Genomic DNA, 57126 nt, shown 5'->3' on the forward strand with positions numbered 1-57126 from the left:
GCCGGTAGGCGGCGACGGCGTCGGTGGTCGCGCGCGCCGACTGGGTGGAAAAGCCCGCGTGCTCCTCCACCCCGCGCGACAGCACCGCGCTGCCGAGCGCCGCCGGGGTCGCGAGGCGCCGCACGTCCGCGAGGCACGAGTGCGCCACGTACTCCAGGATCATGATCCCCGAGGACGCCTCGGTCGCGGCCTGGAACGGGTAGAGGCCGGTGAACGAGGGCTCGGCGAGCGTCCCGAGGCGGGCGGCGGCGAGCGCCATCGTCTGGAACAGCGCGGCGCGGGCCGAGTCCAGGGCGAGGCCGACGTAGGCGGTGTGGAAGTTGCCGTTGTGCCAGACCGTCCGCCCGGCGATGTCGACGAGCGGGTTCTCGGCGGCGGCGTTGATCTCCCGGGTGACGACCTCCTCGGCGTAGCCGACCGCCTCCAGCGCGGGGCCGTGCACCTGCGGGAACGCCCGGTACCCGTACGGGTCCTGGATGCGCGCGGGCGTGGGCCGGTCGAAGGCGAGCAGCGTCCGCAGCGCCGCCGCCGCGTCCCGCTGGCCGGGGTGCGGGCACGCGTCCTGCACCGGCTGCGCGTACGGCTCCTCCGACCCCCGGACGGCGAAGTGCGACAGCGCCGCCACGACCGTGGACGCGCGGAGCGACTCGCGCAGGTCGGCCACCGCGAGCGCCGCCTCGCCGAGGGTGGCGGCGTTGGAGCTGATGAACGCGAGCGCGTCGGCGGAGCGGAGCCGGTAACCGGGGCCGCGCTCGCGCAGGCCGTCCGGCCCCGGCAGCCACGGCCGCTCGCCCAGCAGGCACAGCGCGGTCGACGCCAGCGCCGTCAGGTCGCCCGTGCCGATCGCCCCGTACACCGGGACCGGAGGAAGAAGGCCCAGATTGAGGACGTCCGCGAGGGCCCGCAGCGCGCCCGGCTCCACTCCCGACCCGCCGGCCGCGAGCTGGTTCAGCCGGACCGTCAGCATCGCCCGGACGATCTCCGGCGCGACCAGCGGCCCCGCCCCGGCCGCGTGGCTGCGCAGGAGGCGCAGGCCGTGCGCGTCGGCGTCCTCCCACTCCACGTCCACGACGCGGTTGGCGCCGACCCCGGTCGTCCGCCCGTACACCGGCTGCGACCCGGCGGCCTCGCGGGCGACCCGCCAGGCGGCGCGCGCCCGCTCGACGCCCTCCGGGGCGATGGCGACCGCCACGTCCTCGCGGGCGGCCCGCACCACGTGGGCGCAGGTGAGCGCGGTCCCGTCGATAACGATTCGGCTGTTCTCCACGCGGCAACGCTACTTTCGCCGGATTTCAGGAAGGTACCTGCAAGTTGTGAAAATCCGGACACGCCGGGCCATCGAGGTGACCGTGCCCCGTAGTTACGGTTGGGTAGTAGGCCGAAATCGATCATCGGCGTCGTGGGCGCCCGACGAGGATGTGAATCGTTGATCACCTTTGAGGGCGTGACCAAGCGCTACCCCGGCGGCACCGTCGCGCTGGACGACGTCAGCCTCGAATGCCCCACGGGCCGCATCACCGTGTTCGTCGGCACGTCCGGCGGCGGTAAGACCACGGCGCTGCGCACCATCAACCGGATGGTGGACCCCACGTCCGGCCGGGTCCTCATCGACGGCCGGGACGTCCGCGAGCGCAGGCCCGCCGAGCTGCGCCGCGGCATCGGCTACGTCATCCAGCACGCCGGGCTGTTCCCGCACCGCACCGTCCTCGACAACATCGCCACCGTCCCGTACCTGGTCGGATGGAACAAGAAGAAGGCGCGGGAGCGGGCGCTGGAACTGATGGAACGGGTCGGGCTCGAACCGGCGATGGCGAAGCGCTACCCGTTCCAGTTGTCCGGCGGCCAGCAGCAGCGCGTCGGTGTCGCGCGGGCCCTCGCCGCCGACCCGCCGATCATGCTGATGGACGAGCCGTTCAGCGCCGTCGACCCCGTCGTCCGCGCCGAACTGCAGGACGAGTTCCTCCGCCTCCAGGACGAACTGCACAAGACGATCGTGTTCGTCACCCACGACATCGACGAGGCCATCAAGCTCGGCGACCGGATCGCGGTGTTCCGGACCGGCGGCAGGCTCGTCCAGATCGACAGCCCCGAAGACCTCCTCGCCCGCCCCGCGGACGACTTCGTCGCCGGCTTCATCGGGCGCGACCGGGGCATCCGGCGGCTGTCGTTCGTCCCGGCGTCCTCCGCGCCGCTGACCGACCGGGACGTCCTGCCCGCCGACACGCCGGTGGAGCGGGTCACCGCCGTCGGCTGGATCCTGGTCGTGGACGCCGGCCGCCGCCCCCTCGGCTGGGTCTCCGCCGACGCCCTGCCCGCATCGGGCGCCCTCGGCGACGCGCGGCTCGCGCCGGTCGGGCCCACCTTCGACGCCGAGACCGACTCCGTCCGGGCCGCGCTCGACGCCGCGATCCTGTCCCCGTCCGGCCGCGCCGTCGCCGTCGACGGATCGGGGCAGGTCGTGGGCGTCGCCGACCAGCACGACCTGACCGCGGCCATCCGCCCCGCCGCCCCGCTGGCGAAGGACGGTGTCAGCGGCTGATGGACATCGACTGGGGCTGGATCGGCGACCACACCGACACGCTCACCGAGCACGCGCTCCTGCACCTGCGGCTCGCGCTGCTGCCGGTGCTGTTCGGCCTGCTCATCTCGCTGCCGCTCGGCGTGCTGTGCCGGCGCTGGGGCTGGCTCTACCCGCCGGCGCTGACGATCGCGAACGTGCTGTACGCGATCCCCTCGCTCGCGCTGTTCATGATCTTCATCCAGTACACCGGGCTGACGCCGTCCACGGTCATGATCCCGCTGACGCTGTACAGCCTGTCGGTGCTCGTCCCGAACGTGGTGGACGGGCTGGCGTCGGTGTCCGAACCGGTCCGGCAGGCCGCCACCGCGATGGGCTTCGGGCCGCTGCGCCGCCTCATGCGGGTCGAACTGCCGATCGCGGTCCCGGTCGTCATGGCCGGGACGCGGGTCGCCGCCGTCTCCTCCATCAGCCTCGTCGCCGTCGGCCAGCTGATCGGGCAGGGCGGACTCGGCGAGGACATCATCCGCGGCTACCAGCTCCAGTTCCAGACGCAGATCGTCGCGGCCACCGTCCTGATCATCCTGCTGGCCCTGGTCACCGACACGATCCTCGTCACCGTCCAGCGCCTGCTCACCCCGTGGGCCCGAGCCCGGGGGGCGTCCTCGTGAACGACCTGTGGAACCAGATCGACCTGTGCTGGACGTGGCTGACCGCCTCGTCCCAATGGCACGGCGCCGACGGCATCCCGCACCGCCTGCTCCAGCACGCCTACTACAGCGGCGTGTCCCTGCTGTTCGCCGCCGTGATCGGGCTGACACTCGGCCTCCTCATCGGCCACACCGGACGGGGCGGGTTCCTCGCGATCACGCTGGCCAACTTCGCGCGGGCCATCCCGACCTTCGGGCTCATCCTGTTCGTCGTCGTGATCGAGTACAGCATCACGCCCGTCCTGGTCGCGCTCGTCGCGCTGGCCGTCCCGCCGATCCTGGTGAACACCTTCGAGGGCGTCCGCGGGGTCGACGCCGATGTGAAGGACGCCGCCCGCGGCATGGGCATGACCGGCCTGGGCGTCCTGTGGCACGCGGAGCTGCCGATGGCGCTCCCGCTGATCCTGCTCGGGCTGCGCACGTCCGCGATCCAGGTCGTCGCCACCGCCACCATCGCCGCCTACCCCGGATTCGGCGGCCTCGGCCGCTACATCATCGACGGCCTGGCCCGCAACGACTACCAGCTCGTCGTCGGGGGCACCGTTCTCGTCGTGCTGCTCGCCCTGATCGTCCAACTGGTCTTCGCGGCGCTGCGCCGCGTCGTGATCTCGCCGGGTCTGCTCGGCTCCGCCCGTTCCTCCTGACCGAAGGAAAAGGACAATGAAGAAACTGATCCGTGGCGCGGCCGTCTGCCTCGTGGCCGTCCTGACGCTGTCCGCCTGCGGCGAAGAATCGTCCGGCGACGAGAAGAACCCGCTCGCCGGGGGCGGCAAGAGCGGCACCGTCACCGTCGGCGGCGCCAACTTCCCCGAGAGCAACCTGCTCGGCGAGATCTACGCGCAGGCCCTCGAAGCCAAGGGCGTCAAGGTCACCCGCAAGTTCAACATCGGTGCCCGCGAGGTCTACTACGACCAGGTCGTCAAGGGCGGCATCAGCGTGATGCCCGAATACAACGGCGCCCTGCTGACCACCTCGGTCGACAAGACCAGCACGGCCGCCACCACCGCGGACATCAACGCCGCCCTCAAGGCGAAACTGCCGTCGTCGGTCGAGATCCTCGATTCCTCGCAGGCCGAGGACAAGGACTCCGTCACCGTCAACCCGCAGACGGCCGCCAAGTACAACCTGAAGTCCATCGCCGACCTGAAGCCGGTCGCCAAGGACCTCGTCATCGCCGGCCCGTCGGAGTTCAAGACCCGCCAGCAGGGCCTCGTCGGCCTCAAGAAGGTCTACGCCCTCGAATTCAAGAAGTTCCAGCCGTTCGACGCCGGCGCCCAGGCCACCCTGGTGAAACTCCTCACCGAGAACAAGATCCAGGCCGCCGACCTGTTCACCACCGACCCGACCATCCAGCAGAACAAGCTGGTCGTTCTCGAAGACCCGGAGAACGTCTTCAGCGCCCAGAACGTCACCCCGCTGGTCAACAAGGCCGCCGTGGACGACAAGGCCAAGGCGGCGTTGAACGCCGTCTCCGCCAAGCTCACCACCCAGGACCTCCTGGACATGATGAAGCGCATAGCCATCGACAAGGACGACCAGGAAGAGGTCGCCAAGGACTGGCTGCAGAAGTCCGGCCTGGTCTGACGCTTTTCCCCGGGAAGCCCGCCGTCTCTCCAGAACGGCGGGCTTCCGCGCGTCCGGACGACCTCCGGTACGGCGCAGAGGATTTCACCACCTCTCACGACACTGTCCGAATAACCGCCAATACCACGCGCACCGCGAAAATCACCCCGACTGGCGGCTCGGGACAAGAATAATTCAACCGACCCTCGACCCAACATTTACTTTTCCCCGACGATGGCCGTAGATCTTAAATGGGAAGATCATCCTAGTCCGAGTGTCCTGGGGACTGGCGCCGTTTCACCCATCGAACGGCGGGCGAGCTGGACGGACCAGCGCTCTCCTTTTCTGTGAGGTCTGCGAACATGCCATCTCTGCGTGCCGGTAAATGGTCGGCATCTCTCGCCGCGCTCGTGCTCGGTGTGGGCTCGTTCACGCCGGCGCCCGCGAACACGGCCCGAACCGGGAGGACGCGGTGGTGCGCGCGCTCGACCGGGGCGCGCATCCCCTGCTGACCGCCGAGCCGAACCGCGACCTGCGCGACCTGCGCGCACTGGGCCGGATGATCGGTGCGGCCCCCGTGGTCGGCCTGGGCGAGGCCACCCACGGCACGCACGAGTTCTTCAGCCTCAAACAACGCGTCTTCGAGTACCTGGTCAAGGAGAAGGGATTCACCACGTTCATGCTGGAGCTGAACTGGGGCACCGGGCTTCAGCTCAACGACTACGTCCTGTACGGCAAGGGCGATCCGGCCAGGATCATGCGGCAGGAGTTCCAGCAGAACTACCGGCTGTTCGCCAACCAGGATTATCTGCGGCTGATCAAGTGGATGCGCGCGTACAACGAGGAGCATCCGAAGCGGCCGCTGCAGTTCATGGGCGACGACATCTACTTCCCGCACGTGCGGATCTTCGAGGACATCTTCAGGTATGTGCGCGAGCGCGGACGCCCCGACCTGGTTCCCCGGCTCAAGGCCCTCTACGACGGGCTGATTCCCACCACCGACTTCAACACGTGGGAGAAGCGGTACGACGCCAAGCCCATGAGCGAGCGTCAGCGGGTGCAGCGCCAGGCCGAGAAGGCCCTGCGGCTGGTCACGAGCCTGCGCCGAGGCGCTCCCCCCAAGGCGGCGACATGGGCCGAGCAGCAGGCGAACGTCGCGTTCTGGATCGCCAAGGCGCACGCCGCCGAAGACTTCTCGGGCCCGCGCGACGAGGCGATGGCCCTGAACACCGTCCGGTGGCTCCGCCACATGAACGGCAAGATCCTGCTGTCCGCCCACAACGCCCATGTCGGCTACCTGGGGGAGTTCCCGCCACACACGTTCAAGCGGCAGGGGACCTGGCTGCGTCAGATCCTCGGCCCCCGCTACCGAGGTGCGGGCCAGTGCTCCGGCCTTCAGGCCGGGTGAAGGCCCGCGCGGGAGGGCCGCCGGGTCCGGGTGTGTGTTCTAGCCGAACTGGTTCAGCGGGCGTGGTGGTCTTGGCCGGCGGTTTCGGCGGTTTCGGCGATGGGGACGGGGACGATCGCGGCGATGCGGCGGCCCCGGTTGGTGATGTAGGTGATGCGTCCTCGGACGGCGGCGGTGTTGAGGACGTCGGCGAACTGGCGGCGTGCGTCGGCGACGCTCATCTCTTCCGGCTCCATGCGCGTCAGTGTACGAGCACGAACTTCCATGCACATGGATATACGATTCCGGGGTGCGGCTCAGGTATCAGTTCCGGCTCTACCCGACCCCCGGCCAGCAGCAGGCTTTGGCGCGGGCGTTCGGGTGCGCGCGGGTGGTGTTCAACGACGCTCTGCGCGCACGGCGGGATGCGCATGCGGCCGGGCTGCCGTACCTGCCGGACGGGGATCTGTCCAAGCTGGTCATCACCGAGGCGAAGAAGACCGCCGGGCGGGCGTGGCTGGGCGAGGTGTCGGCCGTGGTGCTCCAGCAGGCCCTGGCGGACCTGAACACCGCCTACCGCAACTTCTTCGCCTCGGTGTCGGGCAAGCGCAAAGGCCGCCGGGTCGCACCGCCCCGGTTCCGGTCCCGCAAGGACGGGCGGCAGGCGATCCGGTTCACCCGCAACGCCCGCTTCACGGTCACGCCGGGCGGGAGGCTGCGCCTGCCCAAGATCGGGGACGTGCGGGTGCGCTGGTCCCGTCCGCTGCCGTCGGAGCCGTCGAGCGTGATGGTGATCAAGGACGCGGCCGGACGGTACTTCGCCTCCTTCGTCGTCGAGACGACGGGCGAACCCCTGCCGGAGGCGGCGGCGGAGGTCGGGATCGATCTGGGGTTGACGCATTTCGCGGTGACCTCCGACGGCCGGAAGATCACCGGCCCGAAGTTCCTGCGCCGCGCCGAACGCCGGCTGCGCAAAGCCCAGCAGGCGCTGTCGCGCAGGCAGAAGGGCTCGGCGAACCGGCGGAAGGCCGCCGCGAGGGTCGCGCGGCTGCACGCCCGCGTGGCCGATGCGCGGCGCGACCATCACCACAAGCTGTCCACCCAACTGGTCCGCGACAACCAAGCGGTCTACGTGGAGGACCTTGCGGTGAACGGTCTGGCCCGCACCCACCTGGCCAAGTCCGTGCACGACGCGGGCTGGTCCCAGTTCGTGTCGATGCTCGAATACAAGGCGCAACGGTACGGCCGCGCCTTCGCGAAGGTCGACCGCTGGTTCCCCTCCTCCAAGCTCTGCTCGGCGTGCGGGACGGTCACCGAATCCATGCCGCTGAACGTCCGCGAGTGGGCCTGCCCGTGCGGCGCGGTCCACGACCGCGATGTCAACGCCGCGATCAACATCCTGGCCGCCGGGCGGGCGGACAGGCTAAACGCCTGTGGAGGGACCGTAAGACCTTCCGCGTAGCGGAGGGCGGGACCCGGTGAAACAGGAAGCCACAGAAGTGCCGCACACGCGGCACAGACTGAATCCCCGACCTTCAGGCCGGGGAGCACGCCAAATCACGGCGGTGTACTCGCCGACTGCTGCGGAAGAGAACACCATCATGCAATCGTTGGGCCGCACCTACAGCATCCTGGTGGAGATGCGCGAGACCACCCCCTCCAACCTGGTCCCGGGGATCCCGCTCGGACCGCAGCCATAGCACCCCGCGAAGCGCGTTGGAAGCCCGGGGGTCGGCGTCGCCGGCGGACGAACGGGCTGGTCACCCCGGGTTGGCGGACGGAGGCGCCGCCGACCGGAAATCAGCGGGTGAACTCTGTGCGATCGCGTGATATTCGAACATGCTGTCGATGGTCAATTGCTCGAACGTGCAAAACGAGATCTGCTGTTCGCCCCGGTGGTGTTCCCGAGATGAACGCCCACTGGACGAACTGTTCCGTTCGTTTACGTAAATGGGATGAACGTTCGGGGTGGAGGCGTGCCAAGCTGTCCAGCGGGTCGTTGGCTTAGTCCTATTCCGGACCGAAGCCGTGCGGTTACAGAAGATGGAACGGCGATGACACACCGTCCCGAGAGGTGATCAATGCTGCTTACCGCGTCCATCCCCGTTGAGCGCGAGGCGCCGATGTACTGGCGGCGCGAATTTTACGGAAAACCCGAACAAGTCCGTTTTGTCCGGGCGTTCGCCGCGCATCTGCTGGTCGATTTCCCCGCCCTGGACGACGTCCTTCTCGTCCTGGACGAACTGGTCGTCAACGCCATCCAGCACACCCGGTCGGGTGAGGACGGCGGGCGCTTCACCGTCGACCTCAACATGGACGGGGCCGGCGTCATCGTCTACGTCACCGACCAGGGCGGCCCGGGAGAGCCGTGCCTGCGGAGCCGTGCCGGTCTGGCGGAGGGCGGACGCGGCCTGCTCACCGTGGACGCCCTCGCCGCCACCTGGTCCTGGACCGGCACCCCGGAGTCCCGGACCATCCGGGCCACCTTCCCCCGTGTGGACGCCTGGGTCTAGGCGTCGCGCCGGCGCAGGACGGTGGCTCCGCCCCAGAACGCCGCCGCCGTCCAGGCCGCCACGATCGCCAGTGCGGTCGCCGCCGGGTAGGGGCCGTCGCCGGCCGGCAGATGCCGGCCCGCGCTGCTCGGCAGGGCCTCCGCGACGTCCTTCAGCAGGTCCGAGCGGGTGTTCGCCAGCGTCATCGGCAGCACCAGGACGAAGAGGAACGCGGTAGTGATCGTTGCCGCGGTGCTGCGGAGCATGGCGCCGACGCCCAGGATCAGTGCGCTCATCATCGCCAGATACACGCCCGTCATCAGCGCGTCGTGCACGACGTCCCCGGCGTCGAGGCGCCCCCACTCGCCGAGAACCGGACAGACGACCGCCGTGCCCACCAGGTCCAGCACCACCCCGGCGGGGAACACGACCGCCGTGGCGACGGCGGTCTTCGCCGCCAGCATCCGGGCGCGCGGCGGCACCCACTGGAGCGTCGCGCGGATGCTGCCCGTCGCGTACTCGCCGGTGATCATCAAGATGGCGAGGGCGAGGACGACGAACCGCACCAGGAACCCCGCGCGATCACCTCCGCCATGGAGGCGTCCGCGAGCAGCCGCCCCCGGCCGATCACGACCAGGCGGTCCGCGGTGAGCTGCATCTCGCTCATGAGGTGGGACGACACGAACACCGTGCGGCCCTCCGCTGCCAGACCGCGCACCAGCTGTACGTCTGCCGTCTCCGACGACAGCCCCCTAGCGCAACCGGTCGTCCTGCCTGGCACCTGGACCGAGAACCTCGCCGCCCACACCGGGCACCAGCCCGCCACCGGAACCAGCGACATCACCACCCACACCCACGACCGAACCCCTATCGACCACACCGTGAGATGACCCCCGGCCACCCCCACGCCGCTATTTCCATCCCATTCCGCCCTTGCGCCGCCGCCGCAGCCTCCCCGCCGGGGCGGGCTTGGACATCGCCCCCGTGATGTGGAAGCACCCGCAGATCTCGCAGTCCTGTACCTGCGTGGGCAGCCGCTGGAATCCCGCCGCGTCCGCGTCGCGCTTCTGCCGGTAGCGCCGCAACTCCCTTTCGGCGTCCTCCCGCGTGTCGAACGGCTTCTTACCGCACACTCGATCCTGATTCACCCGCCGCCCGCTCCCGGTCTGGCCGTCCCACTTCTGCGCACGCCTACGCCTGCCCATATGACCCTCTGGTCCTCTCACTCGATTAATGTTCGCCACCCCGGCACCGGAGCAGCGCGGGACAGTACCGGGCAGCGCCGGGCAGCGGCCCCCACGCCGACGACGCTTGAGACGGAATTGCCTGTGGCAGCGCCGGCCCGGCACGGACCCGGCGCCCGCGGCCCTTCACCGCTGCGGCCGATCCCGGCGTCCGGGCCTGTCAGATGTCGACCGTGAGTGATATGCGTTTGTGGTCGGAGTCGGGCCGCTGGGGGTCGCGGAAGTCATGGACGCGGTACGAGCCCGCCACATAGGCGGCGGCGAGCGGCTCGTTGAGCAGGATCGCGTCAATCGGCAGGCACTGGCGGCCGTTGGGCCGTTCGGTCTGTGTCGGGGTGTAGTCCCCCGCCAGTTCGGCGGAGTGGCTGAACCCCAAACCGCCTTCCCGTCTCTTCGTGGCGGGGTTCCACCAGCCGCACAGAGCGTCCAGCGCCCGCGTGTCGTAAACATGCGGCCCCGCCAGCGACGGCCCGCCCTTCCACTGGACCCGGTAGTTGATCTGGCGTGGGTTGTGCACGCCGGGGGTGTTCAGGTCGGTCGGCTCGAACTCGGGGCCGCTGGGGACGGTGTTCCAGTCGCCCAGCAGCGCGCACGGAATGTTCGGAGCCGACAGCCGGTCGAACCGGCGGGCGTCGGCCAGCCGGTCGTCCCCGCTGTAGATGTCGCCGTGCCAGGCCACCAGCCGGACCGGGTCGGTGCGGCCGGGCAGCGTGAACACCATCAGGTTGCGGTTGCGGGCGGCGAAGTCGGGCAGCCGGTGACCGTAGAACCGGCGCACCACGACCTTGCGCGGGTCGATGTAGATCACCGGTGCGAACATCCCGCCCTCGCGCGGCAACGAGCACGGGTGCGGGACATAGGCGGGGCCGCCCGCCTCCCGCAGCGCGGCGGCGGCCTCGTACGCGCCTTCCATCCCGTTCAGCTCGTACCGGTCGCCCTCACCCACCACCAGGACGTCAGGCCAGTCCCCGTCGTGCAGCATCCCGGTGACCCGGCCGAAGTCGTAGGGGCCGCCGTCGCCGGAGTAGGCGGAGTATCCGGAGCCGGTCCGGCCGCCGTGTTCGATGTTGACGTAGCTGAGCCGCAGGTGCGTCATCGTGCGTCACCGCCGCGCATCAGGTGTTCGATCTGCTGGCGGCTGAACCTGCGCCTGCCGCCCGGTGTGCGGACAGAGGCCAGGTGACCGGCATCGGCCCAGCGGGCCACGGTCTTGGTATCGACGCGGAACATCCTGGCCACCTCTGCGGGGGTGAGAAGCTGCTCAGGGCTGAAGTCCCATCCGTGCAGGATCGTCTTGCTCACTTGGGGGGTCCGTCTCGTTGAAGGTGGCTTCGGCAGGCGGGGGGCCTTTCACCGTTGCGGGCCCCGTTCCGGGCTACTTCACGTCTCGCCCTGTTCCACCTTCACTATTTCCGCGAGCCCCACCGCCAGCAGAGCCCGAGCCGCCGCCAGCCCGTCACGCCCATACGACAGGTGCAGCCCCGCGTCCTCCAGCAGCGCACGGCCCGACTCGCCCGGCCGCTCGGTCAACTCGCGTTCGCCGATCTGCTCCACCCGGTCCATGACCGGCCCGAGCATCCGCCCGACCAGATCACACACCACCAGGACCGAATCCAGCGCCGCCGTAACCTGCGCCAGGGTCAGCCCGGCCGCCGCACCGCTGGTCACCCGCAAGGCGTCCCCGGCCCGCTCCGCCAGCACATCAAGCGCCCGTTGCATCCGGCCCGTCTCCGGCTTCGTCATCGGGCGCACTCTCCCGTGACACCGGTTCCGTCTGAGCCGGGCGCGTCCCGGCCCGGGACGGTGCGCAGCGGGTCACGCCACCTCGGCACAACCCGGCCCACCCGACCCGGCACCCTGCCCGCCCGCGGATCGGGCACCACCCCGACGCCTCCAAGGACCGGGATCGCGGTCAGCGGCCCCACCTCATGCGGCCAGTGCTGCACCGGCACCACCCCCGGCGGGACCAGCTCCAGCCGCCGCCCGAACAGGCCCGCGATCTGCTCACGGGTCCGCGCCACACCCGGCGCGCTGGCCCCCTGATAGACCTTCTCCACCTGCGCGAGCGCCGCCGGGTCCGCGCCCGTCGAGCACCCGTGCGACAGCGCCACCACCGAGCCCGGCACCATCCGGCCCGTGAACGCCCGCACGATCCCCGCCGGGTCGTAGTCGTCGGCGACAAAGTGCAGCACCGCGATCAGCAGCACCGCCACCGGCCGGTCCCAGTCGATCCACGCGTCCAGATCAGCGATCAGCGCGTCCACCTCGCGCACGTCCCCGCGCACGATCGGCATCCCCTCCAGCAACGCCCGATCATGCGCCAGCACCAGCGGATCGTTATCGACCCCCACCACCACCGCGTCCGGACGGTGCTCCCGCGCGATCTGATGCGGGTTCGGCTCGGTCGGGATACCGGTCCCCACGTCCACGAACTGACCAATGCCATGCCGCGCCGCCCACGCCACCACCCGGTGCATGAACGCCCGGTTGTCCCGCGCCGCCCGCGGCACCGACGGCGCCGCCGCCGCAACCCGCCCCGCCGCCACCCGGTCAACCTCCCCGTTGTCCTTGCCCCCAAGGAACACGTCGTACATCCGCGCCGGGGACGGGACATCGGGGTCCCACGGCCCATCCTCCCCCCACACCGGACCGGCCGAGTCCCCTCCGGCCAGGATGCGCCACAGCACATCCGCAACCGAACCCTCATCGAACGCCCCGCCGGACGCCCCGTCATCGCCGTCGAACCGCCGCGCCATCACGCCCGCGCCCCCCGCCCGGCCACGCGCCCCAGCACGCCCGCCAGCACCGCCGCAGCGCCCTCGACCTCATCGACCGGCACGACCCCCTCACCGGAGTCCGCCAGCACGAACCACCACCGGCCCCCCACCCGCTCACAGCCCACCGCCACCGACCCCGAGCCGTCCGCCGCGCCGCCCACGTCCAGCACCGGCGCACCACCACGCCAGCCCATCAGCCCGCACACCAGCCCCGACCCCGGCCCCCCGACCACCGCACCCAACGCCGCCAGATGCAACCGACGCGCCCCCACCGCCGCCATCAACCGCCCGCCAGGCCGCTCAAACTCATCTCGCGCCATCTGGCTTGATTGCATCGTGCGCCACGCCCTTTCCGACCTCGCTACGGTCCGTGATGCTCCGTATAGTCGCGGCACGTCCCGGAACGCGGTAGAGCGCTCATCGCTGACAGCGATAGGAGTCCTGATGGAAGTTCGGACCCTCCCAGACGCCCTAAAGGCGATCATGGAAAGCAACGGATGGAGTCAGACGGACCTTGCTCGTGAGCTGGGCGTCTCCCAAGTTTGGGTATCCGAGGTCTCGCGGGGCATAAAGGACACAACGTTCACGAAGGCAGTTGGCCTACTTGCCCGCGTAGGGTGGGAAGTGCGCTTATCGCCCAGAGCGGAGGACCCCGTGCAGCGTAGGGAGTTCATGGCCGCCGCCGCGTCAGTGATCTTTGTCCCCTCTCCCAAGACCTCGCCCTACCAGGACGCGGCCTATGTGGCCGCCCTTGCCGGCGTGCTGGCTCGGAACCGGTACGAGCTTGGCGGGATGCCCCTCGTAGCCTCTGCCATGGGGCATATCTCACGCATCGAGACGGCGGTGCGCGACAATAATTGCCTTCCGTCTCTGCAAAAGGCCGCATCCCGCTTGGCGAACCAGGCGGCACTGGTGCTGTACGACGCTGGAAAACTCGGAGTCGCGGACCGTGCCGAAGCCCTCTCCCTGGAGCTGGCGACCCGTGCGGGCGCCCACAATGCTCAGGCGCGGGCATACGACGGTCTAAGCCGCATCAGCCTTTACCGAGGCGATCCCTCCCGAGCAGCCGCCTATGCTCAACGCGGGTTGAAGCTTCCAGATGTCACCAACGGTCAGCGCGCAGCCTTGAACATGCGTCTTGGTCGGTCCCTTGCCCTGATCCCCGGTCAGCGGATGGCATCCCGTTCCGCGCTCGACCAGGCACGCGCGGTTGGCGGCCTGTCCCCGTTCGAGGAAGCCGCCCTGGTGGGTGATGTCGGCATCGGCTTTGGTCAGCTTCGCGTCTATCGCGAAGCTGGAGCGCTGCTCAGCGAAGCCGCTGAATCCATAGGGCAGTGGTCGCCACTCTTCCAAGCCCAATATCTGGGACGTCAGATCCAGACCGCTCTACGTGCGTCAGATCCCGCATTCGCGGCGGATCGCATGATGGAGCTGGCGAGGGCTCTCCCTCTCGTCGCTTCGGCCAGGGTCAACACACGGGCCACTGAGATCTTGAGGACGTCAACCCACTGGTCCCGGGTACCTGAGATTTGTCAGGCACGTGAACACTTGCAGGCCGTCATGCCCGCTGACAGTCACGACACGCGCTAGCCCACGCCCCCGCACGTTCAGCGTGTGAGGATTTCCCTGCTTAGGTGCACGGTGCCTGATTGGGCGCGCGGGTGGCCGGCCGCCCTCACGTCACCGGAGCATCAGCGACACTGGAAGCACGTCCACCAAAGGGGAGCCGTGAGCCACGGCCAGTACCGAGCCGCGCAACTGGCCGATCCCTCTGCGCGCATCCTTCACCTGACCACTCCAGCCATAGGCGCTACCGGCCCCCGACCAGTGTGTGCAGTTCTTCCATGACTTCTTCCCAGGTCGGCATTCGAGCATGTGCGGGCGCAGCCGAATTGAAAAGCACTCGCACTCCCATCTCACGCAGCGTCTCAACATTCACCTCGAACGCACGATGCCGAGCCAATGCATCCTTGAGCAGTGGGGCGGCCACGATCGGCACCCCAAACCCCATCAACTCGCACAGCAAGCCGACAGCGAACGTGTCCGCGATGCCAGCCGCCCACTTGTTGATCGTGTTGAAGGTCGCGGGCGCGACCACCACCGCATCAGCGGCGGGCAGTTCGTTCGGCTCATCTGGCATCCGATAGTCCGAGCGGACCTGTTCTCCCGTCCGTGCCTCCAACGCCTCGATATCTACGAAGCGTCGCGCCATCGGTGTCGTGATCACACAGGCTCGCCAACGCGCGTCCTGCGCGAGTTCGACCAGCCGGACAAGATCTGCCGCTGCCGGTGCGGCGCACGCCACTATGTAAAGAACCCGCCTACTACCTCTATGCACACTGGAGCCTAACCGGCAGACAGCACGGCAGGAGGTGACACGTGCTGGCGCGACCTGGGGCACCCCTGCGGCTGTGTGAGGATTTCCCCTACATGGGTCAAGGCGCGCGGCGCATCGCCGCGCGCCTTCGCACATGGTGCGGCTCGGATGATGCCGACCGGACGGAACAGGTTCAGGCGGGATCATCGTCATTGGACGTATCGGCGGGCACGAGACCAAGACGACCTCCGGCCGCCTTGGCTCGGCCCGCCGACGCCCTGACAGCATCCCGCCGCCCTGCCCACCGCCGCGAACACCCAGCACCCCGGCGCGCTCCCAGCGGCCAGCATGGACGAGGGTTCCGCGACCGGCAGCCGTGCTTGCACTCCCGTTCAAGCTCAGCACCGCACGCGGGCACGACCGCCGGCTGCTAGGCATCACGACGGACAGGCCGCAGCTCAGGCAGCGTCCGAACCCGCACCCGGCACCCGGTATCCGCTCAACGCCCCAGCAGGCGCACAAGGTTCGGCTACTTCGGTTCCCAACCAACCCCGACCCCCACCCCTTACAACGACCCGCCTCCGGCGCAGGGCTCTACCCATAAGAGCGCGTGCGACCCGGCCAGCGCGCTAAGCCACCGTCGCGCAGACTGGGCAAGGTGGGCACCGATGCAGACCCCCACGGGGCTGAGGTAGGTGAAGGGTCGCCGGGCGCGGGCTTGGGCGGGGACCCCTCCGGCGGGCCGCCCCCGGCCGATATCGGGCAGCCCCCAGGGCGCCCGGAGCCCCGGAAGGCTAGCAGCCCGCCGCCCCGCCCAAGCCCGCGCCCGGCTCCCCACAACGGCGCAGGTCAGAGCACGGGGAAGAAGTGTCACAATCCGGTATCCGTCTTCCCGGCGCCGTTCGGCCTGAGGAATCCCGTGACCTTGCCCGCCGCTACCTCCAGCGACAACCCGTCCACGGCTGTCTTGTCCCCGTGCCGTTTCGTCAGTCCCCGCAACGTGATCAATGGGGATCTCCCGCCCGATCGTCCGCCATGCCGCGATCGAACCTGGGCGCCGGGAAACGCCGGCCCCACCGCCGGACGCCACCCGTCCGCTCTGGCTTTCGTCAGCATCGGCCGGTGCGATTCCGGTCATCCGACTTGAGGAAGCACGTCCTCGATTGACCTTTCGGGTTCTCGCCGTGAGCGGTCGGTCTCCTGACCCGCACCGGGCGGCGGAAGCCGGAACCGAGTACCGGATGCCGGCCGATTTCCTGCGGGTCGGTGGTTGCTCCGGACGGCTGCTCCCGGGCCTCACCGCGACGCCCGAACCCGACATGTGGATTGAGTTGCGCTCCGTGAGCGGCGGCGGTCCTGGCTCAGGCTTCCGCAGGTCAGGACCTCGGTTCCGGGGGGAGGGGCGGGCGGCCGGTTAGGCGGGTTGTGAGGGATGCGGCTGATGTGCGGATTTGTGCTGCGAGGGTCGGCCAGGTTTCGGGTGGGTGGTCCTGGCGGCGGAAGGTGACGGTTATCGCGGCCGTGGGGTGGCCGGTGTGGTCGAAGGCGCAGGCGGCGATGCTGGTGAAGCCTTCGGTGATGTGGCCGTCTTCGCAGGACCAGCCTTGGCGGGCGTCTTCGGCGAGGGTGCGGCGCAGGTCGCGCAGGGATGTGGGGCCCTTGCCGGTGCGGTCTATGAGATGGCGGGGGAAGAGGGCTCTCACCTGGGCCGGGGGCAGGTGGGCGAGTATCGAGCGGCCGCTGGCGGTGAGATGGGCGGGCATGCGGACGCCGACGTCGGTGACCAGGGTGGCGGGGCGGGGCGGTTGTTCCTTGAGGAGGTACAGGGTTTCCGCGCCGTGCAGGATGCCGAGCTGGGCTATCTCTCCCACCTGGTCGACCAGGCGGCGGAGCAGGGGTCGGGCCAGGCGTTCCAGGGGTTCGTGGCGTAGGTAGGCGGAGCCTATTTCGAAGGCCGCTACGCCGAGGCCCCAGCGGCGTTCCTCGGGGATGTAGGTGACGAAGCCGTCCTGTGACATGGCGGTCAGGAGGTGGTAGGTGCTGGAGCGGGGGAGTCCCAGGGCCCGGGCGATGGAGGAGGCGGGGAGCGGGCCGGGCGCGGCTGCGAGCAGGCGTAGCACCGCCAGGGCGCGGCGGGCGGCGGGGACCTGGGGCATGGCCGCATTGTCTCGTATCTGAGACATGGAGTGGATTGCCGGGAGGGGCGCCGGCCGGGTCCACTGGTGGCCGTCGTCTCCGCCCCCTGAGCGGCATCACCTGACGCACCACATCGTGGGTCGCCCGTGGTTTGTGCCACCGCTCCCGTCCTGTGGAAAACGCCCCGGTCGCCCGGAGCGTCTGGGGGAGCCCTACTCCCTCTCTACCGGGTGGTGCACACCCAGACGGTCCAGCGGCCGCCGCCCGCGTTGGATATCGCGTTCCTCTGGGCTTCGGACCGTGTGTCGCCATGGCCGCCCCAGTACTTGTTGGTCCTGGGGTTGTACGCGACCGCGCCGCAGCCGTTGACGAACGTCGTGAGGACCTTGCAGCCGGAGGTCGGACACTCGTTCAGCGCCCGCCTTCTGGCGGCGGCCGGGGAGTCGTAGTCCCATGCCTTGCCGACGGCGCCGTTACGTCCCACGGCGATGGCCCCGTAGTTCCTCGGAGGGGGTGAGTACGTGGTCTCCGGGGCGGTCGGCGTCGGGCTGGGCAGGGTCGGCGGGCTGTAGCTGGGCGGAGTCGGGAGGTCCGAGATCGTGGGTCTCGCTGCCGCTGATGTGGCCGGTGAGTCGTCGGAGCCGGCCCACAGCAACAGGACGGTGCCGCCGCCGATCAGGAACAAGAAGGCCGTGACGGCCACGATGACGATGACCGCCGCATTGTTGTTCGGCGGCTGAGGGCCGGGCGGCCTCCACCCCGGCGGGCCGGGCGGTGGCGGCCCCCATCCCGGCGGACCGGGCGGGCCGGGCGGAGGCCGGTAGGCGGGTGGACGACCGCCATGCGGCGGTGGTGGAGGTTGCACGGTGACCGCTCCCCAAACTGCGTCGATATCCGGAAGATCATAGCGATTCCCCATCGAACGGATAGACGGCCTTCGGTGGCCCGGCGCCGTCCTGGCCTGCACTGGCAGACTCGCCAAATCAATGAAAACGGAATGAAATTCCGTCCAAAATGGCCACTGATTTGGTGGAATCAAGCAGGTGTAATGAGGGGAGTGATGCTCGGGAAATGCGGCGCCGACCACACCGCTCGCTGGCCGACCGGCGCCACCCGCCGCTGCAACCTCGCCCACTCTGCCGCCGACATCATCGGATGAAGCAGTCGAACGGCTGGGAACTCGCTCAAGTCCGGCCGGGGCTTCTCCTCTGGATCACCCCGTCCGGCGGCCGGTACCTCGCCCGATTGTCTCGTATCTGAGACAGAGGGGGTGTTCGGGGGGTGGGGCATCGGGCCGGGGCACGCTCCAATGGTGGGTATGGGTGTTCCTATGGTTGAGGTCGGGCCGGAGGCGCTGACGTTCGAGCAGGTCGTCGCGGTCGCGCGAGGTGGCGCCCGGGTCGGGCTGACCGATGAGGCGCTGAAGCTGATCGGTGCGGCGCGGGCCCATATCGAGGAGCTGTCGGCTCGCCCCCTGCCGGTCTATGGGGTTTCGACGGGGTTCGGGGCGCTCGCCACCCGGCACATCGCCCCCGGGTTGCGGGCGCAGTTGCAGCTCAACATCGTCCGGTCCCATGCGGCCGGGTCGGGGCCCGAGGTCGAGCGGGAGGTCGTCCGCGCGCTGATGCTGCTCAGGCTGCGGACGCTCGCCACCGGGCGGACCGGCGTCCAGCCCACGACGGCGCGGACGCTGGCGGAGCTGCTCAACGCCGGCATCACCCCGCAGGTCTTCGAGTACGGAAGTCTCGGGTGCTCGGGGGATCTCGCGCCGCTCGCCCATGTCGCGCTCGCGCTGATCGGTGAGGGGTCGGTCAGGGACGCGGACGGTGAGCTGAGGCCGGCGGCGGAGGCGCTCGGCGAGGCGGGGATCGCGCCGGTCGAGCTCGGCGCCAAGGAGGGGCTGGCCCTGCTGAACGGGACGGACGGGATGCTCGGCATGCTCGTCCTCGCCATCTGCGATCTGCGCGAGCTGCTCAGAGCGGCCGATGTCGCCGCCGCGATGACCGTCGAGGCCCTGCTGGGGACCGACCGGGTCTTCGCCGCCGATCTGCAGGCGCTCAGGCCGCATCCGGGGCAGGGCACGGCGGCGGCGAACCTGCGGGCGCTGCTCGCCGCGTCCGAGATCATGGAATCGCATCGCGGGCCCGACTGCACCCGTGTCCAGGACGCCTATTCGCTGCGGTGCGCACCCCAGGTGAACGGGGCCGCGCGCGACACCGTCGACCATGCCGAAGCGGTCGCGCGGCGGGAGATGGCTTCGGCCATCGACAATCCCGTCGTGCTGCCGGACGGACGCGTCGAGTCGAACGGCAATTTCCATGGGGCGCCCATCGCGTATGTGCTCGACTTCCTCGCGATTCCCGTGGCCGATGTCGCGTCCATGTCGGAGCGGCGCACCGACCGGCTGCTCGACAGGGGGCGTTCCGGCGGGCTGCCCGCCTTTCTCGCCGACGATCCGGGCGTCGACTCCGGGCACATGATCGCCCAGTATACGCAGGCCGGGATCGTGTCGGAGCTGAAACGGCTCGCGGTCCCGGCGAGCGCCGACTCCATTCCGAGTTCGGCCATGCAGGAAGACCACGTCTCGATGGGGTGGAACGCGGCCCGGAAACTGCGCCGGGCGGTGGACGGGCTGGCCCAGGTGATCGCCATCGAGATCCTCACCGCCGCGCGGGCCCTGGACCTGCGCACCCCGCTGCGTCCCGGTCCGGCGACCGGCGCCGTCGTCGCGAAGCTGCGCGAGGTCGTGCCGCCGCCTGGCCCGGACCGCTACCTCGCCCCCGAGATCGCCGCCGCGACCGCGATGGTCCGGGACGGCTCGCTGGTCGCCGCCGCCGAGACCGTCACCGGCCCGCTCTGCTGAAGGAGCCGAACATGTCAGGTCCCCGTCCCGTCCGCGCGCCGCGCGGCACCTCACTGACCGCCGCCAAGGGCTGGCCGCAGGAGGCCGCCCTGCGCATGATCCAGAACAACCTCGATCCCGAGGTCGCCGAGCACCCCGACGAGCTGGTCGTCTACGGCGGCTCGGGGAAGGCGGCCCGGAGCTGGGACGCCTTCGACGGCATCGTCCGGTCGCTGTCCGAACTGGAGGGGGACGAGACGCTGCTCGTCCAGTCCGGCAAACCGGTCGGGATCTTCCGGACGCACGAGTGGGCGCCCCGGGTGCTGATCGCCAACTCCAATCTCGTCCCGCAGTGGGCGACCTGGGAGGAGTTCCGGCGGCTGGAGTCGCTCGGCCTGACGATGTTCGGGCAGATGACCGCCGGGTCGTGGATCTACATCGGGACCCAGGGCATCCTGCAGGGGACGTACGAGACGTTCGCGGCGGTCGCGGAGAAGCGGTTCGGCGGCTCCCTGGAAGGGACGATCACGCTGACCGCCGGGCTCGGCGGGATGGGCGGTGCCCAGCCCCTCGCCGTCACGATGAACGGCGGTGTCGCGATCTGCGTGGAATGCGACCCGTCCCGGATCGAGCGGCGTGTCGCGCACCGGTACTGCGACGTGCGGGCGGAGTCGCTGGACGAGGCGCTGCGGCTGGCGGAAGAGGCCAGGACCGCGAGGCGCCCGCTGTCGATCGCCGTGCTGGGGAACGCCGCCGACATCGTCCCCGAACTGCTCGGGCGCGGTGCGCCGATCGACATCGTCACCGACCAGACCAGCGCGCACGACCCGCTGATGTACCTGCCGCGCGGCATCGCGTTCGAGGACATGGTGGCCGAGCGCGCCAAGGACCGGGACGGCTTCATCGCCAGGGCCCGGAACTCGATGGCCGCGCATGTCGAGGCGATGGTCGGATTCCAGGACGCCGGAGCCGAGGTCTTCGACTACGGGAACTCCATCCGCGGGGAGGCCCAGCTCGCCGGATACGCGCGCGCCTTCGAATTCCCCGGATTCGTGCCCGCCTATATCCGGCCGCTTTTCTGCGAGGGCAGGGGGCCGTTCCGCTGGGCGGCGCTGTCCGGTGACCCGAAGGACATCGCCCGGACCGACCAGGCCGTTCTCGACCTGTTCCCGGACAACGAGCCGCTGACCCGCTGGATCAGGATGGCGGGGGAGAAGGTGCGTTTCCAGGGGCTGCCGTCCCGGATCTGCTGGCTCGGCTACGGCGAGCGCGACAAGGCCGGTGAGGTCTTCAACGACCTGGTGGCGCGCGGTGAGATCAGCGCGCCGATCGTCCTCGGCCGCGACCACCTCGACTGCGGCTCGGTCGCCAGCCCGTACCGGGAGACCGAGGGCATGAAGGACGGTTCGGACGCGATCGCCGACTGGCCGCTCCTCAACGCCATGCTCAACACCGCGTCCGGCGCGACCTGGGTGTCCGTCCACCACGGCGGCGGGGTCGGCATCGGCCGGTCCATCCACGCGGGCCAAGTCTGCGTCGCGGACGGGACGGCCCTCGCCGGCGAGAAGCTCCGGCGTGTCCTGACCAACGACCCCGGCACCGGCGTCATGCGGCACGTGGACGCCGGATACGACCGCGCCGCCGAGGTCGCCGCTGAGCGCGGCGTCCGGATTCCCATGAATCCGTGAGCGGCAGCGAACCGGGGGGTGTGGGGGCGTCCCCCAGGGAGGGAGGGCCATGAGTTTCGAGGAGATGTGGGCGGAGTTGCTGCCGATCGGGCGGGACGAGACGTCCGGCGGCTACCACCGGTTCGCCTGGACCCCGCCCGAGCTGGAATGCCGTGCCTGGTTCCGGGACGAGGCGCGCCGCCGCGGCCTCGCCGTGGAGAACGACGCCAACGGCAACATGTTCGCCTGGTGGTTCCCGGAGGACGGAAAGCGGCACGACGCCGTCCTGACCGGCAGCCACCTCGATTCGGTGCCGGGCGGCGGAGCGTTCGACGGGCCGCTCGGCATCGTGTCCGCGTTCGCGGCGATCGACCTTCTCCGAGCACGCGGCGTCCGGCCGGAACGGCCGATCGGCATCGCGGCGTTCGCCGAGGAGGAGGGCGCCCGTTTCGGTGTGGCGTGCCTCGGGTCACGGCTGCTCTCTGGGGCGATCGACCCGGCGCGGGCGCGCGCGCTGACCGACGGTGGCGGCCACACCCTTGCCGAGGTCATGCACAACGCCGGCCTCGACCCCGCCGCGATCGGCCCTGACGACGACCTCCTCGGACGCGTCGCCTGCTACGTCGAACTCCACGTCGAACAGGGCAGAGCCCTGGAGCAGCCGGTCGGGGTGGCCGGTTCGATCGTCCCGCACGGCCGGTGGCGGTTCGGGTTCGCCGGCGAGGGCAACCACGCCGGGACGACCGCCCTGGGCGACCGCCGCGACCCGATGCTGCCGTTCGCCCGCATGGTCATCGCTGCACGGGAGGCCGCCGAACGCAACGGCACGGTCGCGACCGTGGGCAAGGTGGCGGTCGTGCCGGGCGGGGTGAACGCGATCGCCTCGTCCGTCACCGCCTGGCTGGACGCCCGCGGCCCGGCCGACGACGCCGTCCGCCGCACCGTGAAGGAGATCGACGAGGCCGCCCGCGTCGCCGCGCGCCCGCACCGGGTGTGCGTCGAGTTCGCCGAGGAGTCCTACACCGAGATCGTCGACTTCAACCTCGCCCTGCGCGACCGGGTCGACAGGGCCCTGGACGGCGTGCCCGTCCTGCCGACCGGCGCGGGCCACGACGCGGGCGTCCTGTCGGCACGGCTGCCGACCGCGATGCTGTTCGTCCGGAACCCGACGGGGGTCTCGCACGCGCCCGCCGAGTTCGCCGAACCGGCGGACTGCCTGGCCGGAGTGGAGGCCCTTGCCGCGGTACTGGACGACCTGGCGCGCGGGTAGGGGTTCCGGTATGCAGTGGCATGCCCAGTTCGCCTGGCTCGGAGACGGTGTGGCGGCCGATGTGCTCATCGAGGCCGACGGCGAGCGCATCACGAGCATCGCGCCCGGCGTCCCGTCCGCCCCCCACGCCCAGCGGCTGCCCGGCCTGACTCTTCCGGGCCTCGCCGACGCCCACTCCCACGCCTTCCACCGCGCCCTCCGCTCCCGCGTCCAGGCCCACTCCGGGACGTTCTGGACGTGGCGGGAGCAGATGTACAAGGTCGCCGACCGGCTCGACCCCGAGTCCTACCGCGCCCTCGCCACCGCCGTGTTCGCCGAGATGGCCCTCGCCGGGATCAGCTGCGTCGGTGAGTTCCACTACCTGCACCACCGGCCCGGCGGCGCCCCGTACCCGAACCCGAACGCGATGGGCGAGGCGCTGATCACCGCCGCGGCCGACGCCGGAATCCGGATCACCCTCCTCGACGCCTGCTATCTCACCGGCGGCATCGGCCGTCCGCTGCAGGGGCCGCAGCTCCGGTTCGGCGACGGCACCGCCGGCAACTGGGCGCGCCGCGTCGACAGCCTCTACGAGCAGATCGGCAAGGCGGGCCGGCTGCACGCCCGCGTCGGCGCCGCGATCCACTCCGTCCGGGCGGTGCCGCGTGAGCAGGTGCGGGCCGTCGCGTCCTGGGCGCGGGAGCACCGCGCGCCCCTGCACGTCCACCTGTCCGAGCAGCCGGCGGAGAACGAGGCGTGCCTGGACGCCTACGGCATGACGCCGACCCGCCTGCTCGCCGAGTCGGGGGCGCTCGGCGCGCTCACCACCGCCGTCCATGCGACGCACCTCACCGACGAGGACATCGGCCTCCTCGGGACGACCATGACCGGCGTGTGCATGTGCCCGACCACCGAACGCGACCTCGCCGACGGCATCGGCCCCGCGCGCGCTTTGGCCGATGCGGGTTCCCCCATCTATCTCGGCTCCGACCAGCACGCGGTCATCGACATGTTCGAGGAGGCCCGCGCCGTCGAACTGGACGAACGCCTCCGCACCCGCGCCCGCGGCCACTGGACGGCCGGGGAACTGCTCGCCGCCGCCACGTCCAACGGCCACTACGGGCTCGGCTGGCCCGAGGCGGGACGCCTGGAACCCGGTGCCTACGCCGACCTGGTGACCGTCGACCTCGGCTCCGTCCGCACCGCCGGCGCGGGGCCCGGCTACGCCGCCGAGGCCGCCGTCTTCGCCGCCACCGGCGCCGACGTCCGGCATGTCGTGGTGTCCGGCCGCCCGGTCGTGCACGACGGCCGCCACCTGCTGATCGACGACGTCCCCGCCGCCCTCGCCGAGGCCGTCACCGCCGTCACCCGGGAGGAGCCTGCTTGAGCACGGTCATCAGGAACATCGGGGAACTGGTCACCAACGACCCCGGCGCCGGCGACGGCCTGGCCGTCGTCCGGGACGCGGCCCTGGTGATCGAGGACGGCGCCGTCGCGTGGACGGGCCCGTCCACGCGGGCGCCCGCCGCCGACGAGTCGTTCGACGCCGCCGGACGCGCCGTCCTGCCCGGCTTCGTCGACTCCCACGCGCACCTCGTCTTCGCCGGTGAACGCGCCGAGGAGTTCGCCGCCCGGATGAGCGGCCGCAAGTACGCGGCGGGCGGCATCCGCACGACCGTCGCCCGCACCCGTGCCGCCTCCGACGACGACCTGCGCGCCAACCTGCGCCGCCTGGTCGGCGAGATGGCCCGCCAGGGCACCACGACGGTCGAATGCAAGTCCGGCTACGGCCTCACGGTCGAACAGGAGGAACGCGCCGTCCGCATCGCCGCCGAGGTCGCCGACGAGGTCACCTACCTGGGCGCCCACGTCGTCCCCGCCGAATACAAGCACGACCCCGCCTCCTATGTGCGGCTGGCCGCGACCGAGATGCTCTCGGCCTGTGCCCCGCACGCCCGCTGGGTGGACGTCTTCTGCGAGGAAGGCGCCTTCGACGCCGGTGAGGCCCGCGAGGTCCTGGAGGCCGGCGTGAAAGCCGGCCTGACCCCCCGCCTGCACGCGAACCAGCTCACCCAAGGCCCCGCCGTGCGACTCGCGGTTGACCTGGACGCCGCGTCCGCCGACCACTGCACCTTCCTCAGCGACGCCGACGTGGACGCTCTGGCCTCGTCCCAGACTGTCGCGACCCTCCTGCCCGGCGTCGAGTTCTCCACCCGCCAGCCGTACCCCGACGCCCGCCGCCTCCTGGACGCGGGCGCCACCGTCGCCCTCGCCACCGACTGCAACCCGGGCTCCTGCTACAGCTCGAGCATGGCGTTCTGCATCGCCGTGGCCGTCCGCGACATGCGCATGACACCGGCCGAGGCCGTCTGGTCCGCCACCGCCGGCGGCGCCCGCGCCCTCCGCCGCACCGATGTCGGCCACCTCGGCGTGGGCGCGCGCGCCGACGTCCATGTCCTGGACGCCGCGTCCCACATTCACCTCGCCTACCGCCCCGGCGTCCCGCAGACGGCGGCGGTGTGGAAGCGAGGGCGCCGGGTGTGACGGTCAGGCGGGGAGCCCTATCGCAAGGTCCGGCCACCCGATCTGGATCTCGAACGGAATGGTCACATTGAGCGCCCAGAGGTCTCGATCTCGATGAGTGGTTCCGATCCTGGAATAGGACGTATCCGTGCCCATTAGGGCATAATGCTCAACGATCGTCGCGCCCAGTTCATCGAACTGAACGATCAGATAGTGTGGGATGAGCGCTTTGGCGTACTCGCCCATTTTGTGGATGCGGTCTCTTGACTCCGACCAGCGCGAGATCACCTCGGCGACGATGACCGCGTCTCCGGCTTCGAGCATTTCGAACTGCTCACGACAGCGGTGCACTATCGCATCGGGCTTGCGGACCGTCAGCGGAACCTCCCACAGCCGGAGCGGCACTTCGGTGTTGACCTCGTAGCACGTCGAGGTGCTTGCGGAGTGGCCGGCCCGGTACTTGAGCACCGCGGCCTCGAAGGCGCCGGCGAGGCGGAACGCCGTCTTCTGGTGGGGGCGGTCGCGCGGTTCGCGAGGGATCAGGTTCCCTTCGACGACTTCGGACTCGCGCCTTACCTCTTCGTCGAGGGCGAGATATTCTTCCAGGGTCAGCGGATGAAGCCGTTCCAGTTCGTTCATCGTCATGTCGCCATCATCATGGTTCCGCACGTGACTTGTCCTCCAGATAACGGCGGTTGACCCTTATGAGGGGTTTCTGGTTCCGGGTTATGTAGTCCGTTGCGAGGACCTCGGCCACGAAGAGGGTGTGGTCGCCGGTTTCCACGGCCTGGCGGGTTTCGCATTCCAGGGCGGAAACCCCGGTTTCGGGAATCAGGGCGCCGGAGTGTTCGCCGCGGTGATGGGGGTCGGCGGCCAGGAGGATACGGGCGCTGGGCCGGCCCTCGGCGGCGAAGCGGCCCGCCAGGGCGCGCTGGGACGCGGAGAGGACGGTCGCGGCCCAGCGGCTCTGGCGGTTCAGGACCTCCGACAGGTAGGACGATGTCGCCACGCTCGCCAGGACCATCGGGGGCTCCAGCGAGACCGACATGAACGAGGTGACCGTGGTGCCGAGGTCGTCGCGGCCGTCGCGGACGGTCAGCACGACCACGCCCGTGGCGAAGCCCGCGACGGCCTCGACGAAGTCGCCGCTCAGCGGATCTCCCAGGTGCCCGGGAGGGTGAGCGGGCCCGCGGCGGGCAGGCCGAGCCGGGCGGCGAGGCCGCCGAGGGAGCCCCAGGCGTCGAAGCGGGCGGACGCGGCGGTGCGGTCCTCGCTGGACTCCGGCGGGCGGAGCCGCTCCAGCGGCGAGGTGTGCGGGTAGAGGCGGACCGGCGCGTCGGCGGCCAGGCCGGACTTCTTGCGGGCCAGGGCGAAGGCCATGTCGAGGCCGCCGAGTTCGTCGACGAGACCGTGTTCCCTGGCGTCGGCGCCCGTCCAGACCCGGCCCCGGGCCAGTTCGTGGACGCGTTCGCGGGACAGGCCCCGGCCCTCGGCGACCTTCGCGGTGAAGTCGTCGTAGATCCGGTCGAGGGAGGCGTTGACCCGCTCCCACTCGGAGTCGCTGAAGTCCTTGGTGGCGCTCAGCATGCGGGCGTGGTCGCCGTCGGCGACCGCGCCGAGCCCGATGCCGACGCGGTCCAGCAGGCCGTTCACCACGGCCTTGCCGACGACGACGCCGATCGAGCCGGTGAGCGTGCCGGGCTGCGCGACGATCGTGTCCGCGGCCATCGACACGTAGTAGCCGCCGGACGCGGCGACGTTGCCCATCGACACGATCACCGGCTTGCCGGCGCGGCGGGCGAGCACGACCTCGCGCCAGATCGCGTCGGACGCGACGGCGGAGCCGCCGGGGCTGTTCACGCGGAACACGATGGCCTTGACGCGGTCGTCCTTCACGGCGGCGCGGAACGCGGCGCCGATCGTGTCCGAGCCCATCGCCGGGCCGGAGTTCGGCAGCGGGCCGCCGCGTCCGCTGCGGCCGAGCCGGATCGGCCCGTGCCCGTTGATCAGCGCGACGACGTCCTGCCCGCCGGGCTGCGGCAGCCGGCGCGTGAGTCCGTGCGTGCGGCTGTAGCGGGAGACGTAGCGCAGTTGCGCCTCCTCGCCGAACTGCTCGCGCAGGTCGGCGTAGACCTCGTCGCGGTAGGCGAGCCGGTCGACGAGGCTCTCCTCCAGGGCCTCGTCGGCGAGGAACGGGCCGCGGTCGACGAGGTCGCGGACCTTGTCCTCCGGCAGGCCGCGGGCGGCGGCGATCCCGGCGGTGATCTGCTCGCCGAGCGAGGTGACGAGCCGCCGGGACGACTCCTCGTGCTCGGGCGTGTACGTCTTCTCCATGAACGTGTTCGCCATGGTCTTGTACTCATGCCGCTTGGCGAACCGAGGCTGGATGCCCGCCTTCTCCAGGGCGCCCGCGAAGAACGGCTCCTCGATCGCGACACCGGTCAGCCCGACCTCGCCCGTGGGCTGCAGGTAGATCTTGTCGAACGCGGTGGCCAGGTAGAACGGCACGGTGCCGCGGCCGCCCTCGCCGAACGTCTCGGCCCAGGCGACGGTGTGCTTGCCCGCGTCCCGCAGCGCCTGGACGGCCTCGCGCAGTTCCTGGACGAGCGCCAGCCCGATGCCGCCGGAGACCTTCACGACGAGGGCGCGGACCCGGCTGTCGGAGCGGGCGCGGCGCAGCCCGTCCAGGACGTCCCGCAGGTTCGTCCGGCGCATGGACAGGATCGCCGAGATCGGATCGGCGGGCGCGGTCTCCACGATGCCCTCGGTGAGGTCGAGTTCGAGGATCAGTGGGGCCGTCCGCCGGTCGCGGGCCTGTTTGATCACGTTGACGACTGTGCCGGGATCCACCATGGCCCCCAGCCTATGCGTTCGGCCGCGCCCTTCCCGCGCCCTCGGTCAGCGGGCGAACGCCTTGTTCGGGATCACGCTCGCGGACGCCTGGGCCACGGGACGGCCGCGCGCGTCGCTGATCACGGCGTTGGACACCATGCGGGTGCCGCCGGGGTGCACGCACGTCCCGGTCACCGTGTACGTCTCACCGGCCTGGACACCGCGCAGGTAGTCGACGTTCAGGTTGAGCGTGAGCATCGGCATGAAGTGCTCGCCCGTGCTGCTCGCCGCCAGGCAGACGGCGTTGTCGAGGATCATCGCGATGTAGCCGCCGTGCACGGTGCCGCCGGGGTTGCAGAGCCGGTCCGCGGGCGTCCACGCGATGTCCACCCGGCCCGGCTCGGCGGACGTGAGGACCTGCCCGATGTAGTGGTTGATGTCGGAGATCTGGGGGAACCGCCCGTCCGCCATCGCCTGGATCAGTTCGGCGCCCGACAGGGTGTTCCACAGGTGGGCGGCCTCCCGGTGGGCCTGCGGGGTCGCCTCGCCGCTCAACTCGCTCTCCCTGCTCACGGTGATCTCCGAATGTTATTCGGTGATCGCGGACCCGGCACTGTGCCGTTCATCACGGGTGCCCGGCGCTATCGTCGGATGCATGGGAGACGGCGATGGATGGGCCGGCTGCGAGCTCGGGCACACCCACTGGGGACGGTTCGGTGCCGCGGGGCTGCTCGCCTACCACCGCGACCCCGGCGGCCAACTGTGGATCCTGCTGCAGCAGCGCGCCTGGTGGGGGATCGGCGGCGGAACGTGGGGCATGTTCGGCGGCGCGCTGCACAGCCACGAGGACGTCGTGTCGGGCGCGCTGCGCGAGACGTCCGAGGAGTGCACGCTCGACACCGAGGTGGTCGCGGTGCACGGCACCAGCGTCGAGGACCATGGCGGCTGGTCGTACACGTCCGTGATGGGATCGCTGTCCGAGCGCCTTCCCGTGGACCCCGCGTCGCGGGAGACGCGCAGGGCCGAATGGGTGCGCGCCGAGGAGGTCACCGAGCGCAGGCTGTTCGAGCCGTTCGCGCGGTCATGGCCCCGTCTGCAGGACGCGATGCGGCGGCTCGTCCTCGTCGTGGACGCGGCGAACGTCGTGGGCGCGCGTGCGGACGGCTGGTGGAAGGACCGTGCCGGAGCCAACGCGCGGCTCCGCGACGACCTGAAGGCCCTGGGCGGCGGCGTGCAGGGGCTGCCCGGCGGTGTCGTCCCGTTCGACCGCTGCTTTCCCGAGGTCGTCCTGGTCGTCGAGGGTGCCGCGCGGCGGGTCGCGGACGAGCCGTCCGACGGGGTGAAGGTCGTGGCCGCGCCCGGCAGCGGCGACGACCGGATCGTGGACCTCCTGCGGCAGGACCGTCCCGACACCGCGCACCTCGTCGTCACGGCCGACCGGGAACTGCGCGCCCGCTGCGAGGCCGCGGGCGCCGCCGTCACCGGCCCGCGCTGGCTCCTCGACCGCCTTTAGACCTCGGCTAGACCTCGACGCGGTGGCCCGCGTCGCGCAGCGCCGCCGTCGCGTCCTTCAGCCGGTGCTCGGGAACGAGGACGAGATCGGCATGGTACGTGGACGCGACGAAAACGGGCACCTCGGCGTCCGCCAGCGGCCCCACGATCGCCGCCGGCGTACCGGGCACGTCCCGCCCGCGGCCTGCGCCGCCGTAGAAGCCGACCCAGCGTTCCGCTTCGGCGAACGATGATGCGTCCCGCACGATGGTGAGGCCCTCGGGGGCCCGCACCAGCGCGATCCACTCGTCGTCCTCCGGGAACGTCGCGTGGGGCAGGTGCTCCACCGTGAACTGGCCGGGGACGATGTGCAGGCGCGTACCCCCGTGGGGGGACGGCTCTCCGCGCCGCATGGAGAAGCCTTCGGTCATGCGCCCACCCTATTCAGGCGCCTTGTTCAGGCACGAGCCACACCGCGCCCAGCGGCGGAACGCGCAGCACCGCGGACGCGGGCAGGCCATGGGACGGTTCGGCGGTCGCCTCGACGCGGCCCATGTTGCCGACACCGCTGCCGCCGTACTCGTAGGCGTCGGTGTTGACCACCTCCCGCCAGCCGCCCGCGCGGGGCAGGCCGAGCCGGTAGTCCTCGTGCGGGTTCCCTGCGAAGTTGACGACGCACGCCATGACCGGCGGCTCGCCGTCGTGGGACGTCCCGTACCGCAGGTAGGAGAGCGTGTTGCCGCTCGCGTCGTTGCCGTCGATCCAGCGGAACCCCTCGTGGTCGCTGTCACGCGTCCACAGCGCGGGCTCGGCCCGGTAGGCGCGGTTCAGGTCGCGGACGAGCTTCTGCAAGCCCAGGTGGTCGGCGCCCTCGGCGGCATTGTCGAGCAGCCACCAGTCCAGCGGGCGCTCCTCCGCCCACTCGGCGCCCTGCCCGAACTCCTGCCCCATGAACAGCAACTGCTTGCCGGGGTGCGACCACATGTAGGCGAGCAGGGCGCGCAGCCCGGCGAACTGCCGCCAGGCGTCGCCCGGCATCTTGCCCAGCAGCGACCCCTTGCCGTGGACGACCTCGTCGTGCGACAGCGGCAGGACGTAGTTCTCCGAGAACGCGTACACCAGCGAGAAGGTGATCTCGTTGTGGTGGTAGTGCCGGAACACGGGCTCGTGGCGCAGGTATTCGAGCGTGTCGTGCATCCAGCCCATGTTCCATTTGAACCCGAACCCGAGCCCGCCGAGATGGGTCGGACGGGACACCCCCGGCCATGCCGTCGACTCCTCGGCGATCGTCATGATGCCGGGGTTGCGCTTGTAGACCGTCGCGTTCATCTCCTGGAGGAACGAGATGGCCTCCAGGTTCTCGCGGCCCCCGTAGATGTTCGGGGTCCACTCGCCCTCCTTGCGCGAGTAGTCCAGGTACAGCATGGAGGCGACGGCGTCGACGCGCAGCCCGTCGATGTGGAATTCCTCCAGCCAGAACGACGCGTTCGCCACCAGGAAGTTGCGGACCTCGGCGCGGCCGAAGTTGAACACGAGCGTCCCCCAGTCCGGGTGCTCGCCGCGCGTCGGATCCTCGTGCTCGTAGAGGGCGGTGCCGTCGAACCGGCCCAGCGCCCACTCGTCCTTGGGGAAGTGGGCCGGCACCCAGTCCATGATGACGCCGATACCGGCCTGGTGGAGCCGGTCGACGAGGTACCGGAAGTCGTCGGGGTCACCGAACCGTGCCGTGGGCGCGTAGTAGGACGTGACCTGGTATCCCCAGGAGGGGCCGTACGGGTGCTCGGCGACCGGAAGCAGTTCCACGTGCGTGAAACCCATGTCGCGCACGTAGTCGGTGAGTTCCTCGGCCAGTTCCCTGTAGCCGAGCCCGGGGCGCCAGGACCCGAGATGCACCTCGTACACGCTCATGGGTTCGCGCAGCCAGTCGCGCTCCTTGCGGCCGTCCATCCACGCGCCGTCGCCCCACTCGTAGGACGAGGTGAACACGCGCGACGCCGTCGCCGGAGGACGTTCGGTGGACTGCGCCATGGGGTCGGCCTTGGTGCGCAGCACGCCGTCCGCGCCGAGGATCTCGTACTTGTAGCAGATGCCGTCGCCGATGCCCGGGATGAACAGTTCCCAGATACCGGTGGAGCCGAGTGACCGCATCGGGTGGGCGCGGCCGTCCCAGTGGTTGAAGTCGCCGACCACGCGCACACCGCGCGCCGTCGGCGCCCACACGGCGAAGGCCGTTCCGGTGACGGTGCCGAACGCGGACGCGTAGGAGCGGACCCGCGCGCCGAGCGCCCGCCACAGTTCCTCGTGCCGTCCCTCGCCGATCAGGTGCAGATCGAGTTCGCCGAGCGTCGGCAGGTGCCGGTACGGGTCGTCCTGGATGGTCTCGATGCCGTCCCCGTAGGTGACGGCGAGCCGGTAGTCGGGGACGGCGGGCGGCGCCTCGTGCTCGCCGCCGCCCGCGAGGGACACACCGCCCGGCAGCGTCCCGGTGAACAGCCCCTGGTGGAAGTGGCGGAGCGGATGCCGGTCCCCGTCCGGCAGGACGACCTCGACCTTTTCCGCGAGGGGCCGCAGCGCCCGCACCGTCACGCCGTCCCGGCCGGGATGCGCCCCGAGGACGCCGTGCGGATCGTGATGGTCGCCGCCGACGAGCCGGTCGGTCTCCGCGCGCGTCACCCGTGCCATGACCTCATGGCCTCCCGTCACTGAGCTTTCACCTCAGTAGAGGTGCCCCGAGAAGCGGCGGACTCACATGACGGGGCGCCCTGTTTTCCCGCGCTCGACGCGCATGACCGGGCGGGGCGGCTGCGGCCGCACGGGCGGGCCGACTCCTCGTCGGCGGGGTCGCGCCGGATGGGTGCCGCCCGTGCGGCCACGACTACCTGGCCCCGGCGGTGACATCGACCCCACCGCCCCGGGCTCCATTCCTATGTCACTTCAGCGACATAAGTACCTGCCGTACCGGGGGTCTCGGCCCGGCCCGCCCCCGCCCGCGGGCCGGGCCGCGCCGTTCCCCACGACGTCCTTTCACCTGTTCCCGCATCCCCCGCGAGCCTGTTCGGCGAGCAGCCCGCGGAGCCCCGCCGAGTCGTCCGCGGCCACCGTCATCGCACATCCGGCCTGGAGTTCGGCGTCGGTGAGGTCGCGGCTGCGGGTCGCGTACCAGCGTCCCGCGTCGCTGCGCCACACCTGCCAGCCCGGAAACTCCCCCTCGACGGCCGCCTTCAAGTCCTCGAAGTCGCCCATCAAGGTCGTCCCTTCCCCGAGGCCGTTCTTCTGTATACAAAAGTCTTACTCGGCCCAAGAGGTGTCAAGCTATCCGTAAGCGGACCATGCCCCCGCGGATAGCGCGGGGAAGGCATGGATCGCAGGGAGGGACCGGTCTGAATCGAACGCGGAGGCGGACAACGTTCGAACGCCGTGCCGGACGGGACAGCGGAGCAGGGAGGTGACGCCGGTGCCGGACCGTCCCGCCTACCTGCGCATCGCCGACACGCTGCGGGAGGCGATCAGGGACGGCAGCCTCCCGCCGGGGACACGGCTGCCGACCATCGCGGAGCTGTGCGAGACCCACGGCGTCTCGGAGATCGTCGTGCGCCAGGCGGTCGCGCTGCTGCGCGGGGAGGGGCTCGTCGAGACCCGCCGCGGCGGCGGCACGCTCGTCAAGGTCATCCCGCCGGCGCGCCGTGTCGCGATGGACCGCTACCGGGCGGTGAGCCGGCCGCTGGCCGTCCCCGAGACCACGTTCACCCACGACCAGAAGATCACCTGGGCGGAGTACCGGCTCGACAAGGAGTTCACCCGGGTGCGGGCGGGCGACGAGCTGGGCGCCCTGTTCGAACTGCCGGCGGGCACCCGGCTGCTGCGCCGCCGGTTCGTCTTCTACGCGCGCGGCGAACCGCAGCAGATCTCCGTCAACTACCTGCCGTGGGACCTCGTCGCCGACACGCCCGTCTGCGACCCGGCGCGCGAGCCGTGGCCCGGCGGGACGCTCGCGCAGCTGGTGTATCTGGGGCATCCGCCCGTCCGGGTCGAGGAGTCGGTCCGGGCCCGGATGCCGACACCGGAGGAGGCCGAGACGCTGCGGATGAGCGGCGGCGTGCCGGTCCTCGGCATCACCCGCCGGATGCTGGCGCGGGCGGGCGTCATGGAGGTCTGCCGCGAGATCGTGCTGCCCGCCGACCGCGTCGTGCTCGACTACGCGATCGATCTGTGACCGCCCGCGCGGTCAGCCCGCGAGGTGGGCCAGCGACTTCAGCGGGACGGGCAGCCAGGCCGGGCGGTTCCGCGCCTCGTACCGGACCTCGTACACCGCCTTGTCGTACTCGAACGCCCGGACGAGCGCCTCGTGCGCGGCCGGGTCGGGGCCGCCGGCCGCCGCGTAGCCGGCGCAGAACGCGGCCCGGTTCCGTTCCGCCCACGCCCGGGCGCGCAGCTCCAGCTTCTCGGCGCCGTCGGGCGACAGGTCGCCGTCCCGCGCGACCAGGAACCGCGCCGCGTACTCGAAGGAGCGCAGCATCCCGGCGACGTCCCGCAGCGGATGCGTGAGGGCGCGGCGCTCGACCGGGGTCCGGGCCGGCTCGCCCTCGAAGTCCAGCAGCAGCCAGCCGGCGTCGGTGCGCATCACCTGCCCCAGGTGGTAGTCGCCGTGGACGCGTTGGAACGGCAGCGACACCGCCTCGGCCGCGACCCGGTCGAACGCCGCACGGATCGCGGGAGCGTACGGGCGCAGCCCCGGGACGGCGGCGGTGACCTCGTCGAGCTGCTCGTTCATGGCGAACACGATGTCGCGCACCACCGCGGGCGGCATCTGCGTCACCCCGAACGCGGCGGCGAGGTCGCGGTGCACCTGCGCGGTGGCCGCGCCGAGCCGCTCGGCCTCCGCCGCGAAGTCGCCGCCGGCCTGCCCGGCGCCGCTCGCGGTGAACGGCCCGTCCCCGGGCGGCATGGGCTGCGCGAACCAGTCGCGGACGCTCGTGAGTGCCAACTGCCAGCCGTCGGTCGCGCTGAGCAGGAACTCCGACAGCAGCGCCAGTGTGACGGGCTCGTTCCCGGTGAAGGCGTCGCCGGGCTCCATCTCGATCCAGCCGTGCACGGCGGCGATGTGCCGGCAGCCCTGCCGGGACAGCGCGAGGTTGACCTCCAGGTCGGGGTTGATACCGGGGGACAGGCGCCGGAACAGCTTGCAGATGTAGACGCCGTCGAAGATCAGCGAGGTGTTGGTCTGCTCGGCGGAGCTCGCCAGGGCGTCCAGGTCGGTGCGGATGCCCGTGCCGGGTGCGCGGCGAAACCGCAGCGGCCCGATGTCGGTCTCGTTCGCCATGTTCGCGAGCAGGGTCCGGGTCAGCTCCGGGTCGTGCACGGCGTCGTAGACCGCGCCGGCGATGCCGTGCTCGCCCTCCGCCCGGCCGATCTCGCAGGGCAGCAGCCGCTCGGGCATGTGCTCGCGGACGCCGAGGAGCAGCTGGTAGTGGTCGACGGTGTCGTGCTGGCGGACGTCGAGGACGAGATGGTGCATGGCGGGGTCGCCGGAGACCAGCTCGGTGGCGGTGCCGATGGTGAGGTCGTCGATGTCGTCGCCCTTGCCGCCGAACCACCGCTGGCCGGGCAGCCAGTCGGCCAGGAGCCGGGTGAGGGAGGTCTCGGACGGCCGCATCACAGCATCCCTTCACCCGGTTCGTGCTCACCGGGCGGCGGCACGAGGAACCAGTAGAAGCCGTGCCCGGGAAGCGTCAGCAGATAGGGGAGCTCACCGATGGCCGGGAACTGGACGCCGCCCATGCACTCGATCGGGGTGGAGCCCTGGAAACGCCGCAGGTCGAGTTCGACCGGCTGCGGGAAGCGCGACAGGTTGTTCACGCAGAGGACGGTGTCCATGCCGCCCCACTGGTTGGTGTCCTTGCCGTTGATCTCGCGGGTGAAGGCCAGGACGGAGGGGTTGGAGGCGGACAGTTCGACGTAGGAGCCGACGCCGAAGACGGGGTGGCGTTGCCGGATCTCGATCATTTTGCGGGTCCAGTGCAGCAGGGATCCGGGGTTGTTGGCCTGGGCTTCGACGTTGACGGCCTGGTAGCCGTAGATGGGGTCCATGATGACCGGCAGGTAGAGGCGGGCGGGGTCGCAGGCGGAGAATCCGGCGTTGCGGTCGGGGGTCCATTGCATGGGGGTGCGGACGGCGTCGCGGTCGCCGAGCCAGATGTTGTCGCCCATGCCGATTTCGTCGCCGTAGTACAGGACGGGGGAGCCGGGCAGGGACAGCAGCAGGGCGGTGAACAGTTCGAGTTGGTTGCGGTCGTTGTCCAGGAGGGGGGCCAGGCGGCGGCGGATGCCGATGTTGGCTTTCATGCGGGGGTCTTTGGCGTATTCGGTGTACATGTAGTCGCGTTCTTCGTCGGTGACCATCTCCAGGGTGAGTTCGTCGTGGTTGCGGAGGAAGATGCCCCATTGGCAGGATTCGGGGATTTTGGGGGTTTGGGCCATGATTTCGGAGATGGGGTAGCGTTGTTCGCGGCGGACGGCCATGAAGATGCGGGGCATGACGGGGAAGTGGAAGGCCATGTGGCATTCGTCGCCGCCGGCGGCGGGGTCGCCGAAGTATTCCACGACGTCGTCGGGCCATTGGTTGGCTTCGGCGAGCAGGACGCGGTCGGGGTAGAGGCGGTCGACTTCGGCGCGGACGCGTTTGAGGTAGGTGTGGGTTTCGGGGAGGTTTTCGCAGTTGGTGCCTTCGCGGGCGTACAGGTAGGGGACGGCGTCCAGGCGGAAGCCGTCGATGCCCAGGTCCAGCCAGAAGCGCAGGTTTTCCAGCATGGCGTCTTGGACGGCGGGGTTGTCGTAGTTGAGGTCGGGTTGGTGGGAGAAGAAGCGGTGCCAGTAGTACTGGCCGCGCATGGGGTCGTAGGTCCAGTTGGAGGATTCGGTGTCGATGAAGATGACGCGGGCGTCGGGGTAGCCGGTGTCGTCGTCGGCCCAGACGTAGAAGTCGCCGAAGGGGCCGGTGGGGTCGGTGCGGGAGGCCTGGAACCAGGGGTGCTGGTCGGAGGTGTGGTTCATGACCAGGTCGGCGATCACGCGGATGCCGCGGGCGTGGGCTTGTTCGATGAGTTCCACGAAGTCGCCGAGTTCTCCGAATTCGGGGAGGATCTGGGTGTATTCGGAGATGTCGTAGCCGCCGTCTTTGAGGGGGGATTGGTAGATGGGCAGCAGCCACAGGCACTGGATGCCCAGCCATTGCAGGTGGTCCAGGCGGGAGATCAGCCCGCGCAGGTCGCCGTAGCCGTCGTTGTTGGAATCGGCGAACCCGCGCACCGACACCTCGTAGAACACCGCCGTCTTGAACCAGTGCGGGTCGCGCGGCGTCTCTGGGTTGAACGCGTCAGGGAGGGGTTCCGACGAGACCAGAATGGCCTCGGACGGAATTTCGGTGACAGGCTCGTCCCGGGACAGCGGGCCCGGCACGGGGGCCGCCGCCGGCTGGGGTTCGTGAGGTCCGCTCAACTCTCGCTACTCCGGAACGTGAGGATGTGTGCGGGTTTGGTGTGGGGGTCGAGGTAGACGTAGTTGGCCTGGGTCCAGGTGTAGGTGGCGCCGTCCAGTTCGTCGATGACGGTGTAGGGGTGATGAGGGTCGTCGGGCAGGCCGAGGGCGGGCAGGTCGAGGTGGACGGTGGCTTCGCGGGGGTGGAGCGGGTTGAGGTTGACGACGGCCAGCACGACGTCGTCGAGGTGACGTTTGGAGAAGGCGAGCAGTTCGGGTTGGTCGATGTAGTGGAAGTGCAGGTTGCGCAGTTGCTGGAGGGCGGGGTGGGCGTTGCGCAGGGTGTTGAGGCGGGTGATGAGGGGTGCGATGGTGCTGCCGGTGCGATCGGCGGTGTCCCAGTCGCGGGGGCGGTACTGGTATTTCTCCGAGTCGCGGTATTCCTCGCTGCCGGGCCGGACGGGGGTGTTCTCGCACAGTTCGTAGCCGCTGTAGACGCCCCAGGTGGGCGACAGCAGGGCGGCCAGGATGGCGCGGATCTGGAAGGCGGGCCGCCCGCCGTGCTGGAGGTAGGCGTTGAGGATGTCAGGGGTGTTGACGAAGAGGTTGGGGCGCATGTAGGCGGCGGTGGGCCCGGTGAGTTCGATGAAGTAGTCGCGTAGTTCGTCAGCGGTGTTGCGCCAGGTGAAGTAGGTGTAGGACTGGTGGAACCCGATCTTGGCCAGGGTCTGCATCATGGCGGGGCGGGTGAACGCCTCGGCCAGGAACAGCACGTCGGGGTCGGTGGTGTTGATGTCGGCCAGGAGGCGTTCCCAGAACGCCACGGGTTTGGTGTGGGGGTTATCGACGCGGAAGATGCGGACTCCGTGGTCCATCCAGTGGTGCAGGACGCGTTTGACCTCTTGGTAGAGCCCCTCGGAGTCGTGGTCGAAGTTGAGGGGGTAGATGTCCTGGTACTTCTTGGGCGGGTTTTCGGCGTAGGCGATGGTGCCGTCGGCGCGAGTGGTGAACCATTCGGGGTGGTCGGTGACCCAAGGGTGGTCGGGGGAGCATTGCAGGGCCAGGTCCAGGGCGACTTCCAGGCCGTGGTCGGCGGCGTGGGCGACGAAGGCGTCGAAGTCCTCCAGGGTGCCGAGTTCGGGGTGGACGGCGTCGTGGCCGCCGTCGGGTGAGCCGATGGCCCAGGGGGAGCCGGGGTCGTAGGGGCCGGCGTCCAGGGTGTTGTTGGGGCCTTTGCGGTGGGCGGTGCCGATGGGGTGGATGGGGGGCAGGTAGACCACGTCGAAGCCCATGTCGGCGATCGCGGGCAGGCGTTTCATCGCGGTGCGGAAGCTGCCCGACATCGGGCCCCGGCGTCCCATCGGGTCGAAGGTGGCGCCCTCGGAACGGGGGAAGAACTCGTACCACGCCCCGTACAGCGCCCGCTGCCGGTGCACGGCCAGGGGATACCAGTCGCTGACGGTCAGCAGATCCCGCAGTGGGTGCCGCTCCAGTACGTCCTCGACATCGGGGTCGGTCACGGCCTGCATCCGGTCGGCGGCCGGGACGGTCTGGTCCGCCAGGAGCCGGGCCAGCCGGTCCAGCGTCGGCCGGTCCTTGCTCGGCACGGACTCGGCCGCCCGCCCGAACAACAGCGCCCCCTCGGCGAACATGAGCTCGACGTCCTGGTCGCGCGGGACCTTGATCTGCGTGTCGTGCCACCAGTGCGCGATGGGCTCGCCCCACGCCTCCACCCGGAACGACCACGACCCCATCTGTGTCGGTGTCACCTGCGCCGACCACAGGTCCAGCCCGGCGCCCACCTCGCTCATCCGCTGGCCCGGCAACTCTTCCCCGTCCGGTGTGCGCAGCACCACCGCTGCGCCCAGCCTCTCGTGCCCCTCCCGGAACACCGTTGCCGACACCTCGACCGTCTCACCCACCACGGCCTTCGCCGGCCACCGGCCGCACCCCACCACCGGCGCCACGTCCAGGATCGGAATACGACCCAGCCTCGGAATGCCGGTCGTATGGGACGTTCCGGACTTGACGTGCATGTGCCACCCCTACCCGCGCGAGACTTCCGAAACGTCCCATGCCCGGGAAGGGGCGGTTACCGCTCTAGAGTTTCGATAACTTTATGTGAGACATTGGCCACACAAGGTGGGGATCGCGTAAGGCGGTCACCGGGTCGGCCGGGCCGTCGGAGAGATCGGCGGGTCCGCCGCGGTGACCTTGCCGTCGGCGTCCACACACCTGCTGAAGCCGCCGATCACCAGCGTCCCGTCGCCGGTGGTGCCGCTGAGCAGGAGCTCCAGGTACATGCCCCGGCGGACGGCGATGAGCTTGCCGAAGTCGTCGCCGAGGGCCCAGCCGTCCCGCCGGAGCCGGTCCTTCAGCGCGGCGTCCCGTCCGGCCGCCCCGTCCGTCCCGGTGTACTCCAGGCGCACCGCGTACTCCCAGTTGAGGACGGCGGGGGCGCGCCCCGGGTCGTCCGGGTCGTGGAACCGGCACTGGTGCTCGTGGTTGCGGAGCACCGTCCGGGCCGTGCGCCCCCCGGCCGGGACGGCACCCGCCAGGCCGTCGACGACGGTTCGGATCGCGGCCGCCTGCCGGTGCAGCAGCGGACGCTTCGAACTGGGGAACGGGCTCGGCGACAGGTTGGGGGACGCGACGAGGTTCCCGCACGACGTGATCACCGGCGCCAGAAGAACGATCAATGCGGGCGCCACGGCCCGCCGGACACCGCGATGGTCGGCGCGCACCGGCCCTCCTTCTCCCGCCCCGCGGCGACGCGCGGGGCATGTCAGTGGTTTGCGGGCTTTGACGGTGCCATGACCTGGTGCGATCGTCATCTGGCCGACCTCGGCCAGCGGGGAACCGGTCTGCGGATGGTCGAGTTTGGGCAAACGCTCGGCCGGGACGTCACCGCCGGATCCGGGGACGGTCTCCGCCGGAACCGCGCGAGCCCTTATGGGAACGAGCCTTCCGCGGATTCACCGGCCGTGCGAGCGCCCCGTCCACGAGGTGAGGGTCCGGTGCCCCCCGTCGCGTCCACGGGGCGGCAGCGCATAGCGTGGCGTTGTGTGAAGGCAATCCGACGTTTCACGGTCCGCACCGTCCTGCCCGAGCCGCTCCGGCAGCTTGAGGAACTCGTCCTCAACCTGCGCTGGTCCTGGCATCACGAGACGCTCGACCTGTTCCGCGCCGTGGATCCCGCGCTCTGGAACGCCGTCCACCACGATCCGGTCCGGCTGCTCGGCGAGGTCGCGCCGGAGCGGCTGGCCCAGCTCGCGGAGGACCGGCGGTTCCTGCGCCGCCTGCACGACACCGCCGAGGAGCTGCACGAGTACCTGACGGCACCGCGCTGGTACCAGTCGCGTTTCAACGTGGGGGGACCGCCCTCCGCGCCCCACGGCGATGAGGAAGGCCCGGCCTGCATCGCCTACTTCTCACCCGAGTACGGGATCACCGCCGCGCTCCCGCAGTACTCCGGCGGCCTCGGCGTCCTGGCCGGCGACCACCTGAAGACCGCGAGCGACCTCGGCGTCCCGATCCTCGGGGTCGGGCTCCTGTACCGGCACGGCTACTTCTCCCAGTCGCTGTCGCCGGACGGCTGGCAGCTGGAGCGCTACCCGCCGATCGACCCCAACGGTCTCCCGCTCACCCTGCTCCGCGAGGGGGACGGGACACCGGTCCGCGTCGTCATCGGCCTCCCGACAGGCCACGACCTGCACGCGCAGGTGTGGGTCGCGCAGGTCGGCCGCGTCCCGCAGCTGCTCCTGGACTCCGACATCGAGGACAACGACCGGTCCACGCGCGACGTCACCGACCGGCTGTACGGGGGCGGCGGCGACCACCGGCTGCTGCAGGAGATGCTGCTCGGCATCGGCGGCGTCCGGGCGATCCGCGCGTACTGCCGCATCACCGGGCATCCCGCGCCGGAGGTGTTCCACACCAACGAGGGCCACGCGGGGTTCCTCGGCCTGGAACGCATCCGCGAGCTGGTCGCCGAGGACGGGCTGACCTTCGACGAGGCACTGGAGACGACGCGGGCGGGCACCGTGTTCACCACGCACACCCCGGTCCCCGCCGGCATCGACCGGTTCCCCCGCGACCTGATCAGCCGCTACTTCGGCGGTGTGAACGAGGAGGAGCAGGTCCCCCTCGACCGCGTCCTCGCGCTCGGCGCCGAGGACTACCCCGGCGGCGACCGCACCGTGTTCAACATGGCCGTGATGGGGATGCGGCTCGCGCAGCGCGTCAACGGCGTCAGCGAACTGCACGGCAGGGTCAGCCGCGAGATGTTCGGCGGCCTGTGGGGCGGATTCGACACCACCGAGGTCCCCGTCGGATCGATCACGAACGGGGTGCACGCCGGCACCTGGGTGGCGCGCGAGGTGCTGGAGTTCACCGCGCGCGAGCTGCCGGCGGTGATGGCGACCGGGCACGGCTGGGAAGGCGTCCGCGCCGTCTCCGAACCCGAGATCTGGCGGATGCGGGGCCTGCTGCGGCGCCGTCTCGTGCTGGCCGCGCGGCGCCGGCTCCGCGAGTCGTGGCGGCAGCGCGGCGCCAGCGAGGCCGAGATCTCCTGGATCGACGAGGCGCTCGACCCCGACGTCCTGACGATCGGGTTCGCCCGGCGCGTCCCGTCCTACAAGCGGCTCACGCTGATGATGCGCGACCCGGACCGGCTCCGTTCGATCCTGCTGCACCCGGAGCGGCCCGTGCAGATCGTCATCGCGGGGAAGGCGCACCCGGCGGACGAGGGCGGCAAGCGCCTCATCCAGGACATCGTGCGGTTCGCCGACGCCGAGGACGTCCGGCACCGCATCGTGTTCCTGCCCGACTACGACATAGCGCTCGGGCAGCTGATGGTGCAGGGCTGCGACGTGTGGATGAACAACCCGCTGCGTCCGCTGGAGGCGTGCGGCACGTCCGGGATGAAGTCGGCGCTGAACGGCGGGCTGAACCTGTCCATCCGGGACGGCTGGTGGGACGAGTGGTACGACGGGCAGAACGGCTGGGCGATCCCGTCCGCCGACGGCCTCGCCGGCCCCGACCGGCGCGACGAGCTGGAGGCCGCCGCGCTGTACGAGCTGATCGAGGACCACGTGTCCGTCACGTTCTACGACCGCGACTCGGCGGGGCTGCCGCGCCGCTGGCTGGAGATGGTCAAGCACACCATCGCCACGCTCGGCCCGAAGGTCCTCGCGTCCCGGATGCTGCGCGACTACGTCGAGGACCTCTACGCCCCGGCCGCCGTGGCCGAGCGGGCCATGGTCGCCGACAAGTACGCGGGCGCCCGCAGCCTGGCGGCGTGGAAGCAGCGGGTCCGCACGGCGTGGCCGGGCGTCGCCGTCGAGCACGTCGAGTCCACCGGGGAGGAGAGCCCGCAGGTCGGCGCGCGGCTCACCGTGCGGATCGTGGTGAACCTCGGGGGCCTCGACCCCGGCGACGTCGCCGTTGAGGTCGCCTACGGCCGGGTGGACGACGCCGATGCGCTCGTCGACCCGTCCTACCTGGAACTGCGGGAGGCCCAGCCGGCGGAGAACGGGCGGTACCGCTACACCGGCGAGGTCCCGCTCGGGCGCAGCGGCGCCTTCGGCTACAGCGTCCGGGTGGTGCCGAGCCATCCGCTGCTGTCGGGCCGCGCGGAGCTGGGCCTGGTCGCGCTGCCGCCCGCGCCGCAGGGCATGACGAACGGCAACCTGCGCTAGCCGCCGCCACGACGCCGGGGATCACCGGGCCGGCGATCATCGCGGTGTCGCTGGGCGCCAGGACCCAGGACACCGCGGCGTCCACCCAGAGCAGGCCCAGCGTGCCCGCTCCCGCCACCGCCAGCACCCGGCGAGGGCGCCGGCGGGCGTAACGGGCGGGCATGCGGCGCTCCAGTTCGGCGTCGAGGGCCGCCAGCCGGTCCGCGCGCCTGCGGCGCGACCGCTCCAGCCACCCCGCGGTGCGGCTCGTCATCATGTGCCTCCGATCCTCGGGAACGGTTTCAGGGAGAAGACGACCTCGACCGGCACCTCGAAGTACTCGGCGATGCGCAGGGCGAGGTACAGGCTGGGGCTGTACTCGCCCCGTTCGAGATAGCCGACCGTCTGGTAATGCACGCCCAGCGCGGCGGCCAGGTCGCGGCGCGAAATGCCGCGTTCGGCCCTCAGCACCGCGATGCGGTTGTGAACGTTCTCCTTGTCGCCGGGTGCCGGGCCGGTCTTGCGGATCACGGCCCGTCCCCCCGTATCGCCCGTGTTCTCATCGGCCGGCGCACCCCCTGTACGACCCCTCAGACCGTCCGTCATATTGATACTTCTGCTGATAGCAGGAGTACTACATTCTGTCGCAGAGGCGCAAGGGAGCGGATCCTGGCAGGATGGACCCGTGCGAGCACTGGACGGACGCCCGGGGCCGCTCGACCGCCTCCCGAGCGGGCGCACGGCGGACGCGATCCTCGCCGCCGGCTGCTTCCTCGCCCTGGCCGTGATCGGGCTGCTGGCGCCGCACGTCCTCGACCGAGCGGCGCTGCCCGTCCACGGCTGGGCGCTGCTGACGGTCGCGTGCGGTGCGCTGTACTTCCGCCGCGGCCACCCCATCGCGGTCGCGGTCGTCACGTTCGTCGCCTGCGCGATCTACTATCCGACCACCGCGACGGACGGCCCCTTCGTCATCACGTTCGCGATCGCGCTGTACACGGTGGCGGCCGCGGGGCGCCTGGTCACGGCCTGCCTGCTCGGAGGCGTCGCGATGGCCGGGATCGTCTACGGCGACAACCGCGACGGCATGAACCACCTGGCGGACGCGGCGCCGTTCCTGCTCGCCGGCTGGTTCGTCGCGGTCATCGCGATCGGCGGCGTGGTCCGCAACCGCCACGCCTACCTGCGGGAGGCCGAGGAGCGGGCGCGGGCCGCCGAACGCGGCCACGAGGCCGAGGCCCGCCGCCGCGCCATCGAGGAGCGGCTGCGCATCGCCCGCGAACTGCACGACGTCCTCGGCCACAACATCTCACTGATCAACGTGCAGGCCACCGCCGCACTGCACGGGCTGCACCGCGAACCGGAACGCGCCGAGGACGCCCTCACCGCGATCAAGCAGGCCAGCAAGGAGACGCTCCGCGAGATGCGCGCCACCCTCGGCGTCCTCCGGCAGGTCGACGAGGCGGCACCGGTCACGCCCGCGTCAGGTCTCGCCCGGCTGGACGAGCTGACCCGCGGCGTGTCGGCGGCCGGCCTGACGATCCGCACCGAGGTGGCGGGTGAGCCGCGTCCGCTGCCGGCCGAGGCCGACCTCGCCGCGTACCGGATCGTCCAGGAGGCGCTGACGAACGTGACCCGGCATTCGGAGGCGTCCACCGCCGTTGTCCGCATCCGCTACGGCGACGGCGACGTGACCGTCAGCGTGGAGGACGACGGTGCGCCGGTGTCCGCTGCGCCGTCCGGGAACGGCAGCGGCATCCGCGGGATGCGGGAGCGCGCCGCATCGCTCGGCGGCAGCCTCGACGCGGGCCCCGGCCCGGACGGCGGCTTCACCGTCCGCGCCCGCCTGCCCGCCTAGCCGGCGCTGTCGGCGAGCGCCTCGTAGGCCGGGGCCAGGACGTCCGGCAGCGGGCGGCGGCGGACCTTCACCGGTGGCGGTGCGGCCACCTGGAGGATGAAACCGGGCGGGACGGGCGGGGCCGGCGGGCGGTCGCGGAGGCGGGCGAGGCCGGACGGGGGCGTCCAGAAGCCGTCCGCCGTGAGCGGTTCGTCCTCGATGTCGAGCGGATCCGGTTCGGTGCCGGCGCCGCGCCGCAGACCGGCGAGAAGCCGGTCGCGGCCCCGGCCGTTCCATTCGAGGATGAGGAACGGGTCGTCGTCGAACGCCTCCGCCAGCAGGTACAGGACGGCCGCCGCGTGCTTGCACGGGTCGCCCCAGTCGGGGCAGTCGCACATCAGATGCAGGTCGGACGCCGATCCGGGGAAGAGCGCGAGGCCCAGTTCGGCGAACACCCACTCGATCTCCGGCGGCATCTCCCCGGCCAGCAGGCGGGCGCGGAAAACCGCGCGGGACGCCAGCTCCCTCTCGACGGCCCGCCAGTCCGCCTCGTCGATCGCCTCGATGCCGAGCGCCACCTCGTACGGCTCCGGGGCCGTGCCGCGCACCTTCGCGGTCACCTCGTGCGCGGCCACCTTGAGGTCGAACACGTTGCCCTTGCGGGCGTAGGTCCGGCCGCGCTGGAGCCTCCCCTTGTCGGCGAACGACTCGACGAGATCGATGAACCGCCGCGACCACCATTCGGTGCCGATCGAGCCGCGCTTGCCCCGCGCCTTGATCCCGTCCCGCATCAGTCGCTCACCGCCTCGGGGGACAGGCGCAGCACGTCGCGCAGCTCGGCCACCGACAGCTCGGTCAGCCAGTCCTCGCCGGTGCCGACGATCGACTCGGCGAGGGCCTTCTTGCGCTCGATCATCTCGTCCACGCGCTCCTCCATCGTCCCGACGCAGATGAACTTGCGGACCTGCACGTTGCGGGTCTGCCCGATGCGGAACGCGCGGTCGGTGGCCTGGTCCTCGACGGCCGGGTTCCACCAGCGGTCGACGTGCACGACGTGGTTGGCGGCGGTCAGGGTCAGGCCCGTCCCCGCGGCCTTGAGCGAGAGAAGGAAGATCGCGGGTTCCCCGTCCTGCTGGAAGCGCTGGACGAGATCGTCACGCGCCTGCTTGGACGTGCCACCGTGCAGCCACAGCACCGGCCGCTCCAGCCGGGCGGCGAGGTAGGGCCGGAGCAGGGACCCGAACTCGGCGTACTGCGTGAAGACGAGCGCCTTCTCGCCCTGTTCCAGGACCTCGGCGCAGATCTCCTCCAGCCGTTCGAGCTTCCCGGACCGCCCGGGCAGCCGCGAGCCGTCCTTCAGCAACTGCGCCGGATGGTTGCAGACCTGCTTGAGCTTCGCCATCGTCGCCAGGACGAGCCCGCGCCGCTGCTTGTCGTCGGCCTCGGCGATCTGCTGGAGCATGTCGTCCACGGTCGCCTGGTAGAGGGACGCCTGCTCGGTCGTGAGGTTGCAGTAGACCTTGATCTCCTGCTTCTCCGGCAGATCCGAGATGATCGACTTGTCGGTCTTGAGGCGGCGGAGAACGAACGGCTGGGTCGCGCGCTTCAGCGCCAGCGCCGCCTGCTCGTCGCCCTCCCGCTCGATCGGGATCGCGAACCGCCGCCGGAACGCGCCGCGCGGCCCGAGCAGCCCCGGGTTCGCGAACTCCATGATCGACCACAGCTCGGTCAGATGGTTCTCGACCGGCGTGCCGGTGAGCGCGATCCGCGTCCGCGCCGGGATGCTCCGGACCGCCCTGGCCTGCCGTGTCCCGCTGTTCTTGAGCGCCTGCGCCTCGTCGCAGACGACCCGCTCCCACCCGATCGCCGCGAGCGCCTCGGCGTCCCGCGCCGCCGTCCCGTACGTGGTCAGCACGAGATCGGCGCCCGCGACGGCCTCCACGAGCTCCTCGCCGCGCTGCCGTCCCGTCCCGTGGTGGACGTAGACGCGCAGCTTCGGCGTGAACCGCCCCGCCTCCCGCTGCCAGTTCCCCACCAGCGACATCGGCAGGATCGCCAGGGTCGGGTCGGGACGTGCGCCGTTCTCCCGCTCATGGACGAGCAGTGACAGCACGGAGATCGTCTTGCCCAGTCCCATGTCGTCCGCGAGCAGGGCGCCCAGCCCCAGATCGTTCATGAAGGTCAGCCAGGCGAGGCCGCGTTCCTGGTAGGGCCGCAGTTCGGCGTCCAGGTCGTCCGGGGTGCGCATGGGGGTGAGGCGGCGGTCGGCCTCGCCGGACAGGAGGTCGCCGAGGGGGCCGGCGGCGTCGACGCCGGTGAGGGGCAGGGTGTCGTCGCCGGCGTGGACGACCGCGCGGATCGCCTCGGCGGCGGTCATCCGGCCCCGGCGGGGACGGCGGAGGAAGTCGAGCGCGGCCTCCAGTTGCCGTTCGTCGAGCTCGACCCACCGGCCGCGCAGGCGGACGAGCGGGGTCTTGAGGCGCGCCAGTTCCTCCAGCTCGGCCTCGTCGATGCTCTCGTCGCCGATCGCGAGGTCCCAGCGGAAACCGACCATGGCCTTCAGGTCGAAGCCCGAGGGCGCCGCCGAGCCCGAGGACGCCTCCGGGTCCTCGTTGCGGGTCGTGAGGCGCATGCCGAGCCTGGTCTTGCCCGCCCACTGGGGGAGCAGGACGCCGAAGCCGGCGGCGGCGAGCATCGGGGCCGCCCGGCGCAGGAAGCCGAACGCGCCAGCGGTGTCGAGGACCAGCTCGCGCGGGGTGGGGCCGTCGAGGGCCGGGGCCAGTTCGGGGAAGAGGCGCAGGGCGCGGCCGAGGCCGGTGAGGAGCGTCTCCTCGGCCTGCGGGATCGAGGTGGCCTCGCCGTCCCAGACCAGCGCGGCCGGGACGTAGAGGCTGGGGTCCTCGGTGCCCTGGAGGGCGAACTCGACGCGCCACGCGTCGTCTCCGGGCTCATCGGGGCCGGACTGCGCGGGGTCCCCCGTGCCGAACTCCTGTGTGCCGAACTCCTCGGCGCCTGGTTCGGCGAGGCGGAAGCAGACGCGGAGGGGGCCGGACGGGCGGCGCGCGGCGGCGGCCCAGGCGTCCAGTTCGGCGATCAGGTCGCCGGGGTCGTCGCGCGGCTCGCGGGCGACCTCGGCGGACGGGCCGGTCAGCGCCGCCGCCCAGCGTTCGGCGAGCGGCAGCCGGTCCGGGGCCCCGCCGCGCCGGGGTGCCAGCAGCGGATGCGGCACCACCCCCCGGACGGCGGTGTCGACCAGGCCGGACAGTGCCTCGCGCAGCACCTCGGCGGCGGGACGTCCGCCGCCCGCCGCGCGGCACGCGGCGGGCATGGCGCGGGCGAGCGCGCGGAACCGCGCCGGGTCGTCGATCACCGGGCGCCAGCGGGCCACGAGGTCGCCGTCCTCGCGCAGCAGCGCGGGCAGGACGTGGCCGCGCCCGGTGAGGGCCACGGCCTCGTCCGCGATCATGCACAGGAAGCGCAGGTCGGTGCCGGGGATGACGTCGGCGCTGTGCTCGGCGGCCTGCAGCAGCGCCATCGCCGGGAACGGCTCCAGGACGAGTGCGGGGACCCGCCAGGGGCGCAGTTCGGGCTCGTCCCGCACCGGCTCGGGGCCCAGCTCGGGCGAGGGCAGCGGATGGTCGTCCCCGGGGGGACGCGGCACGGTGGGAAGGGACAGGGCCAGTTCGACACGGACCGCGGTGCGGACGAGCGGCTCGTAGGAAGTGCCGGTGAAGTCGCAGGTCGCGAAGGGGTGGACGCCCGGCGAGGGCTCGTACGGGCCGGTGCGCTCGGCCCACAGGCAGAGTGCACCGCCATGCCAGGTGGCGTGGGCGACGAGCATGGTCCCCGAAGTTATCAGCAGCCTCGGACGTCGCCGTTCGCCACAGCGGTCGCCCGGCGCCCGGCGTCGGGTGCCCGCCGGGGCGCTGGTTAGGCTCGGGACGTCCGTCACCGATGTGCACAGGAGGGTCGCCGTGGGCGAGTTCGTACGGGTCGAGGTCGAGGACGCGGTCGCGACGATCAGGCTGGACCGTCCGAAGATGAACGCCCTGAACCGCCGGATGCAGCTGGAGCTGATCGATGCGGCGCGGCAGGTGACACGGGACGGCGCCGTCGCCGCGGTGGTGCTGTACGGCGGGGAGCGGGTGTTCGCGGCCGGCGCCGACATCAAGGAGATGGCCCCGATGTCGTATGCCGAGATGTCGGCGGAGCCGTCGCGGCTGCTGCAGGACTTCACCAAGGCGCTCGCCGCCGTCCCGAAGCCGGTCATCGCCGCGATCACCGGGTATGCGCTCGGCGGTGGCCTCGAAGTGGCGCTGACGGCCGACTTCCGGGTCGCGGGGGAGGGCGCGAAGCTGGGCCAGCCGGAGATCCAGCTCGGCATCATCCCCGGCGCGGGCGGCACGCAGCGGCTGTCCCGGCTGGTCGGCCCGGCCAAGGCCAAGGACCTGATCTTCTCCGGGCGGCATGTCGCGGCGGACGAGGCCCTCGCGATGGGGCTGGTGGACCGGGTCGTCCCGGACGCGGACGTCTATACGGCGGCCAAGGAGTGGGCGGCGACCTTCGCCGGCGGGCCGGCGATCGCGCTGCGCGCCGCCAAGCAGGCCATCGACACGGGCCTGGAGGTCGATCTCGGCACCGGGCTGGAGATCGAGCGGACGCAGTTCGCCGCCCTGTTCGCCACCGAAGACCAGGCGAACGGCATGAGGAGCTTCATGGAGGAGGGGCCGGGCAAGGCGAAGTTCAGCGGCCGCTGACCCCGCGCTCCCGCGTGTCCGGCGACCGGGAGGCGTGGGCGCCGCCGAACGCGCGGGCTAAAACGTTATTGGGGTTTTAGAGCGTGATGCCCGGGATTGCGGGGATCGGCGGATAGCATCTGCCGCCATGCGACACGCGTACCGAACCGCGCTCGTCACGGGCGCGTCCAGCGGGATCGGGGAGAGCTTCGCGCGCCTGCTGGCCGGCCGCGGCACCGGCCTGGTGATCGTGGCGCGCCGGGCCGAACTGCTGGACGGGCTGGCCCGCGAGCTGGTCGAGCGGTACCGGGTCGCGGTCGAGGTGGTCGCCGCCGACCTCACCGATCCCGCGCAGCGCGCCGAGGTCGAGGGGCGGCTGCGCGCCGAGCCGGTGGAACTGCTGGTGAACAACGCCGGGTACGGGGCGTTCGGAGCGTTCGCGGAACTGCCGCTGGACGAGCACCTCGCACAGATCGAACTGAACGTCGCCGCGCTGGTGCGGCTCACCCACGCCGCGCTGCCGGGGATGATCGCGCGCGGCCGGGGCGGGGTGCTGAACGTGGCGTCGATGGCGGGGTTCGCGCCGTCGCCCGGCAGCGCCACCTATGGCGCGACCAAGGCGTACGTGGCCGCGTTCTCCGAGAGCCTGCATTCGGAGGTCGCGGGCAAGGGCGTCCACGTGACGGCGCTGTGCCCCGGCTTCACCCGGACGGAGGATGACGTCCCGCCCAACCCGCTGTGGCTGAGGCGGGACGACGTGGCGCGGGCCGGGCTGGACGCGGTGGCCGCCGGACGCGCGCTGTGCGTCCCCGGCATGCAGTACAAGGCGGCGTTCCCCGCGCTGAAGCTCGTCCCGAGGCCGCTGCTCAGGGCCGCCGTGAACCGCATGTGGCAGCAGGCCGCCGACACCAGGTGACGAAACATCACGCCGCTTTTGCTCAGGTCTACAAAACTTCGCGGGCGTTGCTTGTTACGGGGGTGACTTGACGGGTGTCACGGGGAGTGGCGACGATCGAACCTACGCTTGCGTAGGTTGTGTACCGCCTGCTGGGTGCGCCTTTCGAGCCGCAGGCACGGTGGCACGTCCGGCAAGGCCACGTCGTCCAGCGAAGGAACCGTATGTCCGTGACCCACGAAGAGAAGTTCCAGACCGGCCTCTTGAACGACCTTGAGCCGGTGGTCGAGAAGGAGCTGAACCGGCACCTGTCGATGGCGAAGGAGTGGTTCCCGCACCAGTACGTGCCGTGGAGCGAGGGCCGCGACTTCGACGGGCCGCTGGACGGCGAGCCGTGGTCGCTGGAGCAGTCGAAGGTGACCCCCGAGGCGCGCGAGGCGCTCATCGTCAACCTGCTCACCGAGGACAACCTCCCCGGCTACCACCGCGCGATCGCCGCCGTCTACGGCCGTGACGGCGCCTGGGGGACGTGGGTCAACCGCTGGACGGCCGAGGAGAACCGGCACAGCATCGTCCTGCGCGACTACCTCACCGTGACCCGCGCCGTCGACCCGGTGGCGCTGGAACGCGCCCGCATGAAGCACATGGAGGCCGGCTACGAGGCCGACCACGGCGACTCGTTCCTGCACGGGACGGCCTACGTGTCGTTCCAGGAACTGGCCACCCGCGTCTCGCACCGCAACACCGGCAGGGCGTCCGGCGAGACCGTCTGCGAGCAGATGATGGCCCGCATCGCCGCCGACGAGAACCTCCACATGATCTTCTACCGGAACCTGATCGGCGCCTCGCTGGACGCCGCTCCCAACGAGACGATGCGGGCGATCACCGACGTCGTGAAGGCGTTCCAGATGCCCGGCCACAGCATCGACGGGTTCCTCCGCAAGTCCGTCATCATCGCCAACGCCGGCATCTACGACCTGCGGCTGCACCATGACGACGTGCTCGTCCCCGTGCTGCGCAAATGGGGCGTGTTCGACCGCACCGACCTGTCCGGTGACGGGGAGAAGGCCCGCCAGGAACTCGGCGAGTTCCTGGCGCAGCTCGACGCCGCCGCCACCAAGTTCGAGACCCGTCGCGAGGAGCGCCGCGCCCGCCAGGCCGCCCGGCAGGGGTGATCCCCGGCCGGTCAGGGGGTGGGTCCCCGAGGAAAGGCAGTGAACGCGCGCGCGGTTTTCAGCGTCAAAGGGGGCATGGGGACGCATCGGCGACTGGGCGGGTATCGGTTGCTGGACGAGATCGGCCGGGGGAGCACCGCCGTGGTGTACCTCGCCATGGACTCCCGCGGCCGGGAGGTCGCGGTCAAGGAGCTGATCCCGGAGCTGACGGGCGTGCAGGAGGCGGTCGGGCGGCTGGCGCGGGAGATGCGGGCGCAGGGGCGGGTCCGCAGCGCCTACGTCGCGCGGCTGCTGGACGGGGCCGTCTCGGCGGAACGCCCGCACGTCGTCATGCAGTACGTGCCCGGCTGCCCGCTGAACGAGCTGATCTCGGCGTACGGGCCGCTGCGCGGCGAGCGGCTGGCCCGGTTCGCGCGGCGGCTGGCGCTCGCGCTGGGGGACGTCCATGACGCGGGCGTGCTGCACCGCGACGTGTCGCCCGGGAACGTGATCGTGATGGGCGACCGGCCGACGCTGATCGACTTCGGGATCGCGCAGGAGTCCGGCGCCGAGCAGATCACCCGGCGCGGGATGGTCGTGGGGACGCCCGCCTACCTGGCCCCCGAGCTGATCGAGGGGGAGCGCGCCACCGCCGTGTCGGACGTGTTCTCGTGGGCGGCGACGGTCGCGTACGCGGCGACGGGCCGCCCGCCGTTCGGGCGGGGCTCGCTGCACGGGGTGTGCTTCAGGATCCTGCGCGGCCAAGCCGACCTGGACGGTGCCCCGGAGCCGGTGGCGGGGCTGCTGCGGGCGGCGTTCCGGCGCGACCCCGCCGAGCGTCCTTCGGCGCGGTGGTTCGCGGGGGCCCTCTCCCCCCTGGCGGGGGACGCGTCGGCTGGGGGCGGGGTGACGGCGGCCTGATGCCGGTTAGATCTTTTCGGCCCGATCGGCAAGGGTAGGGTTTCGGAAACGATGAAGGGAGCCGTCACGTCCGGGGACCGTATCGGCCACTACAGCGTCCAGCAGACCCTGGGGGAAGGGGGCATGGGCGTCGTCTACCTCGGCGCCGACCCCGAGGGGCGCAACGTGGCCATCAAGGTGCTGCGGCCCGCGGTCGCGGGGGACGCCACGGCGCGTCGCCGGCTGGCCCGCGAGGTCGACTCGATGCGCAGGGTGCACAGCCCGCACGTCGCGGAGATCCTCGACGCCGACGTGACCGCCGACCAGCCCTACATCGTGACCCAGTACGTTCCCGGCCGGACGCTGGAAGAGGTCGTCGAGGAGGCCGGGCCGATCTACGGGCCGGGCCTGCAGCGGCTCGGGGTGGGGCTGGCGTCCGCGCTGTCGGCGATCCACGGCGCCGGGATCGTGCACCGCGACCTGAAGCCCGGCAACGTGATGCTCGTGGACGGCGATCCCGTCGTGATCGACTTCGGGATCGCGCAGGCCGCCGACGCGACCCGGCTGACCGCGACCGGCATGGTCATCGGCACGCCCGGCTACCTCGCCCCGGAGATCATCGAGGGGGAGGACGCGGGCCCGCCGTCGGACGTGCACGCCTGGGCCGGGACGGTCGCCTACGCCGCCACCGGCCGCCCGCCGTTCGGCTCCGGCACCTTCGAGTCGATCTTCTACAAGATCATGCAGGGCATCCCGGACCTGGAGGGCGTGCCCGACGCGCTGCTGCCCGTGCTGCGGTCGGCGATGGCGCGGCACCCGGCGGAACGTCCCACCGCGGTCAACCTGGTCCAGCTCACCCGGCGGATCCACCTCGAAGCCACCATCACCGACCAGACCCGGATCGACCATCACTATCCGGGCCCGGCCGCAGTGGCGGACACGTCTCTGGACGAGCCCGCGGCCGACCACTCCCGGCAGTTCTCCATGCCCGGCCTGCAGAGTTCGCAGGACGTCCCGGCCCCTCCGGCCCCTCCGGTCACGCCGGCCGGGACGGGCCTGCCGGCGCCCGCGCCCGTCCCGGCACAGCCGCGGGACTTCGTCGGCCAGTTGCCGCCGGCCGCGCCCCCGCCGCCTCCGCCGGGCCCGCCGCCCGCCCAGTTCAAGGCGGGCGAGCAGTTCAGGCAGGGCGGTTACGGCCGCTCCGACCCCTACGGCTCCGACCCGTACCACCAGGGCGGCTACCCGCAGCCGTACGGGCCGCCCGGCGGGCCGCCGCCGGGCGCGCTGCAGCGCGGCCCGTACGACGCGCAGCCGCAGGACGCGCAGCGCCGCGCCGCCGACCAGGCCCGCGAGCGTGCCGACAAGGACCGCCGCAAGCCCTACGGCTGGTACCGGGTGCTCAGCTTCATCGTCCTCGTGGCGCTGCTCGGCTTCGCCGGCATCGCGCCGCTGCTCGCCCTCGGCCTCACCGTCGCGGGCGTGCTCGTGCTGCGGATGGCGGACAAGGCCGCCCAGGGCATGGAGGGGCGGCGCACCCGGCGCGGTCCGCGTTCGGGCGACGCCGTCGCGGCGGCGTTCCGGACGCCGCTGCACCTGCCGGGCGCGCTGATGTCCACGATCCTGTGGACGTCGCTCAGCGCGTTCGCGGGGCTGGTCCTGCTCGCCGTGCTGATCTTCGCCCGGTCCGACATGACCGCGTCGAAGGCCATCGCGTACTCGTCCATGGCGGTGATCGGGCTGCTGTGCCTCGCGCCGGGCAGCGGCGCGCCCCGCCGGCAGCTCGCCCGGGTCTGGGGCGCGCTGCTGCCGCGCGCCGAGGCCGCTCTCGCCGGCGCGCTGATCCTCGGGATCTTCGCGGCGGTGCTGGTCGGGCTGTCCCAGCGGCAGCCGCCCGACACCACGCCGCTGGACGGGATGAGCCAGAGCCTGGAGGGCCTGCGCACGGACGTCCGCGACCTCGTCTCGGGCATCCCCGGCATGTGATCGAGTCCGTCCGTCCGCCCCGGCGGAACGCTCGTGGTCGGTATGGTGGCGACCCATATGAGCGGTGAGACGAGCCACCAGGAGCACATCGGTCCGTACCGGCTGCTGTCCCGGCTGGGCGGCGGCCCCGCGCGGGGCGATGACGGCGCCGTGCACCGCGCCGCCGGACCGGACGGCCGTGACGTGGCGATACGGCTGCTCCCGCCCGGCGCCGCCGCCGACGTCGAACGGATGCGCGCGGTCCTCAGCCCCTATGTGGTCGACGTTCTCGACGGGGAGTCCGGCGGGCCCCGCCCGTATGTGGTGTCCCGGTTCGTCCCGGGACGGCCGCTCGCGGAGACGGTCGCCGAGCAGGGGAGCATGCCGGAGGACGCGCTGCGCCGGATGGCCTTCGGGCTGGCCAAGGCGCTCGCCGCCATCCACCGCGCGGGTCTCGCGCACGGTGCGCTGGGGCCCGGGTCCGTGCTGGTCGTGGACGACGCGCCCATCGTGGTCGACTTCGGGCTGGCCGCCGGTGCCGACGACTCCGGGGACGTGCGCGCGTGGGCCGCGACGGTGACGTTCGCCGCGACCGGACGGCACGAGGCCCCGGCCGGCGCGCTGCCCGCCGATCTGCGTCCGCTGGTGGAGGCGGCGTCGCATCCCGATCCGGGCGCCCGCCCGGCGGCGGAGGAACTGGTGGAGGCGGTGTCCCGGCTCGATCTGCCCGCCGCTGTGTCCGCCCGCCCCGCGCCCGCCCGTCCTGCCCCCGAGCGGCCTGCCCCCGAGCGGCGGGCCCCGGTCACCGTGCCCGGGGCAAGGCCCGGGAGCGGGCCCCCGCAGGCGGCCCGGGCGCACGAGATGGCGGTGGCGCTGGGCTGGGCGCGGCTCCTGGCCGCCATGGTCGTGGTGGTCGCGGTCGGCTTCGTGATCATGGCGCCGATCGCCGGGCTCGTCCTGTCGCTGGGCGCGGTGACGCTGCTGCGGGTGGCGGGCGCGCCCGCGGACGACCGGACGCGGGGCTGGGCGTGGGCGTTCGGGCGGACGCTCCTGACCGTCCCGTACGCGGCGGTGTTCACGGTCGCCGTCCCGCTCGGGCTCGTCGCGGTGTCGGTGGTCGGCGGGAGGATCGACTCGCTGACCGCGTGCGCGTTCGGCGCCGGTGCCGGGGCGGCGGTGCTGTGGGCGGCGCCGGGGGTGCACGGCCCGCGCCGGCAACTGGAGCGGATGTTCCTGCCCGTGGCGGGCCGGCCGCGGCTCGTCGCCGCCGCGGTCGTGGGCCTCGGCGTGCTGGCGCTGCTCGTGGGGGTCGGGGCGATGACCCTTTCGCCGAGCTTCTCCCCGATGTACGGCCTGCAGCGGTCGCTGGAGAGTTCGATGGACCGCCTGCAGCACGCGCTCACCCGGCTCTGAGGAGTGAAGTGCGTCACGTCCGGTTCGGGACCGGGATGGACCAGTAAACGCCACGCGTGCGTGGGTAAGGTCTCACGAGCTGGAATTTGCCGCTAGGCTACTCACTAGTAACATTGTGGGACACGGCCGAATCAGGGACCCGGTTCCGAAGCTCGTTCGGGTGTTTGGCAGGCTGTGACAGCGAAAGCGCATGTCCGCGTCGACCCGTCATGGGCGGCGCCCCTCTGCCGCTACCTCAGCGGCCAACTGAGTGCAGGGAGGTCGGCCACCGGCCATGAACATCGTCGTCCTGGTGAAGCAGGTTCCCGATACGGAGAGCCCGCGCAAGCTGAAGTCCGATGACAGCACGCTCGACCGCGCCGCAGCGGACGGGGTCATCAACGAGCTCGATGAGTACGCGATCGAAGAGGCGCTGCGCATCAAGGAGGCCCACGGCGGCGAGGTGACCGTCCTGACCATGGGCCCCGCCAAGGCCACCGACGCCATCCGCAAGTCCCTGGCCATGGGCGCGGACAAGGGCGTGCACCTCGTCGACGACGGGCTCGCCGGCTCCGACGCGCTGCAGACCTCGTACGCCATCCAGCAGGCGCTCGGCCGCACCGGGTTCGACCTGGTGGTCCTCGGCGCGGAGTCCACCGACGCGCGCACCGGTGTGCTCGCCGCGATGCTGGCCGAGCGGCTCGGCGTCCCGCAGGTGTCGCTCGCCAACAAGGTCGAGATCGACGGGACGTCCATCAAGGCGCAGCGCCAGACCGACTACGGCTTCGACCGGGTCGAGGCGAGCCTGCCCGCGGTCGTCAGCGTGGTGGAGAAGATCAACGATCCGCGCTACCCCTCCTTCAAGCTGATCATGGCGGCCAAGAAGAAGCCGGTCGAGACGCTGGGCCTGAGCGACGCCGGCATCGACGCCTCCCAGGTGGGGCTGGCGAACGCCGCCACCGAGGTCGTCGACTTCGCCGAGGCGCCCCCGCGCGCCAAGGGTGAGATCGTCACCAACGAGGGCGACGGCGGCGTGAAGATCGCCGAGTTCCTCGCGTCGAAGAAGTTCGTCTGAGCGGGGAAGGGGATTTGGAGACCAATGGCTGAGATTCTCGTCCTCGTCGACCATGTCGACGGTGAGGTCAAGAAGGTCACGCTCGAACTGCTGACGCTGGCGAACCGGCTCGGCGAGGCCGCCGCGGTATGGGCCGGCCCCGGCTACGAGGGCGCCAAGGACAAGCTCGGCGAGTACGGCGCCGGCAAGGTCTACGTGGCCGCCGACGAGGAGCTGACCTCCTACGTCGTCGCCCCGAAGGCCGCGCTGCTGGCCCAGCTGGTGGCCGAGAGGTCGCCG

The 57126-nt window shown here is 71.3% G+C and carries 51 protein-coding genes and 2 pseudogenes (2 of these 53 running past the window's edge); 25 read left to right on the top strand and 28 right to left on the bottom strand.

The window, feature by feature from the left end:
• Positions 1-1267 carry the 5' portion of an aromatic amino acid ammonia-lyase gene (locus tag ACQP1N_RS09875; protein WP_433230606.1) on the bottom strand. 197 nt of this gene lie to the left of the window's left edge, so 1267 of the gene's 1464 nt are visible here — the first part of the coding sequence; the start codon lies at positions 1265-1267; its stop codon lies off the left edge, out of view.
• Positions 1268-1426: 159 nt separating this feature from the next.
• Here ACQP1N_RS09875 and ACQP1N_RS09880 point away from each other — a divergent pair, with 159 nt between their 5' ends.
• The 5 genes from ACQP1N_RS09880 to ACQP1N_RS09900 all read left to right on the top strand — a co-directional run bounded on the left by ACQP1N_RS09880 (position 1427) and on the right by ACQP1N_RS09900 (position 6199).
• On the top strand, positions 1427-2539 hold the full coding sequence (locus ACQP1N_RS09880) for an ABC transporter ATP-binding protein (RefSeq protein WP_067806677.1): 1113 nt from the start codon (positions 1427-1429) through the stop codon (positions 2537-2539).
• Positions 2539-3189, top strand: a complete 651-nt coding sequence (locus ACQP1N_RS09885; RefSeq protein WP_433230609.1) for an ABC transporter permease — start codon at positions 2539-2541, stop codon at positions 3187-3189. Before ACQP1N_RS09880 ends, ACQP1N_RS09885 begins: the two co-directional genes overlap by 1 nt.
• Complete coding sequence (locus tag ACQP1N_RS09890) at positions 3186-3872, top strand: ABC transporter permease (protein ID WP_433230612.1); 687 nt, start codon at positions 3186-3188, stop codon at positions 3870-3872. The genes ACQP1N_RS09885 and ACQP1N_RS09890 overlap by 4 nt, the downstream gene beginning before the upstream one ends.
• 16 nt (positions 3873-3888) lie before the next feature.
• Entirely contained in the window at positions 3889-4812 is a 924-nt protein-coding gene (locus ACQP1N_RS09895; protein ID WP_067806672.1) for an ABC transporter substrate-binding protein, read from the top strand.
• A 454-nt stretch (positions 4813-5266) separates the two neighbouring features.
• Complete coding sequence (locus ACQP1N_RS09900) at positions 5267-6199, top strand: erythromycin esterase family protein (protein WP_165488485.1); 933 nt, start codon at positions 5267-5269, stop codon at positions 6197-6199.
• A gap of 53 nt (positions 6200-6252) precedes the next feature.
• Here ACQP1N_RS09900 and ACQP1N_RS09905 read toward each other — a convergent pair whose 3' ends face one another.
• The gene (locus tag ACQP1N_RS09905; RefSeq protein WP_433230616.1) at positions 6253-6435 is read right to left on the bottom strand and encodes a type II toxin-antitoxin system prevent-host-death family antitoxin; all 183 of its coding nucleotides are present in this window, start codon (positions 6433-6435) and stop codon (positions 6253-6255) included.
• A gap of 53 nt (positions 6436-6488) precedes the next feature.
• On the opposite strand from ACQP1N_RS09905, the gene ACQP1N_RS09910 reads away from it, so the two are divergent.
• Positions 6489-7640, top strand: coding sequence for an RNA-guided endonuclease InsQ/TnpB family protein (locus tag ACQP1N_RS09910; protein WP_433230619.1), 1152 nt, complete (start codon positions 6489-6491; stop codon positions 7638-7640).
• Positions 7641-8259: 619 nt separating this feature from the next.
• Positions 8260-8691: an ATP-binding protein gene (locus ACQP1N_RS09915; protein WP_067807373.1), complete on the top strand. Its 432-nt coding sequence runs from the start codon at positions 8260-8262 to the stop codon at positions 8689-8691.
• Here the strand turns inward: ACQP1N_RS09915 and ACQP1N_RS09920 are convergent.
• The 8 genes and pseudogenes from ACQP1N_RS09920 to ACQP1N_RS09955 form a co-directional block, all read right to left on the bottom strand.
• A complete protein-coding gene (locus ACQP1N_RS09920) occupies positions 8688-9236 on the bottom strand; it encodes an ABC transporter permease subunit (RefSeq protein WP_067807375.1) in 549 nt (182 codons plus the stop codon). The genes ACQP1N_RS09915 and ACQP1N_RS09920 overlap by 4 nt on opposite strands.
• A gap of 2 nt (positions 9237-9238) precedes the next feature.
• A pseudogene (locus ACQP1N_RS09925) lies at positions 9239-9391 on the bottom strand (ABC transporter ATP-binding protein); the annotation flags it as partial.
• A 190-nt stretch (positions 9392-9581) separates the two neighbouring features.
• Positions 9582-9818, bottom strand: coding sequence for a hypothetical protein (locus ACQP1N_RS09930; RefSeq protein ID WP_131732954.1), 237 nt, complete (start codon positions 9816-9818; stop codon positions 9582-9584).
• A 256-nt stretch (positions 9819-10074) separates the two neighbouring features.
• Positions 10075-11010: a hypothetical protein gene (locus tag ACQP1N_RS09935; RefSeq protein WP_433230621.1), complete on the bottom strand. Its 936-nt coding sequence runs from the start codon at positions 11008-11010 to the stop codon at positions 10075-10077.
• On the bottom strand, positions 11007-11216 hold the full coding sequence (locus ACQP1N_RS09940; RefSeq protein WP_067807387.1) for a BldC family transcriptional regulator: 210 nt from the start codon (positions 11214-11216) through the stop codon (positions 11007-11009). Before ACQP1N_RS09940 ends, ACQP1N_RS09935 begins: the two co-directional genes overlap by 4 nt.
• A gap of 78 nt (positions 11217-11294) precedes the next feature.
• Complete coding sequence (locus tag ACQP1N_RS09945; RefSeq protein ID WP_433230624.1) at positions 11295-11657, bottom strand: hypothetical protein; 363 nt, start codon at positions 11655-11657, stop codon at positions 11295-11297.
• Complete coding sequence (locus tag ACQP1N_RS09950; protein WP_433230627.1) at positions 11654-12670, bottom strand: SAM-dependent methyltransferase; 1017 nt, start codon at positions 12668-12670, stop codon at positions 11654-11656. Before ACQP1N_RS09950 ends, ACQP1N_RS09945 begins: the two co-directional genes overlap by 4 nt.
• Complete coding sequence (locus ACQP1N_RS09955) at positions 12670-12963, bottom strand: hypothetical protein (protein ID WP_433230630.1); 294 nt, start codon at positions 12961-12963, stop codon at positions 12670-12672. The genes ACQP1N_RS09950 and ACQP1N_RS09955 overlap by 1 nt, the downstream gene beginning before the upstream one ends.
• 400 nt (positions 12964-13363) lie before the next feature.
• Between ACQP1N_RS09955 and ACQP1N_RS09960 the strand changes: the two genes are divergently transcribed.
• The gene (locus ACQP1N_RS09960; RefSeq protein WP_433230632.1) at positions 13364-14281 is read left to right on the top strand and encodes a hypothetical protein; all 918 of its coding nucleotides are present in this window, start codon (positions 13364-13366) and stop codon (positions 14279-14281) included.
• Positions 14282-14501: 220 nt separating this feature from the next.
• On the opposite strand, the gene ACQP1N_RS09965 is transcribed toward ACQP1N_RS09960, so the two are convergent.
• The 4 genes and pseudogenes from ACQP1N_RS09965 to ACQP1N_RS09980 all read right to left on the bottom strand — a co-directional run bounded on the left by ACQP1N_RS09965 (position 14502) and on the right by ACQP1N_RS09980 (position 17847).
• Entirely contained in the window at positions 14502-15029 is a 528-nt protein-coding gene (locus tag ACQP1N_RS09965) for a flavoprotein (RefSeq protein ID WP_433230635.1), read from the bottom strand.
• An 858-nt stretch (positions 15030-15887) separates the two neighbouring features.
• Positions 15888-16016: pseudogene (locus ACQP1N_RS09970) on the bottom strand (ABC transporter ATP-binding protein); the annotation flags it as partial.
• Positions 16017-16384: 368 nt separating this feature from the next.
• Positions 16385-17164, bottom strand: a complete 780-nt coding sequence (locus ACQP1N_RS09975) for an IclR family transcriptional regulator (protein WP_067804888.1) — start codon at positions 17162-17164, stop codon at positions 16385-16387.
• Between the two features lie 203 nt (positions 17165-17367).
• Positions 17368-17847: a DUF4189 domain-containing protein gene (locus ACQP1N_RS09980; RefSeq protein ID WP_165488458.1), complete on the bottom strand. Its 480-nt coding sequence runs from the start codon at positions 17845-17847 to the stop codon at positions 17368-17370.
• A 615-nt stretch (positions 17848-18462) separates the two neighbouring features.
• Here ACQP1N_RS09980 and hutH point away from each other — a divergent pair.
• The 5 genes from hutH to hutI are packed head-to-tail and all read left to right on the top strand — an operon-like array spanning position 18463 to position 25446.
• Positions 18463-20007: a histidine ammonia-lyase gene (gene hutH, locus ACQP1N_RS09985; RefSeq protein ID WP_433230639.1), complete on the top strand. Its 1545-nt coding sequence runs from the start codon at positions 18463-18465 to the stop codon at positions 20005-20007.
• Positions 20008-20018: 11 nt separating this feature from the next.
• A complete protein-coding gene (hutU, locus tag ACQP1N_RS09990) occupies positions 20019-21674 on the top strand; it encodes a urocanate hydratase (protein WP_067804899.1) in 1656 nt (551 codons plus the stop codon).
• A gap of 49 nt (positions 21675-21723) precedes the next feature.
• Positions 21724-22923 carry an allantoate amidohydrolase gene (locus tag ACQP1N_RS09995; protein ID WP_067804902.1) on the top strand — a complete coding sequence of 400 codons (1200 nt, stop codon included), beginning with the start codon at positions 21724-21726 and terminating at the stop codon, positions 22921-22923.
• 10 nt (positions 22924-22933) lie between these two features.
• Positions 22934-24289, top strand: coding sequence for a formimidoylglutamate deiminase (locus ACQP1N_RS10000; RefSeq protein WP_067804906.1), 1356 nt, complete (start codon positions 22934-22936; stop codon positions 24287-24289).
• Complete coding sequence (gene hutI, locus ACQP1N_RS10005) at positions 24286-25446, top strand: imidazolonepropionase (protein WP_433230644.1); 1161 nt, start codon at positions 24286-24288, stop codon at positions 25444-25446. Before ACQP1N_RS10000 ends, hutI begins: the two co-directional genes overlap by 4 nt.
• Positions 25447-25449: 3 nt before the next feature.
• On the opposite strand, the gene ACQP1N_RS10010 is transcribed toward hutI, so the two are convergent.
• From ACQP1N_RS10010 to ACQP1N_RS10025, 4 genes are read right to left on the bottom strand one after another with little or no spacing between them, the layout of a single operon-like run.
• Positions 25450-26070, bottom strand: coding sequence for a Uma2 family endonuclease (locus ACQP1N_RS10010; protein ID WP_433230647.1), 621 nt, complete (start codon positions 26068-26070; stop codon positions 25450-25452).
• Positions 26071-26080: 10 nt separating this feature from the next.
• Entirely contained in the window at positions 26081-26533 is a 453-nt protein-coding gene (locus ACQP1N_RS10015; RefSeq protein WP_433230650.1) for a flavin reductase family protein, read from the bottom strand.
• Between the two features lie 41 nt (positions 26534-26574).
• Positions 26575-28278 carry a signal peptide peptidase SppA gene (gene sppA, locus ACQP1N_RS10020; RefSeq protein ID WP_433230653.1) on the bottom strand — a complete coding sequence of 568 codons (1704 nt, stop codon included), beginning with the start codon at positions 28276-28278 and terminating at the stop codon, positions 26575-26577.
• Between the two features lie 45 nt (positions 28279-28323).
• Positions 28324-28830, bottom strand: coding sequence for a PaaI family thioesterase (locus tag ACQP1N_RS10025; RefSeq protein WP_242609007.1), 507 nt, complete (start codon positions 28828-28830; stop codon positions 28324-28326).
• A gap of 82 nt (positions 28831-28912) precedes the next feature.
• Here ACQP1N_RS10025 and ACQP1N_RS10030 point away from each other — a divergent pair, with 82 nt between their 5' ends.
• Positions 28913-29770: an NUDIX domain-containing protein gene (locus ACQP1N_RS10030; RefSeq protein ID WP_067804924.1), complete on the top strand. Its 858-nt coding sequence runs from the start codon at positions 28913-28915 to the stop codon at positions 29768-29770.
• Positions 29771-29777: 7 nt separating this feature from the next.
• Here the strand turns inward: ACQP1N_RS10030 and ACQP1N_RS10035 are convergent, their stop codons facing one another.
• From ACQP1N_RS10035 to ACQP1N_RS10045, 3 genes are all read right to left on the bottom strand, one after another.
• The gene (locus ACQP1N_RS10035) at positions 29778-30179 is read right to left on the bottom strand and encodes an ACT domain-containing protein (RefSeq protein ID WP_242609008.1); all 402 of its coding nucleotides are present in this window, start codon (positions 30177-30179) and stop codon (positions 29778-29780) included.
• Positions 30180-30192: 13 nt separating this feature from the next.
• Positions 30193-32430 (bottom strand): 1,4-alpha-glucan branching protein GlgB, encoded by a 2238-nt coding sequence (gene glgB, locus ACQP1N_RS10040; RefSeq protein WP_433230656.1) that lies wholly within the window; start codon positions 32428-32430, stop codon positions 30193-30195.
• Between the two features lie 342 nt (positions 32431-32772).
• Positions 32773-32991, bottom strand: coding sequence for a hypothetical protein (locus ACQP1N_RS10045; protein ID WP_067804930.1), 219 nt, complete (start codon positions 32989-32991; stop codon positions 32773-32775).
• 211 nt (positions 32992-33202) lie between these two features.
• On the opposite strand from ACQP1N_RS10045, the gene ACQP1N_RS10050 reads away from it, so the two are divergent.
• Positions 33203-33961 (top strand): GntR family transcriptional regulator, encoded by a 759-nt coding sequence (locus ACQP1N_RS10050; RefSeq protein ID WP_433230659.1) that lies wholly within the window; start codon positions 33203-33205, stop codon positions 33959-33961.
• Positions 33962-33973: 12 nt separating this feature from the next.
• On the opposite strand, the gene ACQP1N_RS10055 is transcribed toward ACQP1N_RS10050, so the two are convergent.
• From ACQP1N_RS10055 to ACQP1N_RS10070, 4 genes are all read right to left on the bottom strand, one after another.
• A complete protein-coding gene (locus ACQP1N_RS10055; RefSeq protein WP_067804932.1) occupies positions 33974-35401 on the bottom strand; it encodes a maltokinase N-terminal cap-like domain-containing protein in 1428 nt (475 codons plus the stop codon).
• A complete protein-coding gene (gene treS, locus ACQP1N_RS10060; protein WP_433232647.1) occupies positions 35401-37146 on the bottom strand; it encodes a maltose alpha-D-glucosyltransferase in 1746 nt (581 codons plus the stop codon). Before treS ends, ACQP1N_RS10055 begins: the two co-directional genes overlap by 1 nt.
• Positions 37147-37238: 92 nt before the next feature.
• Positions 37239-39257 carry an alpha-1,4-glucan--maltose-1-phosphate maltosyltransferase gene (locus ACQP1N_RS10065; protein ID WP_067804473.1) on the bottom strand — a complete coding sequence of 673 codons (2019 nt, stop codon included), beginning with the start codon at positions 39255-39257 and terminating at the stop codon, positions 37239-37241.
• A 126-nt stretch (positions 39258-39383) separates the two neighbouring features.
• On the bottom strand, positions 39384-39965 hold the full coding sequence (locus ACQP1N_RS10070) for a hypothetical protein (RefSeq protein ID WP_067804474.1): 582 nt from the start codon (positions 39963-39965) through the stop codon (positions 39384-39386).
• A gap of 321 nt (positions 39966-40286) precedes the next feature.
• On the opposite strand from ACQP1N_RS10070, the gene glgP reads away from it, so the two are divergent.
• Positions 40287-42920 (top strand): alpha-glucan family phosphorylase, encoded by a 2634-nt coding sequence (gene glgP, locus ACQP1N_RS10075; RefSeq protein WP_433230663.1) that lies wholly within the window; start codon positions 40287-40289, stop codon positions 42918-42920.
• Between the two features lie 252 nt (positions 42921-43172).
• Here the strand turns inward: glgP and ACQP1N_RS10080 are convergent, their stop codons facing one another.
• A complete protein-coding gene (locus ACQP1N_RS10080) occupies positions 43173-43430 on the bottom strand; it encodes a helix-turn-helix transcriptional regulator (RefSeq protein ID WP_407642261.1) in 258 nt (85 codons plus the stop codon).
• A gap of 154 nt (positions 43431-43584) precedes the next feature.
• On the opposite strand from ACQP1N_RS10080, the gene ACQP1N_RS10085 reads away from it, so the two are divergent.
• Positions 43585-44754: a sensor histidine kinase gene (locus ACQP1N_RS10085; RefSeq protein WP_433230667.1), complete on the top strand. Its 1170-nt coding sequence runs from the start codon at positions 43585-43587 to the stop codon at positions 44752-44754.
• Here ACQP1N_RS10085 and ACQP1N_RS10090 read toward each other — a convergent pair.
• Both ACQP1N_RS10090 and ACQP1N_RS10095 read right to left on the bottom strand, forming a co-directional pair.
• Positions 44751-45524, bottom strand: coding sequence for an SWIM zinc finger family protein (locus tag ACQP1N_RS10090; RefSeq protein WP_433230669.1), 774 nt, complete (start codon positions 45522-45524; stop codon positions 44751-44753). The two genes, ACQP1N_RS10085 and ACQP1N_RS10090, sit on opposite strands and share 4 nt — an antisense overlap.
• Positions 45524-48574 carry a DEAD/DEAH box helicase gene (locus ACQP1N_RS10095; protein WP_433230671.1) on the bottom strand — a complete coding sequence of 1017 codons (3051 nt, stop codon included), beginning with the start codon at positions 48572-48574 and terminating at the stop codon, positions 45524-45526. The genes ACQP1N_RS10090 and ACQP1N_RS10095 overlap by 1 nt, the downstream gene beginning before the upstream one ends.
• A 133-nt stretch (positions 48575-48707) precedes the next feature.
• On the opposite strand from ACQP1N_RS10095, the gene ACQP1N_RS10100 reads away from it, so the two are divergent.
• The 8 genes from ACQP1N_RS10100 to ACQP1N_RS10135 all read left to right on the top strand — a co-directional run.
• Positions 48708-49490: an enoyl-CoA hydratase/isomerase family protein gene (locus ACQP1N_RS10100; RefSeq protein WP_067804487.1), complete on the top strand. Its 783-nt coding sequence runs from the start codon at positions 48708-48710 to the stop codon at positions 49488-49490.
• Positions 49491-49617: 127 nt separating this feature from the next.
• Entirely contained in the window at positions 49618-50385 is a 768-nt protein-coding gene (locus ACQP1N_RS10105) for an SDR family NAD(P)-dependent oxidoreductase (protein WP_067804490.1), read from the top strand.
• A 203-nt stretch (positions 50386-50588) separates the two neighbouring features.
• Complete coding sequence (locus tag ACQP1N_RS10110) at positions 50589-51539, top strand: acyl-ACP desaturase (RefSeq protein ID WP_067804493.1); 951 nt, start codon at positions 50589-50591, stop codon at positions 51537-51539.
• A 75-nt stretch (positions 51540-51614) separates the two neighbouring features.
• Entirely contained in the window at positions 51615-52439 is an 825-nt protein-coding gene (locus ACQP1N_RS10115) for a serine/threonine-protein kinase (RefSeq protein ID WP_433230674.1), read from the top strand.
• Positions 52440-52490: 51 nt separating this feature from the next.
• On the top strand, positions 52491-54401 hold the full coding sequence (locus ACQP1N_RS10120; protein ID WP_433230677.1) for a serine/threonine-protein kinase: 1911 nt from the start codon (positions 52491-52493) through the stop codon (positions 54399-54401).
• 57 nt (positions 54402-54458) lie between these two features.
• Positions 54459-55793, top strand: a complete 1335-nt coding sequence (locus tag ACQP1N_RS10125) for a protein kinase domain-containing protein (protein WP_433230680.1) — start codon at positions 54459-54461, stop codon at positions 55791-55793.
• 274 nt (positions 55794-56067) lie between these two features.
• A complete protein-coding gene (locus ACQP1N_RS10130) occupies positions 56068-56847 on the top strand; it encodes an electron transfer flavoprotein subunit beta/FixA family protein (protein ID WP_067804504.1) in 780 nt (259 codons plus the stop codon).
• 24 nt (positions 56848-56871) lie between these two features.
• On the top strand, positions 56872-57126 hold the 5' portion of the coding sequence (locus ACQP1N_RS10135) for an electron transfer flavoprotein subunit alpha/FixB family protein (protein ID WP_433230682.1). 696 nt of this gene lie beyond the right edge of the window; 255 of the gene's 951 nt are visible here — the first part of the coding sequence; the start codon lies at positions 56872-56874; its stop codon lies off the right edge, out of view.

Origin of the sequence: Actinomadura formosensis, from assembly GCF_050948385.1 — a bacterium.
GTDB lineage: Bacteria > Actinomycetota > Actinomycetes > Streptosporangiales > Streptosporangiaceae > Spirillospora > Spirillospora formosensis.

Bases quoted from the DNA above. Each gene is read 5' to 3' on its own strand.
- ACQP1N_RS09885 (WP_433230609.1), top strand. From the start codon at position 2,539: ATGGACATCGACTGGGGCTGGATCGGCGACCACACCGACACGCTCACC.
- ACQP1N_RS09895 (WP_067806672.1), top strand. From the start codon at position 3,889: ATGAAGAAACTGATCCGTGGCGCGGCCGTCTGCCTCGTGGCCGTCCTG.
- ACQP1N_RS09905 (WP_433230616.1), bottom strand. From the start codon at position 6,435: ATGGAGCCGGAAGAGATGAGCGTCGCCGACGCACGCCGCCAGTTCGCC.
- ACQP1N_RS09915 (WP_067807373.1), top strand. From the start codon at position 8,260: ATGCTGCTTACCGCGTCCATCCCCGTTGAGCGCGAGGCGCCGATGTAC.
- ACQP1N_RS09935 (WP_433230621.1), bottom strand. From the start codon at position 11,010: ATGACGCACCTGCGGCTCAGCTACGTCAACATCGAACACGGCGGCCGG.
- ACQP1N_RS09945 (WP_433230624.1), bottom strand. From the start codon at position 11,657: ATGACGAAGCCGGAGACGGGCCGGATGCAACGGGCGCTTGATGTGCTG.
- ACQP1N_RS09950 (WP_433230627.1), bottom strand. From the start codon at position 12,670: ATGGCGCGGCGGTTCGACGGCGATGACGGGGCGTCCGGCGGGGCGTTC.
- ACQP1N_RS09960 (WP_433230632.1), top strand. From the start codon at position 13,364: ATGGCCGCCGCCGCGTCAGTGATCTTTGTCCCCTCTCCCAAGACCTCG.
- ACQP1N_RS09975 (WP_067804888.1), bottom strand. From the start codon at position 17,164: ATGCCCCAGGTCCCCGCCGCCCGCCGCGCCCTGGCGGTGCTACGCCTG.
- hutH (WP_433230639.1), top strand. From the start codon at position 18,463: ATGGGTGTTCCTATGGTTGAGGTCGGGCCGGAGGCGCTGACGTTCGAG.
- hutU (WP_067804899.1), top strand. From the start codon at position 20,019: ATGTCAGGTCCCCGTCCCGTCCGCGCGCCGCGCGGCACCTCACTGACC.
- ACQP1N_RS09995 (WP_067804902.1), top strand. From the start codon at position 21,724: ATGAGTTTCGAGGAGATGTGGGCGGAGTTGCTGCCGATCGGGCGGGAC.
- ACQP1N_RS10000 (WP_067804906.1), top strand. From the start codon at position 22,934: ATGCAGTGGCATGCCCAGTTCGCCTGGCTCGGAGACGGTGTGGCGGCC.
- ACQP1N_RS10010 (WP_433230647.1), bottom strand. From the start codon at position 26,070: ATGACGATGAACGAACTGGAACGGCTTCATCCGCTGACCCTGGAAGAA.
- sppA (WP_433230653.1), bottom strand. From the start codon at position 28,278: ATGGTGGATCCCGGCACAGTCGTCAACGTGATCAAACAGGCCCGCGAC.
- ACQP1N_RS10030 (WP_067804924.1), top strand. From the start codon at position 28,913: ATGGGAGACGGCGATGGATGGGCCGGCTGCGAGCTCGGGCACACCCAC.
- ACQP1N_RS10035 (WP_242609008.1), bottom strand. From the start codon at position 30,179: ATGACCGAAGGCTTCTCCATGCGGCGCGGAGAGCCGTCCCCCCACGGG.
- glgB (WP_433230656.1), bottom strand. From the start codon at position 32,430: ATGGCACGGGTGACGCGCGCGGAGACCGACCGGCTCGTCGGCGGCGAC.
- ACQP1N_RS10045 (WP_067804930.1), bottom strand. From the start codon at position 32,991: ATGGGCGACTTCGAGGACTTGAAGGCGGCCGTCGAGGGGGAGTTTCCG.
- ACQP1N_RS10055 (WP_067804932.1), bottom strand. From the start codon at position 35,401: ATGCGGCCGTCCGAGACCTCCCTCACCCGGCTCCTGGCCGACTGGCTG.
- ACQP1N_RS10065 (WP_067804473.1), bottom strand. From the start codon at position 39,257: ATGCACGTCAAGTCCGGAACGTCCCATACGACCGGCATTCCGAGGCTG.
- ACQP1N_RS10090 (WP_433230669.1), bottom strand. From the start codon at position 45,524: ATGCGGGACGGGATCAAGGCGCGGGGCAAGCGCGGCTCGATCGGCACC.
- ACQP1N_RS10095 (WP_433230671.1), bottom strand. From the start codon at position 48,574: ATGCTCGTCGCCCACGCCACCTGGCATGGCGGTGCACTCTGCCTGTGG.
- ACQP1N_RS10105 (WP_067804490.1), top strand. From the start codon at position 49,618: ATGCGACACGCGTACCGAACCGCGCTCGTCACGGGCGCGTCCAGCGGG.
- ACQP1N_RS10110 (WP_067804493.1), top strand. From the start codon at position 50,589: ATGTCCGTGACCCACGAAGAGAAGTTCCAGACCGGCCTCTTGAACGAC.
- ACQP1N_RS10115 (WP_433230674.1), top strand. From the start codon at position 51,615: ATGGGGACGCATCGGCGACTGGGCGGGTATCGGTTGCTGGACGAGATC.
- ACQP1N_RS10120 (WP_433230677.1), top strand. From the start codon at position 52,491: ATGAAGGGAGCCGTCACGTCCGGGGACCGTATCGGCCACTACAGCGTC.
- ACQP1N_RS10125 (WP_433230680.1), top strand. From the start codon at position 54,459: ATGAGCGGTGAGACGAGCCACCAGGAGCACATCGGTCCGTACCGGCTG.
- ACQP1N_RS10130 (WP_067804504.1), top strand. From the start codon at position 56,068: ATGAACATCGTCGTCCTGGTGAAGCAGGTTCCCGATACGGAGAGCCCG.